Origin of the sequence: Demequina capsici (genome assembly GCF_032102965.1) — a bacterium.
Lineage (GTDB): Bacteria > Actinomycetota > Actinomycetes > Actinomycetales > Demequinaceae > Demequina > Demequina capsici.
This window is the reverse complement of record NZ_CP134880.1, coordinates 2786485-2844155: the sequence shown is the minus strand read 5'-3', so window position 1 is coordinate 2844155 and position 57671 is coordinate 2786485. Positions and strand designations below refer to the sequence as shown.

Genomic DNA, 57671 nt, shown 5'->3' with positions numbered 1-57671 from the left:
AGACCCCATCAACAAATACGACACCAACGGCAAGAACTGGTGGTCAAAGATCAAGAGTGGTGCATGGGCCGCGGGACGTTGGGCTTGAAAGAATTGCACCCTCGTGGCGAATATTGTCGCTGCGGGCGCTTGCATCGTTGGAGGCTTGTTGGTGTGCGCAATCGCGCAGGCTGTAGCTTTTGGCGTGCGCGCGCAACAGCGTGCAGCTGAGGGCGGCGGATGGCGGAAGACAGCGAAGGCGACCGCTGGTGATGCGGTGCCGACGGTGGCTACGTTCGGGCTTCTAAGAGTTCCGATGACGATGGCTCGCGTCGGTCGGCTTACCACGTTCGCCAGGGGTACCTCCACCGCCGCGTGGAAGGGTGCGCCTGCCAAGATTCTCGGCCGCGATATCTACTATCAGGGGGCAGTGGCGTCGAGTGCAGGCTTGGTCCTTCCGGCCTTGAAGGTTGCAGGCTGTGCCAAGCGGAAGAATCAATACTGTTAGAGAGTGGCTGGGGAGCGGGGCGTGTGACATGACCAGGATCGGCGCGGTGCGCGTAACTTTGCGCGGCGGTTGGGTGCAGTTCGTCGGGCTCGCGCTCTGTTCTGCCGGATTCGCCCTCGTCGGCTGGTCGATGGTCGACTATTCGGAGGATTTGGTGGGTGAAGTGATGGGATGGGTGATTGCGATCCCATCCACTTTCTTCATGCTCCGCGCACCGTTTGTTCGCGTTGTCGCTGACAGCGGTGGCGTGTCGATCCACGGTTGGGCCTCGCGACGCAGGATCGCGTGGGCACAGGTCGCGGCGGTCGACTCTGCAGTGCTTCAGGATCGGATTCTTTGGTTCTCGCAAGCGCCTGTTCTGACGATTGTTGGGCGCGACGAGCCATTGATTCTCCAGCAGATCTATCACTATGAGCCACGCGAGGAACCCCGGCCAAGCGGCCGAGTGATGCGTCAGGTCGGACAACTGCGGGAGTTCCTCAAGGCGAGTCGCGTTGGCGGGTGACCCGCGAGTTCTCGCGCGATTGGGCCACACACGGTTCGTGGACTGAACCGTCCGCGGTTTCTTGCCGCTTCTATGCGGGTGTCGGCACCGACGGTGCGGGCGTGGTGATGTCAGCGTAGTAGGCAGCCTCGAACTCGTCGGGCGGGACGTCGCCCAGGCGCGAGTGCAGGCGGTGCTTGTTGTACCAGTCGACCCATGCCAGCGTGACCCATTCGACGTCTTCCAAACGCCTGAGCGGGCCGTCGCGGAATGGTGAGTCGTCGCGGATCGCTTCGTTCTTGAACAGCCCGATCGTGGACTCTGCCAGGGCGTTATCGTAGGCATCGCCGATAGATCCGCTTCGCAAGCTGCGATGCCTTCGAGGGCGAGGGTCTCGGCGAAGGAGACGGACGTGAACTGGCTTCCTGCGTCAGAGTGATGCACCAGGCCGTCGCCTGCAGGGTGCCCGGCGCGGTCGCGCCGCCACAGTCCCATGCGCAGCGCGGTCGTCACCAGCGGCGTCGTCTTCGACATCGACGCATGCCAGCCGACGATCGCCCGCGAGTAGCAGTCGATGACGAACGAGACGTAGGCGAAGCCGGCCCACGTGCGCACGTAGGTGAAGTCCGCGACCCAGCGGATGTTCGGGGCCGGCGCGGTGAAGTCCCGCTCCAGCAGGTCCGGGGCGCGGTCAGCATGTCGGTCAGCGATCGTGGTGTGCACACTGCGGCCACGCACACGACCGTTGAGTCCCAGGTCTCGCATGAGACGGTCGACCTGACGGGCCGAGGCAGGTAGGCCTTGGCGTCGCAGGTGGGAGACCATCTTGCGACGCCCGTACATGCCCTCGGGAGTGCCGGTCGTGGCCAGCAGCGCGTCGATCACGACCGCATCGCTGCGGTCCCGCACCGATGCGTCACGGATGCGCATGTCTCGGTAGGTTCGCGCGGCGATGTGGACGCCCTGGTCTCGCAGGACGGAGCAGATCGACTCGACCGCACGACCCTTGGCGCGCTGCTCGTCGATGAACGCGACGATCAGCGCCGACGGGGGTCGAGTTCCCTTAGCGCAAGAAAACCGCTGCGTCCTTGAGGATCGCGTTGGCCTCCCGCAGCTCGCGGTTCTCACGCTCGAGCTTGCGAATCTTCTCGGACTCGGACGTCGTCACGCCCTGACGCTCACCGGCATCGACCTGCGCTTGGCGCACCCACCGGCGCAGCGACTCGGCCTCGAAGCCAAGCCGGCCCGCGACCGTTTGGCACGCGACGGTGAGATTCGGGTAATCGTCGAGATGGTCCAAGACCAGCCGCACGGCGCGCTGCTTGGTCTCCTCGGGAATCCTCTTCGGCATGGGCTCTATCTTCCTTCCAGACTCGAAAGGAAGCGGCATCAAACCGAGGACGGTTCAAAATCGTCGGCAGCATGCAGACGGGCCTCTCGCCGATGTGGCTGTTTGTGGCGGTGTTGATGGCGCTTGTCATCGTCGACATAGTGAGAAACGACGTGAAAGTCGCGCCGAGGTGGGCGTGGATCGGCGCAACGGTCCTGCTCTTCCCGATCGGCCCGATCTTGTACCTGCTGTGGGGACGCGCGAGCCGCCGCACGCAGGGGAACCTGTCCGCCGGGGCCTAGTCTCAAGGCGTCGCACCCAGAGCCCCCAAAGGGGTGGACTAACAACTGGCGGGCTTGCCCGTCTGATCGACTCCCGACGGGAGTGTCGGGTTCAGATGCGCGGGTCTGCACCCTGGCAAATGCCACGCTTGATCGACCGCGGTGCCGGATGGACGGTCACGCCCAGCCGCGGCGGCAGCTTCAAGCAGCTACAGCTCGCCGTGGTTCTGCAGGAACTTCATCGCGAAGTACCCCATGGGGATGCGCGCCCAGTACGAGATCAGGCGGTAGATGATCGCGACAGGCACGGCGACGGCGCCGAGCCCCGCAGCGGTGAGTCCGGCGATGAGCGCGGTCTCGACGGCACCGAGCCCGCCGGGCGTGGGCACCAGGGCGCCGACAGCGTTGGACAGGAAGTAGAGGACGGCGACGTCGATGAGGGCCAGGTCCTGGCCGAACGCCTCGAGCACCGCCCAGAACGCGCCCACATAGGCGCCCGCGAGCACCAGGTTTCCAGCGATGCCGACCGCCAGGCGCCAGGGCTGGCCGATGACCTGCGACAGACGCGGCCACGTCTGGCGGGCCATCGGCACCACACGCGCGGCGACCAGCTTGCGCACGCGCGGCACCGTGAGCGACAGCGCCACGACGGCAGCGACCACGCCGACGCCGATCAGGATCGACGTGCTCGGCAGTGCCGCGAGCGTTCCCTCGGAGCCGGTGGTGAGCGTGAGGAGCACCAGCGCCGTCACGGTGACGATGATGGAGCTCACCTGCACCAGGCCGACGGTGGCGACGGCCAGCGGCGTGGGCACCTTCCGGCGCGTGAGCAGCCGCAGGTTGAGCGCGGCGGGGCCGATGCCGGCGGGCACGGCGAGCGCGATGTACGCCGCAGCCGCCTGGGTGAGCCACACGCGGTTGAACGGCATGCGGATCGGGCTGAACGCGGCGAGGCTGATGGCGGCGCCGATGAACGTCAGCCAGTCGAAGGACAGCGCCACCAGCAGCCACCACAGGTTCGCCTCGGACAGGGCGGCGATGATCGTCTGCGTGTTGAAGCTGGCAAGGATGATCGCGGCGGCGATCACCCCCAGGAACAGCGTGAGCACGGTGCGCCAGCCGAACCGCTGGATGTTCTCGGTCTCGATGTCCGCATCGGGCAGGCGCGTGATGATCGCGGAGCGGATGTTCGGCAGCGCATGGTGGTCCGCCTTGCGCAGGGCGTGCCGGGTGGACCGTGGCAGCACGATCGACTGCAGCAGCGGCGCCACCTGCTCCAGGTCGTCATCGCTCATGGCGCGCAGGGCGGAATCCACGGCGCGCTCGCGGCCGACGACGGGCACCAGCAGCGCGAGGGTCTGCGCGAGGTCGATGCGCTTCGCGAGCGTGGACGTCGCGACCTCGCCCAGCTCCCAGCTGGTGAGCCACACGACGGGGTCCGCGCCCTGATCCTGGCCCACGAGGATCGTGTCCGCTGACAGGGAACGGTGGGAGATGCCTGCGTCGTGCGCCTGGCCCACCTGCTCCCAGATGGCGTCCACGGTCGCGTCGCTGACGGCGTCGGCGTCCAGGCCGGACAGGGGGACGACGCCGCTGGGTCGCTGATAGATGATGATCATCGTGTCGCGCACATGGCTCATGCCGAGCACACGGGCGGTGCGGACGCCGGCGGTGCGCGCCGCGTGCGAGACCAGCGCCGTGGCCTCCGCGGTGTGGCGCAGCGACACGTCGGCACGGGCGTCGATGCCGCGCAGCCGCAGGGTGTTCCAGAACTTCACCAGGAAGCCGGCGGCGTGCTGGTCGCCGTCCAGGGCGATCGCCAGCAGGTGGTGGTTCTCCCGCGTCGTGAGCGCGTAGACGCGACCCTCGCGCGTGCGGCCCATCGCGGCGGACACCTCGTCCAGGTCGACGGCCGCGTACTCGTCGTGCACGTCGGCGCGCACCAGCTCCTTGGGGTCGAAGCCGGCCCTGCGGATGCCGGCCACCAGCGCCTCGCCGTAGGCACGGTCAGCGGTGGAGCCGATGGACCAGCGCAGCAGCAGGCCCGTCGCGCGGCCGATCAGCACGGTCACCAGCGCGGCAGGGAGCGTCACGATCGATGAGATCACGGCGACCGCGATCGCGGCCCACACCAGGTTCCACGACACGGACAGCACGCGGCGCCCGGAGCGGAACCCCGCGACGGTCAGCATCGCCGCGACCGCGGAGATGTATGCCGGCAGCGAGACGACCATGCTGCCTTCCGAGTTCCGGATCGCGAGCCCGTGGATCAGCTCCGTCGAGCCGAAGTAGGTGGTGGTGAGCGCGGACACGACGGTCGCGATGAACGCCAGCACTGCGGCGCCCATCATCTCGAGGATGCGGCGCGGCTCGCGTCGCACCGCCATCTCGATGATCACCACGGCCGGGATCACGAGAGTGACGATGCCGGAGAAGATGTTCACAGGCGCCACCAGCAGGCGCTGGAGGACCTTCGCGAAGCCGCTCACATCCTCCGTGATGCCCTCGGTGGTGCCTGTCGCATACGCGCCGATGAGCAGCACCACCACGATGCCCACCAGGGTGGCGATCAGGGACAGAAGGTCGGTGAAGCGATGGACCCGCACCTCCGGTGCGTCGACGATCCGCACCTGTGCGGGGCCCGCCGGCTGACCCGGCTGGTCCACGAGTGCGTCGGCGGCCATGGAGCGAGTCTAGGGGGCACGGTCCGGGACTGCGGCGCAGGGTGCCGCGTCGTGGGGAGAGCGTCCTCTACTGCAGACCCAGGGCGGCCAACCAGGACTCGGGCGCCACCGTCGGCCCGATGAACGCGACCGCGTCGATCAGCAGGTGCGCGGCGATCAGCGGGCCCAGGCGTCCGCGCCTGACGAACACGTACGCGAAAACGAGGCCCATCGCCACGTTGCCGAGCGCCATGGGCCATCCCTGGTACAGGTGGTAGCTGCCCCGCAGCAGCGCCGACGCGACGATCGCCGCGGGCGCGCCCCAACGGAGCTCGCGCAGGCGGGTGACGAGGTAGCCGACCGCGATCGTCTCCTCGAGGATGCCGATGCTCGCCGCGGACAGCAGCAGGATGGTCGCCGCCCACCACTCGGACGGCAGCCCCGACGTGTCGACCGACACGGTCAGGCCCAGCGCACGGCTGCCCAGGTACAGCCCCAGGCCGGGCAGGCCGATCGCGGCGGCGATCGCGAACATCCAGCCCGCGTCCCCCCGCACCTTCGACCACGGTCCCGTCAGGCCGAGCGTGCGCCACGCCGACCGCCCACGGTCCGAGAGCAGGTAGAGCACCAGCAGCACCGGCATCAGCCTGAACCCGATCACCAGGACCTGCGAGATCAGGTCGATCCACGCGATCGTCGACCGTGACGTGTTCAGCGTCGACGTCGTGGAGCCGATGTCGATCCGCTTCACGTAGTACTGGATGAACTGCACGATCGCGAACGCCGCCGACTGTCCGAGCGACAGCCCCAGCACGATCGCGATCTCCCACCTGAGCCGCCGCGGCGAAGGCCCCTCGGCGGGCTCGGGCAGGGACGCCCTCTCGGTGGGTGGAGTGGCGTCCAGAGGCGCGACGGCCCGCGCCTCGACCTCAGTGGCGTCGTTCATTCCGCTCACTGTAATGAGCGATCCGCTGAACTGACTGAGAATCCGACGGCGCGGTCCTAGAGTGACGGCATGCGCGTCGTGTCGATCCGCCGGTACCCCGTGAAGTCCATGGCAGGGGAGTCGCTCGAGTCCGTCGAGCTCGACGCCCGCGGCCTCGTCGGGGACCGAGCGTGGGCGGTGCGCGACCAGGACTCGCGCCTCGCCTCCGGCAAGAGCACCAGGCGCATGGTCCGACGCGACGCGATCTTCGACTACGCCGCCCGCACAGACCTGGGCGCAGTGCTCGTCAGCGACGGCACCAGCGAGTGGCCGGCAGGCGACCCGGCGCTCGACGCGGCGCTCGCAGCCGCGATGGCGGCCGACGTGCGCATGGCGAGCGAGTCGGACGTGCCGCACTTCGACGACGGCGCAGTGTCGCTCATCGGCACCGCCACGCTCGAATGGTGCGCCCGCGAGCTGGACGTGGACGCCGACCCACGCAGGCTGCGCGTCAACCTGGTGGTGCAGACGCAGACGCCCTTCGTCGAGGAGACCTGGTTCGGCCGCCAGGTCACGATCGGCGGCGTCGCGTTGCGACCCACGCAACGCATCGAGCGGTGCCGCACGATCGACCTGCCGCAGGACGGGGTGGCCGACCGCACTCGCTGGCTCAAGGGACTGGGGGCCACCCGCGACATGCGGGTCGCCGTCTACTGCGACGTCGCCACGCCGGGCGCGCTCGCGGTGGGCGACGAGGTGCTGCTCGACTGAGCCTGCGGCGATCCGCCCACCGGCGCGACACTGAGATCCTCACCACCCGACGATCCTCACCACCCAACGATCCGGGCGTGCCGCTCCGTTATCGGGGTGAGGTCGACGGCAGCGTGGACGGTGAGGTCGACTGCAGCGTGGACGATGCGGCCAGGGGTGGTCGCGCAGGGCGGGGAGCACGACGTGGCGCAGTGGGAGCCGTTGCTCTACGAGGTGATGCGTGAGCGCACGCCGCGTCTGCTCGCGTACGCGCGCCTGCTCACCAGGGATGACACGGAGGCGGAGGACGTCCTGCAGGACGCTCTGGTGCGGTCCTTCTCCCGTGGACGATCCTTCGCCGACGTGGACCATGCCGAGGCCTACGTCAGGCATGCGATCCCCAGCGTGTTCGTGGACCGGTACCGGTCACGTCGCTCGCGTGAGGCGGCGCAGTCGAGGCTCGCACGCCGATCGGCCGCGCCGGCGGACCAGGGCGATCGTGCCGCGGTGCTCGACGTGCGCGCCGCGCTCGCGGACCTCCCGCCCAGGGAGCGTGCGTGCATCGTGCTGCGCTTCTACGACGACATGACGGTGCCGCAGATCGCGCACGCCCTGCACCTGGCCGAAGGCAGCGTCAAGCGCTACCTGCACGACGCGTCGGCCCGGCTGGCGGTGGTGCTCGGCACGGTCGTGGAGTGGGACGGCGGGCCCTCGACCGTGCCGGTGACGGTGCGCGCGGCGAAGGGAGGCCGGTGATGGATCGGATCGAGGACACGCTGCACGGCGTCTTCGAGGACGACGCCGCACGATTCCGAGAGTCGACGTTCGCGGAGCAGCATGGCTCAGGGATCGCAGCCCGGGTGCGTCGCCGTCGGCGAGCGAAGGCCGGCGGCCTCTCCGCGCTGGGCGTGGCAGCCGTGGCGATGCTGAGCCTGGCGGCGCTCCCCGCCCGTGATGACGCGTTCGGCCCCGCCGACCTGCCCGCCTGCCTCCCCGTGCCCGTGAACCTGCCGGACTGGTGGGACCCCGCCGGCAGCGGCGGGAGCTTCCTCAGCGGCTATGGGCTCATTCTCGCGGTCACCGTCAGCGAGGACGCGATGGAGCTGTCCGAGGTCGCCGATCCCGGCTCCTCGCTCACGATCCCGATCGAGGATCACCTGCTCGACGGCACCACGGAGAACGGCCAGGACCTGGACGTGACGTTCCCCTCGGGCACAGGTGCCGTGGTCTCGCTCGACTGGACCGACGACACTGTCGCGGTGACCACGTCTGTCGACGGCAGGGACGACTCCCAGATGACGTTCTCCGTCCATCGAGCGAGCTACGGGTTGGACCTGCACGATCCCACCGTGCGGTACTGGGGCTACTCGTACACGGCGTCGTCCGTGGACGGCGTCGAGCTGCCTACGTGGACGGTGACGGACAACTCCAACGGGCTCAGCGCCTTCGAGGTCACCGTGACCGATGACGGGCAGGCCACCGTCACCTTCCCCGACGGCTCGCAGCAGCGGTTCGACGCGGGGGACGACCACCACGCCACCTTCGACTGGGTGGGGGCCACCGTCTTTCAGATCCTCTGGGACCGGGACTCCGCGACTCTGAAGATCGGGGACGACGCCACTGTGCCCGTCGATGCGCTGATCGTGGGGCCGCAGTACTGCCTGTCCGGGTCGGCGACCGTGTCCCCGTCCGTGTCCGCGTCCGCGTTCCCGTCCGCGTACGCCTCTGCGTTCCCGTCCGTGTCCCCGTCCGCGTCCGCGACGGTGGAGTCGGTGGTGGTGCCGCCATCCACGGTGTCGCCCGACACCATTCACGCCGTGCACGTGTCGCCGGGCACGACCTACTCGGCCCACGTCGGGGGCTCGGCGGGGTGAGGCCGGCGCGCCTCTCCCCAGACGGGCGAGTCCGGTTTCTCCTATTTGTCAGACCCCACTGATGGAATGGTCCCATGGTGATCGGGGCCGACGAGATCGAACGGGTGAGCACGCGGGTGCGTGCGCTCGCGGCCTCGGAAGTCTCCGGTCTGACCAAGGATCAGCTGCTCGAGGTGAATGCGGCCGTCGCGAGGCTCGAGCGGCTCGTGGGGGCCGTCGGCTCGAGGATCGCCGGAGAGATCGCCCGACGCTCGGACCCGGCGCTGCCTGGAGGTGGGCTCGCGCGCCGCGAGGGCTTCGGCAACGCGGGCCGCATGATCTCCCAGGTGAGGGGAGCGTCGGTGAGCGGCGCCAAGCGTGCCATCGCCGCGGGAGACGCGTTCACGCCGCTTCCTGACGCGCAGCGACCCAAATACCCACAGGTGGCGCACGCGCAGATCGCCGGCGACCTCTCCGTGGATGCCTCAGGGATCATCGTCACGGGGCTCAACTCGTTGGAGGGACGGCTGGAGCCTGGCGTCGCAGAGAGGCTGGAGAGGCGTCTCGTCCAGCGCGCGATGGGCATGTCGGCGCACGACGTGCAACGCATGGTGACGCGCGCCATCGCTCGTGCCGACCATGCCGAGCACGAGCGTCGGGAGCGGAGGAACTTCGAGGACCGTCTCCTGTGGTGGAAGCAGGAGCACGACGGCATGGTGACGTTCCGGGGTCGGCTCGACTCCGTCACTGCGGCGCCGATCATCACCGTGCTCGAGCAGCTGACCACGCGGGACATGCGGCTGCAGTCGCGCAGAGATGAGGGCGGAGTCGGCCGCAGTGACGCCTCCGGCGTCGCGAGCCATCCACAGGCCGTGGACGGCGACCATCGCACCCCGGGCCAGATGCGAGCGGATGCGCTCTTCACGCTCGCGCGGCATGCCCTCGGCTGCTCCGAGACTGCCGCGTCCGGCGTGCGCACCAGCCTGGTCGTGCGCATGAGCCTCGCGGACCTGCGCCTCATCGACGCGACCGGCGGCGGTTCCGGGATCGAAGGCGCTGGAGGCACGCATGCGGCTGCGAGCGCCGGCGCCGATGGCGCGGCGTGCGAGTCAGACACCATCCGTGGGCTCGGTTCGATCGACGGGATCGACCAGCCGGTGTCGGTCGCAGAGCTGAGGCGTCTCGCGGGCGACGCAGGCATCATCCCCGAGGTGCTGGGAGCCGACGGCGAGGTGCTCGACCTCGGACGCGAGCGGCGCACGTTCACGCGAGCGCAGCGGGTAGCTCTGCTGGAGAGAGACGGCGGGTGCGCCAGATGTCACGCGCCACCGGAGCACTGCGAGGCGCACCACATCGTCTGGTGGGAACACGGCGGAAGATCTGATCTTGAGAACGGTGTGATGCTCTGCACCAGATGCCACCACGATGTGCATCGACAGGGCTGGGGGATCCAGGTGACGCGTGGACAGGTGAGCTTCAGGCCGCCTCCCACGCTGGATCCTGCCCGTACTCCGCAGCTCGGGGGAGTCGCCGCGCTTGACGCGGGGGACGTTCAGCTGCCTGTGGCGTAGTGCGCGTTGAATGCGGGGTCTTGAACCCAGGCGCCTTCAACGCGGGGACTTGAACGCAGGCGACTTGAACGCAGGGACTTGAAACCAGGCGACTTGAACCCAGGGAGAGTTGTCCGTAGGGGCCGGTGTCGGGGCCCGTGTCGGTGTCGGTGTCGGTGCTCGGAACCGGGTCCGCGGTCCTCAGCGCAGGAAGCGATCCACCAGCGTCTCGGCGAGGCCCACGTAGCCGCCCGGCGTGAGGGAGGCGAGGCGTTCCGCGGTCTCCGCAGGGAGTTCCAGGCCGCTCACGAACGTCCGGATCGACTGGGCGTCGATCTGCTGGCCGCGGGTGAGGTCCTTGAGCCGCTCGTACGGGTTCTCCATGCCGGGCACTCCCGCGATCGAGGCCGCGCGCATGGCCGACTGGATCGGCTCGGCGAGCACCTCCCACGACGAGTCGAGGTCGGCGGCCAGCGCCGCCTCGTTCACGCTCAGCGTCGTCAGGCCACGCCGTACGTTGTCGATCGCCAGCAGCGAATGGCCGAACGCGAGCCCGATGTTGCGCTGCGACGACGAGTCGGTGAGGTCGCGCTGCATGCGGCTCGTCACCAGGGTGGCGGCGAGGGTGTCGAGCAGCGCCGCCGAGATCTCCAGGTTCGCCTCGGCGTTCTCGAAGCGGATCGGGTTGATCTTGTGAGGCATCGCGGACGATCCGATCGAACCCTTCGCGGCTGCCTGAGCGAAGTAGCCAAGGGACACGTAGGTCCACACGTCGGTCGCGAGGTTGTGCAGGATCCGACCGAAGCGCGCCACGTCGGCGTACAGCTCCGCCTGCCAGTCGTGGCTCTCGATCTGCGTGGTCAGCGGGTTCCACGTGAGCCCCAGGTGCTCCACGAAAGTGCGGGAGATCTCGATCCAGTCCGTGGTGGGCACCGCCGCCGTGTGCGCGCCGAACGTGCCCGTCGCGCCATTGATCTTGCCCAGGTACTCCTGCCGGCCGATCCGTTCCAGCTGGCGGCCCAGGCGGTGGGCGAGCACCGCGAACTCCTTGCCCAGCGTGGTCGGCGTGGCCGTCTGGCCGTGCGTGCGGGACAGCATCGGAACGGCCTTGGCCTTGCGGGCCAGCTCCGCGACGTCCGCCACCAGGGCGGTCGCGGCGGGCAGCCACTCCTGCTCGACCGCGCCCTTCACCATCAGGGCGTAGGAGAGGTTGTTGATGTCCTCCGACGTGCACGCGAAGTGCACCAGCTCCTGCAAGGGCTCCAGCGACGTCCCCCTGATGCTGTCCTTGATCAGGTACTCGACGGCCTTCACGTCGTGGATCGTGACGCGCTCGTGCGCGGCATGCGCGGCGATGCCCGCAGCGTCGAATCCGGCAGGGATCGCGCGCAGCAGCGCGACCTCGTCGTCCGTCAACGGCCGCACGCCCGGCACCGCGTCCTTGGCGCACAGGTGGATGAACCACTCCACCTCCACGTGGAGGCGCATCCGGTTCAGCGCAGGCTCCGACAGGTGGTCCACCAGTCCGGCGACCGTGCCGCGGTAGCGGCCGTCGAGCGGCCCGAGGGCGATGGGGGGAGTGATGTCGGCGAGGCGGGTCCAGTCGTTCACGTCGTCATTGTTTCATGCGGCGCGCGCACCGGACGGGCCGCGCGGGGCGGCAGGCGCGGCGGCGTGGGCTCAGCAGCGCGGGTTCAGCAGCGCGGGCTCGGCGTGGGCTCAGCGGCGCGGACGCGGCGCAGGCTCACCCGCGTGGGCTCAGCAGCGCGGGCTCGTCGTCGCGGACACTGCGCAGGCTCAGCGCCGGTTCGCGCCCGGGACGATCGCGCTGAGCACGGCCGTGGTGATCGCGATCACGATCGCGGCCACGACGCTCAGCCAGAAGTCGCCGATCTGCAGCGTCGCGAAGTCGACCTGCTCGGTGATCCACGCCGTGAGCCACAGGATGAACCAGCTGATCACCAGGCCGAACAGCCCCAGGGTGAGGATCTTGATCGGCAGTCCCAGCACGTCGAGGATCGGCTTCACGAGCTTGTTCAGCAGCGTCAGCACCAGGCCGACAAACGCGAACACCAGCGCGCGATGCCACCACTCGTCCCCCTCACCGCCGATCACGGTGACGTCCAGGGGCAGCAGGGTGACGACCCACACTGCGACGGCGGTGATCGCGACTTCGAGGAGGAACTTCATGCGGACGATTCTGGCATGAGGGCGGGACCGCGCGGCCGACCCGTTGACATCGGACCGCCGCGAACTGGCATCCTGGAGGCCATGACCACTCCTGCGCCTCGTCCCGTGATCGCGTCCCTTCCTCGCTACGTGCCTGGAGCCCGAGGCGCGGCGGACGGCCCGGAGCCCATCAAGCTGTCCTCCAACGAGATGCCGTACGGCCCTCTGCCCAGCATCGTGTCCGTCGTCGAGCAGGCGAGCGGGGAGATGCATCGGTACCCGGACATGATGGCGTCGGACGTGACCGAGGCGATCGCGAAGCACTGCGGCGTGCGACCCGCGCAGGTCGTGACCGGCGGCGGCTCGGTCGCCGTGCTGAGTCACATCCTGCAGGCGTACACGGGCCTGGGCGACGAGGTCATGTTCGCGTGGCGCAGCTTCGAGGCGTACCCCATCCTCACGCAGCTCGTCGGCGCGTCGCCCGTGACCGTCCCGCTCGACTCCGAGTCGCGGCACGACCTCCCTGCCATGGCGTCGGCCGTCAACGAGCGCACCAAGCTCATCATGCTGTGCTCGCCGAACAACCCGACCGGCCCCACCATCCACCTGGACGAGTTCGAGGAGTTCATGGCGGCCGTGCCGCAGACCGTGCTCGTCGTCCTCGACGAGGCGTACGGCGAGTTCGTGCGCGACGCCGACACGGTGGACGGCATCGAGGCGCTCACCCGCCACCCCAACCTGGTGCTGCTGCGCACCTTCTCCAAGGCGTACGGCCTCGCGGGCCTCCGCCTGGGCTACGCGGTCGCGTCCGACGAGATCGCGGCCAACGTCCGCACCTGCGTCACCCCGTTCTCCGTGAGCGGCGTCGCGCAGGCCGCCGGCATCGCCTCGCTCGACGCCAAGGAGGAGCTGCTGGAACGCGTGGAGATCATCGTCGCCGAGCGTCACCGCGTGGCCGACGCGCTGCGCGAGCAGGGCTGGACCGTGCCCGACGCGCAGGGGAACTTCGTGTGGCTCGGCGTCCGTGAGGGCACCGAGGCGCTCGCCGCCGCGATGGCAGGCGCTGCGCGCCCCGTGCTGGTGCGTCCGTTCGTCGGCCACGGGGTCCGCATCACCATCGGCTCGCCCGAGGAGAACGACGCGCTGATCGCCGCGCTCGCGGACTACCCCGACAAGGCCTGATCCCGTTCTCCCCGACACCGCCCCGCAGCGATGTGGGGCCGTATCCTGGTAGCCGCCTTTCCGACGACCTCCAGGGAGCTCACATGACCGACGCCGCCGCGCGCGTCGCCGCAGTGGTGGTCGCCTACAACCGGGCCGACCTGCTCCGCGAGTCGCTCGAGGCGATCCGCGACCAGACGCTGCCGCCTGTGGGGATCGTCGTCGTGGACAACGCCTCCACCGACGCCACCGGCCAGGTCGCCGCGTCGTTCGCGCCACTGGCGTCGGTGACGACGCTCGCGCGCAACACCGGTGGCGCAGGCGGGTTCGCCGTCGGCATCGCGACGGCCCTGGAGACGCTCGACGCGGACTACGTATGGATCATGGACGACGACTCGATCCCCACCCCCACCGCGCTCGCCGAGCTCGTGGCCGGGGTGCAGGCGGCGGGCGCGGCGCTCGGTGCCTCGCGCGTCGTCTGGCACGACGGTCGCGACCACCCGATGAACACCCCGCGCGAGCGGCCCTTCGCATCGTCCGCCCGCAAGGAGCGCGCCTCGTCCGCCTCCGCCATGACCGTGCGCTCCGCGTCGTTCGTGTCCCTGCTCGTGTCCACCGAGGCCGTCCGTGCTGAGGGCCTGCCGGTGGTCGACTACTTCATCTGGAACGACGACTTCGAGTACTCCACCCGCATCCTCCGGCACCGCGACGGCGTGTACGTCCCCGCCAGCGTCGTGGTCCACAAGACCGCCAAGTTCGGCGCCACCGACGTGGACCCCGGCGAACGGTTCTACTACGAGGTGCGCAACAAGCTGTGGATGCTGCGGCGGTCCCGCTCGCTCAGCGCCGGCGAGAAGTGCCTCTACGGCGCCTCCACCATGCGGCGCTGGATCCGCACCATCCGCGCGTCCGAGCGCCGCGACGTGCTGCGGGCCGCCTTCTCGCGCGGCTGGCGCGACGGCTGGCGCACCGACCCGCAGCCGAACGCCGACGCGCTCGCAGACCTGGGCTCCGTCGCCGACACCGTGAGGGCGGCCGAGCCGACCGGACGACCATGACCACGCCCTTCACGCTCCTCCTGCCGGTGTACGCCGGCGATCAGGCGGCCCACCTGCGCGCCGCGTTCCACAGCTCCGTGGAGCAGCAGACCCTGCCGCCCGCCGAGGTCGTGATCGTGCGCGACGGCCCCGTGCCTGAGGAGATCGCCGACGAGCTGTCCGCCCTGCGCGACTCCGCGCCCGTCCCCGTGAGGGTGGTCGAGCTCGAGCGCAACGTCGGGCTCGCCGCCGCGCTCGAGGCCGGGCTCGCGGCCTCCACGCACGACGTCGTGGCCCGCATGGACGCCGACGACCTGTCGATGCCAGAACGGTTCGCCCAGCAGATCGACGCGCTCGAGGCCGGCCTGGACCTGGTCGGGTCCGGACTCGTCGAGTTCGAAGGATCGCTCGACACGCCCGGCGCCGTCCGCACCCCGCCCATCGGCGCCGCCATCCCGTCGTATGCCCGCTTCCATCAGCCCTTCAACCACCCCACCGTCGTCTACCGACGGTCGGTCGTGGCCGGCGTCGGCGGGTATGCGCCCATGGGTCGCATGGAGGACTACTGGCTGTTCGCCCGCATGATCCACGCCGGCGCGCGCGTCGACAACGTGCCCCAGCCGCTGCTCGGCTACCGGGTCGACTCCGGGGCCTACGGCCGCCGCGGCGGGCTCGAGCTGCTGCGCTCCGAGGTGGCGCTGCAGAAGGCGCTGCGCGGCATCGGCTTCACCACCCGGGCGCAGCAGGTGAGGAACCTCGCGGTGCGCGGCGGCTACCGCCTGGTGCCCGAGGGCGTGCGGCGCGTGGCGTACCGGTCGCGCTTCACGAGCTGATCGCGGGGGAGCGCCCACGGTCGCGGCGGGCTCGCGTCCGATTCGTGTGAGATGGGCGACAACCGGCTGCTGCGCGGCGTGGATCCCACCGTGACGACGCGCGCAGTGTCTACGATGACCGCGATCGTACGTGCGGCAGGGTCGCGCGCACGCGCCCAGTCCAGCATCGTGAGGAGACAGTCGATGAACGCCAAGCACGGACTTCTCGTCGCCGTGGCCGCAGCGTCGTTCGCGCTGTCGGGCTGCACCGGCGACACGCCGGAACCGAGCACCACGCCTACGACGTCGGCGACCGCCAGCTCCACCCCATCGACGAGCACGTCATCGACGCCGTCGGAGTCCCCGAGCGCCACCCCGTCATCGGACGGCGTCGCCACGGACTCCGCGGCGCCGACACCGACGGCGACGGCGGGGAGCGGTCGCGTCTCGGCCGTGGTGGCGCTGACCCGGTACGGAGTCACCAACGGTGAGCTGACCGCCGCGGGTTTCGTGCAGGATGTCGTCGAGGAGGGCGGATACTGCACGATCACGGCGACTCGCGGCGACCGGTCCGCTTCGGCGAGCGGCCTGGGGACCCCGTCTGCGGCGAGCACCGATTGCGGTGAAGGCCTCTCCATCGACACCGCGCAGCTGGGATCAGGCGACTGGAAGGTGGTCCTCTCGTACCGTTCCGACGGCTATGAGGGCGCGAGTGCGCCTGTCACGGTGACGGTGCCATGATCCGACGGCTCCGCACGGGAAGCGCGCTCGTGCTCGTCGCGGCGCTCGGCCTCGCCACGTTCGCCGCGGTCGCCGCACCTGCGCCTGCCGCGCAGGCAGTCACCGCGGCCGGTTTCAATCCGGGCATGATCATCACCGATGACCTGTTCTACGACTCGGATGCCATGACCGCCACCGAGGTGCAGGCGTTCCTCGATCGGATGGTCCCCGTATGCAAGGACCCGGACCTCAGCAACGACATCACCTGCCTCAAGGACTACAGCACCACCACCGTCGCCAGGTCTGCCGCCATCACGTCAGGCAAGGTCCTCTGCAGCGAGATCCCCGCCCAGACCGCCACCGCAGCCGAGGTCATCGACCTCGTGGCCCGCGCGTGCGGCGTGAGCCAGAAGGTGCTGCTCGTGCTCCTGCAGAAGGAGCAGGGGCTCGTGACGGCGACCGACCCTGGCATCGCCAAGTACAACAAGGCGACCGGCTACGCCTGTCCGGACACGGGCTCGTGCGACACGAAGTACTACGGTCTGTTCAACCAGCTCTACTGGGCTGCCTGGCAGTACCGGTACTACCAGGCGACGGCCAGCACTCGCAGCTACGTCGCCGGTCAGTACAACTCGATCGGCTATCACCCGAGCTCCTGGTACAACCCGCCGCTCTGCGGCAAGGCGACCGTCTACATCCAGAATCAGGCGACCGCGGGGCTCTACATCTACACGCCTTACGTGCCGAACGCGGCGGCGCTCACCGCGGGCTACGGCACAGGTGACTCGTGCAGCTCCTACGGGAACCGCAACTTCTACAACTACTACACGGACTGGTTCGGCTCCACGACCCGCATCTTCGTCGGCACCGCCTTGGCGAGCACCTACTTCGCGGCAGGGGGCTCGTCGACGGTGGGAGACCCGACCGGCTATCCCGTCCAACTGACGGACAACGGTGGCGGCTGGTACCAGGAGTTCGACAACGGTGTGCTGTACTACTCGACCGCGGCTGGCACGGGCGTCTTCCTGAAGTACGGCACGGCGCTCTACAACGCCTACATCTCCGCCGGCGGCCCGAGCTCCACGACATGGGGTTGGCCCCTCACGGGCTACCGCTGCTACGACTCGTTGTGCGCCATCGAGTTCCAGCTGGGCGTGATGACACAGACCGGCACGTCCGCGATCGCCAAGGTGGACAACGCCACGTGGGCCACGACCAGCCCGTGGAGGTTCGGCACCGATTCGCTGACGGTCCGCCGCGAGAACGCGTACTACATCAAGAACACCCTCGGAAGCGGCTCTGCGGACGTCACGCTCTATTACGGACGCGCGGACGACGCGGTGCTCGTCGGCGACTGGGATGGCGACGGCGTCGACACCCTCATGGTCCGTCGCGGCAACGCGTACTACGTGAAGAACACGCTCGCAGGCGGCGACGCCGACAAGGTGCTCTACTACGGACGCGCGGACGATGTGGTGCTGGTGGGCGACTGGGATGGAGATGGTGTCGACACGCTGGCCGTCCGCCGCGGCCAGACGTACTACGTCAAGAACTCCCTCAACGGTGGCTCTGCGGACGTGGTGGTCAACTACGGACTCGCCACCGATCAGGTGCTCGTCGGCGATTGGGATGGCGACGGCGTCGACACGCTCGCCGTCCGCCGCGGCCAGACCTACTACGTCAAGAACACGATCGCGGCCGGCGGAGCGGATCTGACGTTCAACTACGGGCGCGCTGACGACGCGGTGCTCGTGGGCGACTGGGACGGCGATCTGCGGGACACGTTGGCCGTGCGGCGCGGCCAGACCTACTACTTCCGCAATCAGCTCGGCGCGGGTTCGGCGGATCTCGTGGTCAACTACGGGCGCGCTGACGACGTCGTGCTCGTGGGCGACTGGGACGGCGACGGCGCATTCCCATGAAGCGATCCTGATCAGACGCTGACGCTCGACGGATCCGTGGCGTTCGACGACGCCGTCGTCGTGGAGGCGTCGGCTCTCTCCGATGCCTGGGCGGGCACCTCGGTGAACGCCACGAGCTTCCGCCGCAATGCGAGCGTCGTCGGCACGTACGCGGGCACGGAGTTCGAGGCGGTGGCGTACTACGACGCGGCCGCGCAGGTGGTCCTCGCTCGCCGCGATGAGGGTGCCTCCGGCTGGACGGTGTCCGGCACCGGACTCTACGGCGACCCGGACGACGCGCACAATGTCATCTCGCTCGGGGTCGATGGCAACGGCACGCTCCACCTCGCGTGGGGAGTGCACAACGCGCAGCTCCGGTATGCGACCTCGGCCGCGGGCGGGCGAGGCGCGTTCGTGCGCGGCACGATCCTGGGGGACGACGAATCGCGGGTCACGTATCCCCAGTTCTACGCACGGTCCGACGGCGGCCTGTACCTGATGTATCGCGATGGCGTCTCCGGCAACGGGACCGTGGTGCTCGACCGCTTCGACGCGACAACGCTCACGTGGAGCCGGATCGCCACCTCCCTCATCTCTGGAGACGGCGAGCGTTCACCATATTGGGAGGCGGTCGTCGACTCTCAGGACAGGCTCCACGTCATGTGGACGTGGCGTGACACGCCCGATGTCGCGAGCAACCACGACATCATGTACGCCGTCGCCGCTGACGACACCGGTCTCACCTGGACCGACTCGTCAGGGGCAGAGTACGACCTGCCCATCACGGCTGACACGGCGGAGGTAGCGGTCGCGGTGCCCCAGGGCAGCAACCTCATGAACCAGACCGGGCTGACCGTGGACGCCGACGACCGCCCGTACCTCGCCACCTACTGGGCAGAGGGCGGCATCACCCAGTACCGCGTGGTCACACGGACTGCGGCTCCCGGTGGATGGACGGTGCTCGACACCGGCATCCGCAACACCACCTTCGAGATGGCCGGGGCGGGCACCAAGGCGCTCCCGCTCGCGCGGCCGGACATCGCGGTGTCCGGCAGCGGGACGGACGCGGTCATCCACCTGCTGATCCGCGACGACGAACGGGACGGCGCCTTCTCCATCGCGACCTCGGTCGCTGGAGGGGAGTGGCACGTGCGCGACGTCACCGCCGGAAGCGACCTGGGTTGGTGGGAGCCGACATACGATCGCGACGCGTGGCGGCGTCAGGGGTTGCTCACGGTGTACGTCCAGCGCCTGATCCAGACCGACGGAGACTCCGGTGCTCCAGCGCGACGCTCACCTGCCTACCTCGTGACCGTCGATCCTGCCGCCCTCACCTGATGACGGCTACGACGACGAGTGCTGAACCTTGCGTCGCCGCCACAGGAGAGGGACGCCTGCGAGCGTCACGTCCGCGACCGTGAAGAGGACGCGGGAGAGCAGCACGAGCACGAGCACCTCCGCCTGATCCAAGAGCCCGGAGAACACAGGGATCAGCACCAGCTCGCGGGCCCCGATCCCCGCGGGCATGAACAGCGCCGCCAGCCCCACGAGCCACGCGCCGGCGAAGCCTCCGGCAGCGACCGTGAACGTGCCGAGCGTCGCTGGCAGGCCGAGCCCGATCCCGATCAGCCACACCTGCGCACCGGCCAGCAGCCACGCGACGAGCGACCAGCCGGCGGCGCGCGCGATGCCTGCGCCGGAGAACGCGAGATCCGTGTCCGGCCTGCGCAGCAGCCGCAGCCCCAGATGAAGAGCACGCGTCAACAGGGGTGGTGCGAGGAGCGCAAGGCACACAGGAGTGGCGAGGCCGAACAGGCGCACCCAGCCGGGAAGCGTGTGAGGGGCGAAGGCTGCGCCCACGCCTGCCAGCGCGCCGCCGACGAGGACGGAGACGAGCATGGTCATCGCCAGCGTTCCCGCAGCCCTTGCGCGGCTGATGCCGCGATCCTTCGCGAGCTCGGCGCCGGCGACCACGTTCCATACGCCGCCGGGGATGTACTTGCCGAGCTGGCTCGTCAGGAAGATCTCGGCCGAGTCCCGCCACGGCAGCTTCGCATGGATGTCGGCGAGGACGGAGCGCCACGACTCCATCGAGGCGAGCACGTACAGGAAGCTGAGCGACGTCGCGGCGACCGCGAGCGGCCAGCCGATGCCGACGAGCGCCGACTGGATCGAGTCCCAGTCGCGGAGGACCGCCCATGCGGCGAGCCCCAGCGCGGCGATCAGGAAGCCCCATCTGACGATCGGGCTGCGCGCGAGCCCCATGATCCGGCTCATGCCGTGACCTGGGCGATCCGAGCCATCAGCTCACCGCCGAGCGCCGCCGGGCTGAACCTCGCCTGCGCGAGCTCTGCACCCCGGAGCGCGAGCGCGGCGAGCTCGGTGCGGTCCGTCGCCAACCCGGCGATGGCGTCCGCCAGCGCCTCCGCGTCCCCGGTGGGCACATACCTCACCGCGTCCTGCAGCATGCGCCGCTGCGGGGGAGTGTCCGACGTGATGACGGCGCAGCGGGCGGCGAGCCCCTGGTAGACCTTGTTCGGCACCACACGGCTTCCCTTCGGCGTGGTGCCCACGATGCCGAGGCACACGTCGTGAGAGGCGACCAGCGCGGGAAGATCCGCGGGCTGCACCCAGTCGATCCAGGTCACCGGTGCCTCGCCCGCCGCTGCGACCGTGGCCGCATGGTCCTGACCGGTGCCGACCATCGTGATCGCCACGTTCGCGCCACGCTCGTGGAGCAGCCGGGCCGCGGCGCCGATCGTCTCAGCGCCCTGCAACGGCGTGAACAGGCCGTAGAAGATCACCGAGAGCGGCGCGTCGGGGTCACCTGCGGCCCGCGAGGCGCCCGACTCGAACCACGCGTCGGGCGCGCCGACCGGCACCACGAGGCCCTTGCGTCGGGCACGGTTCGGAAGCATCGCCAGGTGCTCGTCCGTGTCCAGCACCACCACCGTCGCCGACGCGATCGCGGTCCGGTCGAGCACGCCGAGCAGTCGCTGCATGAGTCCCGACCCGGAGGAGCGGTCACGGGCGGTGTCGGCCGCGAAGATCAGGTGGTCCAGCACGATCGGAGTCCGGGGGAACAGCACCCTGGCGGCGATCACGTCCATATGGCCCAGGTAGCCGACGAGCAGCGCGTCGACCGGCTTCCGGCGCATCTCCTTGCGCGCCCTGCGCGCCAATCGGAACCAGACTGCCGGAAGCTTGAGCACAGTACCCAGCGCGGCGCCCATGCTGGACACCGCGTCGACCCTCTCTGCGGTCGACGTGGAGTCGGGCTGGTTCACCTCGACCACGTCCGCACCCGAGGCACGAAGGCCGTCCAGCAGGATGCCCGCCCGAGGGTGCCGCGACGCGTCGTACGTGCCCCAGCCCATCACCCGCAGCGGGGCGCCTCTGCTCACGACTCGTACTGCTGACGCTTCGCGTACTCCAGCGCCTGCTCCTGCAGGATCCGGTTCGTCCGCTGAAGGTCGGAGAGCACCCCGAGCGCCACCGACAGGAGCGCGCCCACCAGGAGCAGCGTGCCGAGCATCAGCGACTGGAAGTGGTTGCCCTGGTCGCCCGTCGCGATCAGCACCGCGTAGCGGGCGAACGGGAACAGGCCGACGATGCCGAAGACCACCCCGAGCATCGCGAAGATCGACCACGGCTTGAACATGATGTACGAGCGCAGGATCGCCTGGCCCGACTTCAACATGTGCTCGAACATGTTGGAGAACAGCCGCGACTCGCGGGTCTTCGGGTTCGTGTCGATCTGCACCGACGCGATCGCGATCCGCTTGTTGCCCGCTTGGATGATCGTCTCCATGCAGTAGCTGAACTGCGTGACGACGTTCAGCTTGTACAGCGAGTCCCGCGAGTACGCGCGGAAGCCCGAGGCGGCGTCAGGCAGGTCCGTGCCCGCCGCCTTGTTCACCACCCACGAGCCGAAGCGCTGCATGATCTTCTTGAAGCCGGAGAAGTGCGCGATCTTGTGCGTCTGGCGGTCGCCGATGACGATGTCCGCCTCGCCGTTGACCACGGGCGCCACCAGGTCGGGGATGCGTTCCTGCGGGTACTGATTGTCGCCGTCGGTGTTGACCACGATGTCCGCGCCGTGGCTCAGAGCCCAGTCGATGCCGTCGCGGAACGACTGCGCCAGACCCATGCGACCGCGGTGACGGACCACATGTGCGCCGTGCTCACGCGCGATCTCCGCAGTGCGGTCCGTCGAGCCGTCGTCGATCACGAGGATCTCGAGCTCGTCGATGCCGGGGATCTCCTTGGGGATGGTCGACAGCACGAGAGGAAGCGTCTGCTCCTCGTTGAGGCATGGGATCTGTACCACGAGTTTCACGGTGACAAGGGTAACCTGAGGCCGCCCCAGCGGCTTGCGACTGGGCCACCACGGGAGGAACCGATGCCCTACGCCCAGCCGACGGCGGACCGCGACGTCGTTCCCGTGCTGCGCGCACGCTGGTGGGAGCACCTCGCTCTCGTGCTGCTCGGGGTCGGCGGGCCGTTCGCGTACGCGGCCGCCTCGCCCGTCTACTCGAGCGGTGACGAAGCCGCCCACGTGGACTACGCGTACCAGGTGTGGCACGGCACGCTGCCCGTGTTCGAGAAGGGCCTCGTGCTCATGAACACGGTGGGTGCGCATCCGCCGGTTCAATGGACCGCCCAGCATCCACCCCTCACCTACGTGCTGCTCGCGCCGATCGTCGGACCGCTCGTCGATGCCGGCTACATCAACGCGGCCGCCATGGCCGGCCGCATGCTCATGGTCGTGCTCTCGGTCGGCCTCCTCTACGCGGTGCGGGCCGGCGCCAACGCGATGATGCCGAAGGTGCGCCATGTCGGGATCGCCGCGGCCGCCGTCGTGGGGCTGTCCGTCTGGTTCGTGCGGCTGGGCGGCTCCGTGTACAACGACATGCTCGCCGCGCTGCTGCTCGCCACGGCCTTCGCCGCGGCGGTGAGGTTGGTGAAGGGACTGTCCGGCATGCGCGCCGCGATCGTGCTCGTCATCGCGGTCGCCGCGGCGTCCACGACCAGGCTGTCGTCCGTGCCGTTGGCCGCCGTGATCGTGGTGCTCGTCCTCGTCTCGGCGGCCCTGGTGCGACGACCCCGGCCTGCTCTCGCGTGGTGGACAGCCGCAGCCGCCGGGCTCGCAGCGCTCGCCTCGTCGGGATGGTTCTACCTGCGCAACCTTGAGATCACCGGGTCCATCTCAGGCGGGCATCCCGAATGGGCCGCCGATCACACGAGCCGGGTGGCACGCCCGCCGCTGGAGGTCGCGTTCGATGCGTCCTTCTGGGCGAAGATGCTGCAGCAGTTCTCCATCGAGGACAACGGGACGCACCTGCCGGGCACCGTGATCGCGCTGGCCAACCTGCTGCTGTTCGCGCTGCCGGTGGCGGTCGGGTTGGTGCTGGTGGTCGCGCGCGCGCTCCGGCGTCGTCCGGTCGCGTGGGACGACGTGCTGATCGCATCCTCGGCAGTCGGGATCGCGGGCGGCATCGCCGCGATGCAGGTGCTCCACACTGCTGGGGGCGGATCCGTGCTCCCGCGCTACTTCTTCGCGATGATCCCTTTCCTCGCGCCGTACATGGCGTTCGCGCTGCTGCGCGGCGGGAGACTGCGGCCCGCCCTGCTGGCGTGGCTTGCGGTACGAAGCGTGCTGCTGGTGATCGAGGTGGGCGCCACGCTGTCGCGAGACCTCTACGGAGCTCAGGCCCGGATCTTCCCGGTGGCCGCGTGGGTGGGCGTGGCGCTCGCGCTGGCGGGCGTCGGCGTGGTCGCGGCCGGCGTGCTCCGCGACCGTCAGTCCAATCTGCCTTCCGCAGCCAGCCTGTCCTGAAGCTCTCCGGGCATCACCCACACGATCGACCCCAGGTTCCCGAGGTCGGCCATCGCTATCGAGCCTGTGACAGACCGAGCGCCGTACGCATCGGCCTCGGGCCAGTCCGGGCATCCGATCACGACGTCCCACGAGGACAGGTCCGTCTCCGCCGAGCTGCTCACGTCCATGATCGACGGCAGCATCCACCACCCGAAGTAGTTGAATCCCGCGGACATGGAGGTGCGGCCCTCCGCGCAGGAACCGTCGTACACGACGGAGGTCGCACCGGTGGCCTGCATGTCGCTCTTGAGCAGGTCCAGCACCGGGACAGGGCCGTCCTCGTTGTCGTGCGCGATGTCTGTCGAGGCGTCCGACAGGATCGAGGCGAAGCCGAGCACGGCGACGAGCGTCGCTGCGATCAGCTCGGTCCGTCGACGCATCAGGACGAGCATCGCGTGGACGACGAGGCTGGTGAGCGAGGCCCAGGCCCAGAAGCTGTTCGCGTTCGTCAGGGTCGGGAGCATCGCGGTGTCCACCGTGCTGTCACGGGGAAGCAGGATGTACCAAGGCATCACACCGGGGATGTGGGCGGGCGTCACATAGCCCCACGTGGTCGCGCCGGGGGCGATCCACACGAGCGTCACGGCGGCGACGGCCGCATGGATCGCCAGCGCCGACCAGGCGATCCAGCGCCGCATCCGCAGCATCATCACCGACAGGGCGAACATCACCAGCAGCGCGACGATGGGGTCCAGGTAGCGGCCGTAGATCCACACGTCCAGTCGCATCCAGCTCGCGTCGGTGAGAGGTCCGGGGTCGCTCCAGCTGACGACTGAGACCGCGGCGATCACGAGCAGGACGCCGAAGACCCACACCATGGGCTGGGCCTGGAGCCTGCGGATGCCGTGCCAGGCCACCATCACGACGACCAGCAGGCCGATCGCCGCGAGCCCGAACGATGCGACGATCTGCTCCCACGCCTGCGCGACACCGACCTTGGCCATGAGGATCGGCGTCGAGTTGCGCAGGGACTGGAGGAAGCTGTCGCTCTGGCCAGGGCTGTCTCCGATGATCGCGACGTTGAGCGCGTCTCCGACCCGCTGGGCCACGTAGGTCGCGACGGCAAGCGTCGCAAGCCCCGCCAGCGCGGACCTCCAGGAACGGCGCAGGAAGAGGAGCAGCCACACGACGGTGGCGGCGACGATCACGAGGGCGCGCAGGTGCGTGAAGTACGCCGCGGCCGCGAGCAGGCCGACGACTGCGGCTCGCCACGGCGTCGGCCTCTCCCACGCTCGCCAGACTGCGACCGCGGTGCACGCGATCACCAGGAAGAGCAGACGCTCCGACAGCAGGAAGTCCGCCTGGACGGTCCGCGACGGCATCGAGAGGACCAGGAAGGCCCCCGTGAGCGCTTGCGGAAGGTGAAGACCGACGCGACGGCCGAGCGCCGCGAGCGGCAGCGCCGTGACCATCGCGACCACGATCCCCAGCACCAGCCCTGCACGGTAGAAGTCCTCGGGGTCCTTGAAGATCCACCACAGCGGCGCGAGCAGGACCGACCACCCTGGGAAGTAGCCGTGGCCCGTGCCCTCAGGCGCGCCGACGCCGGCGATGACCCGCGACATCTGCAGCAGGTTGACCTCGTCGAAGGGGAACGTGGGCGTCGTGGAGCCCCACATGATGAAGATCTGCACGCCGAGCGCGACCACGCCCGCGATCGCGGCGACCACCCACCAGGAGCGATTCGGGGTGGCTCGTTCGTTGCCCTCGGTGAGCGGCGCGAACAGAGGATCGACGGGGACGGGCCGGGCCGTGAGATGCATCGTGAAAGGTCCGCTCTCGACGTGACGGTGGGGTTCGCGGTCTCCACTGACCGGCGCATGGCCGGGCGGTCCGCTTTGAGCAGTAAGTAGTATAGGTGCGGCGCTTCCAGCGCACGGGGCGCCTTCGCGCTCCGCGCGTGGCTCCCGGATCCGTGGCTTGAACGCCCGGAGGATGGGTGTGTCGCGCCGTTGTCAGCAGCAGTCGATCTTGTCAGGAGCGTTGAATGACCGACATCGTCGTAGTGGGTTCCGGGTTCTTCGGGCTCACCGTCGCCGAGCGTCTCGCCGAGCAGTACGGGGCCAAGGTGATGATCATCGACCGTCGGCCGCATCTCGGCGGCAACGCGTACAGCGAGCCCGAGCCGGAGACCGGCATCGAGGTGCACACGTACGGCACGCACCTCTTCCATACCTCCAACGAGCGGGTGTGGGAGTACGTGAACCGCTTCACGGACTTCACGCCCTACGTGCACCGGGTCTACACGACGCACAAGGGCGAGGTCTTCCCGATGCCCATCAACCTGGGCACCATCAACCAGTTCTTCCGTAGCGCCTACGGCCCCGAGCAGGCGAAGGCTCTGATCCGCGAGCAGGCGGCCGAGCTCGGCGGGAAGGAGCCGGAGAACCTCGACGAGCAGGGTGTGAACCTGATCGGCCGTCCGCTCTACGAGGCGTTCATCAAGGGCTACACCGCCAAGCAGTGGCAGACGGACCCCAAGGACCTGCCCGCGTCGATCATCTCGCGCCTGCCGGTGCGCTACACGTACGACAACCGCTACTTCAACGACACGTACGAGGGACTGCCCGTCGACGGCTACGCCGCGTGGCTCGAGCGCATGGCCGACCACCCGAACATCGAGGTGCGCCTCAGCACCGACTTCTTCGACACGACGCAACCCATCAACAAGGACGCGATCGTCGGCAAGATCCCGGTCGTCTACACCGGCCCGGTGGACCGCTACTTCGACTACTCCCAGGGCGCGCTCTCGTGGCGCACCATCGACTTCGAGCAGGAGGTCCTGCCCATCGGGGACTTCCAGGGCACCGGAGTGATGAACTACGCCGACGAGGACGCCCCGTACACGCGCATCCTCGAGTTCCGTCACCTGCACCCCGAGCGGGACTACCCGACCGACAAGACCGTGGTGGTGAAGGAGTACTCGCGCTTCGCCGAGGAGGGCGACGAGCCCTACTACCCCGTCAACACCCCCGAGGACCGCGAGAAGCTCACGGCGTACCGCGAGCTCATGTCCGGTGAGAAGGACGTCTTCTTCGGCGGCCGCCTCGGCACCTACCAGTACCTCGACATGCACATGGCGATCGGATCCGCCCTGTCGATGGTGGACAACAAGCTGGCGCCGCTGTTCGGCGGCGCGGCGGAGGAGCCCCGATGACCGCGCCCGTCACCGCTACGACCACCGAGGAGGCGGTCGCCACGCGTCGCGTCGTCCACCGCATCGTGCTGCCGACCGACTCGGACCCGGACACGCTGCCGCTCTACATCGACTTCGAGATGGCGCGGCCCGGACGCGAGGACGACTCCAAGGAGGGGCCTGCCGCACCTGTCGCGAAGAAGGTGACGGCGATCCAGGACACCGGTGTCGAGGTCACGGGTCGCCGCACCCTCACCATGGACAAGGGCGCGCGGTTGTCGTTCGCGAGCTACTTCAACGCCTTCCCCGCCTCCTATTGGCGACGCTGGACGGATCTCACGTCCGTGCGGCTGGACGTCGAGGTCTCCGGCCCCGCGACGATCGTCGTCTACAAGTCCAACGCACGCGGCGAGTCTCAGCGCACCGCGCTGCGCGCCGCGGCCGGCGGGATCGAGAGCTTCGACCTGCCGCTCGCGCCGTTCGGCGACGGCGGATGGTACTGGTTCGATCTCTACGCGACCGACGGTGGCGTGACGCTCGAGCGTGCGGAGTGGTCGGTCGACTCCTCGTACGCACGCCAGCAGGGCACCGTGTCGGCGGCGATCACCACGTTCAACCGTCCCGACTACTGCGTGGCGCAGATGCGCACGCTCGGCCGCGACGAGGGCCTCAAGGACGTGCTCGACCGCATCTACGTCGTCGACCAGGGCACGCAGCGCGTGCAGGACGAGGACGGTTACGACGAGATCGCCGCCGAGCTCGGCGATCGCCTGCAGCTGGTGCGCCAGGGCAACCTCGGCGGTTCCGGTGGGTTCGCCCGCGGGATGCGAGAGGTCGCGTCGAAGGGTGACTCCGACTATGTCCTCCTGCTGGACGACGATGTCACCTCCGAGCCCGAGGGAATCCTCCGCGCCGTGGCATTCGCCGACTTCTGCCGCACCCCGACCCTCGTGGGCGGCCACATGTTCTCCATGTTCCTGAAGTCGCAGCTGCACACGTACGGCGAGCGGGTCAACCGCTACCGCTTCTTCTGGGGGCCGGTGCCGGGCACCGAGGAGGCCCATGACTTCGGTGTCTCCAACCTCAGCGCCACGCGGTGGATGCACCGTCGCGTCGACGTCGACTTCAACGGCTGGTGGATGTGCCTGATCCCTGTGGAGACGGTGCGTCAGATCGGGCTGTCGCTCCCGGTGTTCATCAAGTGGGACGACTCGGAGTTCGGGCTTCGCGCCCAGGCGGCAGGGTTCCCGACAGTGTCGCTGCCGGGAGCGGCCGTATGGCACGTGCCGTGGACCGACAAGGACGACACGATCGACTGGCAGGCCTACTACCACCAGCGCAACCGCTGGCTGGTCTCGCTGCTGTACTCGCCCTATCGGGGTGGCGGCTCGTTGCCGCGCGAGAGCTTCGCGGTCGACGTCAAGCACCTGCTCTCCCTGCAGTACTCGGCCGTCGAGCTTCGGCTCAAGGCGCTCGAGGACCTGCTCGAAGGACCCGAGCACCTGCATCGGACGCTCGGCACCATGCTCGCCGAGGTCCGTGTCACGCGCTCGCAGCATCCTGACGCCGTGATCTCGAAGGACCCCGCGGCGTATCCGGAGACCCGTCGGCACCGACCGCCGTCGCGTGGTCGCGATCCGAAGGCCCCCTCGAACATCGTCGGATTCGGCGTGTCCGCCGCGACCGGAGCGCTCAGGCAGCTGCGTCCGGTGCGCCCTGCTGCCCTCGAGATCCCCGAGGAGCGCGTGGCCGCGGTAGCCGCACGATGGTGGAGGCTCTCGCACCTCGATTCCGCCGTGGTCACGTCCGCTGACGGCACCGGAGCCTCGATGTACATCAGGGACCCCGAGCTGTTCCGCAGCTACCTCACCCGGTCGATCAGGCTCCATCGGCGCGCGAGCCGCCAGTGGAAGAAGCTTCAGGCCCAGTACCGTGACGCGCTGCCGCAGTTCACTGCTCAGTCCACGTGGGAGGACACCTTCGCGGCCAACGGCGTCGTGGATGATGACAGCTGAGTCGATGCCAGCCCTACCGGCTGGCATGACCCGTCCGGGGCAGGCCCGGGGCCTCGCCTCGATCCTTCCGCATCGCTACCTGCTGACGCTGCTCGTCCGCAAGGAGCTCCGAGTCAGGTATCAGGCCTCCTTCCTGGGGCTCGCGTGGAGCTACGTCAAGCCGGGTGTGCAGTTCGCCGTCTTCTACTTCGTCATGGGGACGTTCCTGGGGCAGGCGCGGTCGCTCCCGCCGTTCGCGGTGTTCCTCTTCTCCGGCATCGTCGTGGTGAACCTGTTCTCCGAGATCCTCGGCAACACGACGCGGGCGGTCGTGCAGAACGCCCCGCTCGTGAAGAAGATCTACATGCCGCGGCAGCTCTTCCCCGTGTCGTCGGTGCTGGTGGCGCTCGTGCACTTCGCACCTCAGCTGGTGATCCTCGTCATCGGCGCGGTCGCGTCAGGCTGGCGGCCGGACGTGGTCGGCGTTGCCGCTGCCGTGGCCGGCACCGTCATCGTGATCGCGCTCGCGCTTGGCCTGGGCCTCCTCTTCGGCGCGATCAACGTGGCGTACCGCGACATCGAGAACATCGTGGATCTCATCCTCATGGTCGCGGTCTGGTTCTCGCCGGTGCTGTACCCCACGTCGAGGGTGACTGGCTCGTTCGGCGGGTGGAGCTGGCTCGAGCAGGTCTACTTCGCGAATCCGTTGACGGTCGCGGTCGAGCTGTTCCATCGTGCGTTCTGGTGGGGAGCGGCCGACCCTGCCATGCGCGACGCCGAGCTCGTGAACGCGCTCGCGCTGCGGGGGATGATCGCGCTGGTCATCGCCCTCGCGCTCGTCTTCATCGGCGACCGTGTGTTCACACGCATGTCCCGTACCTTCGCGCAGGAGCTCTGACGTGGCCGAGAGCGTGGTGATCCAGGGGGTCACGAAGAGGTTTCGCATCAAGCACGTGAGATCGCTCAAGGAGATCGCCGCACGCGCGATGCGCGGTCGCCCTGACCAGGTCGATGAGTTCGTCGCCCTGACCGACGTGAACCTCACCATCAACGAGGGCGAGACCGTCGCGCTGCTGGGCTTCAACGGCTCCGGAAAGTCGACGCTTCTCAAGTGCATCTCAGGTGTGCTGACCCCCGACGACGGTCGGATCGGGGTCCGCGGCAAGGTCGCGGGTCTGATCGAGGTGGGCGCGGGCTTCCATCCGGACCTCACGGGCCGCGAGAACGTGTACCTCAACGGTGCGATCCTCGGGATGACGGAGGAACAGATCGCGGAGCGTTTCGATGACATCGTCGCGTTCTCCGAGATCGAGGACTTCATCGACACCGAGGTGAAGTTCTACTCGTCAGGCATGTTCCTCCGCCTCGCCTTCGCGGTGGCGGTCCATACGGACCCCGACCTCTTCCTCGTGGACGAGATCCTCGCGGTGGGTGACGAGCCGTTCCAGCGCAAGTGCATCGCCCGGATCCGTGAGCTGAGGGCCGAAGGGCGCACCCTGGTGATCGTGAGCCACGACCTGAACATGGTCGCGGACCTCTGCGACCGCGGCATCCTGCTCGAGCACGGCAAGGTCGTCATGGACGGCGAGCCGCATGCCGTCGTCCGGAGGATGCGCGGCGAGGACTGAAGGCCGTCAGCGGCCGAAGCGGCGACGGGCCCGCGCCTGCGGGGGATAGATCCTCTCCGCCAGCGCGACGCGGTCTGCGGCCGCCTTGCGGGCGCGCGCGGGGAAGTCGGCCGATGCGGAGGGCGCGGGCCACGGCTCGCCGACCTGTGCGAGGCCCCACCCCGAGCCCAGCCGGGATATTGACGCATGCTTGACCCGGTAGTAGCCGAGGCCCGTGTTCACCGCGATGCCGCGGGCGCCATGCGCCGCCGCAAGCAGATGGTGATGGAAGCGTGACGTGATCCACGTCTGGCCGGCTCGCACGGGGAGGCCATGCGTCCAGATCTCGCTGAAGGAGTAGAGGCGGGTCGCCGCACCCCACGCCTCCCGTATCCGGTCGAGGTGACGCGTGTCGTCCGGCGGCACGGACTCGATGATGCCGAGAGTCGTCCCTCCCAGGCCCGCCTCTCGGAGCGCCTGGACCGACAGGTCGACCGCGTCGGCCATCAGGGCGGCGTCATGGACGTCTCCCTGGAGGAGGACCATCGCGTCCGGAGATGGTCGGGGGTCGACCCTGAGCGCGCCGTTCGCGAGTCCGAGCAGGGCATCGTCCGCGCCCAGCGGCAGGCCGAAGGCCGCCGCCGACTCGGCGTCGCGCACATCGCCATGCGAGAGGTCGCCGAGCGCCTCGGAGACGATGCGTCGGTCCGCGGCGTCCATGGGGAGCAGGCCGGCGCCTGTCATGTGCACGGGGACGCGGTGATCTCGATGCAGCTGCGAGGCGATGGTGAGCAGCAGCAGGTTCATGGGCCATCGGGTGGTGAGGTAGCCGCCGCCCAGGAGGTGGATGCTGCTCGCGGTGCCGGCGAGCATCAGCCCGAGGTCCTCGCGGGGCGTGCCGAGCCTGCTCGTGAGGGCGCGTGCGCGTGCGTGCGCCTTCTCGTGGTCGTCGCCGTGCACCTGGCCCGCGACGCGCCAGAAGGTGTCGGTGACGTGCAGGTGCGGGTGGATGCCCGCGAGCATCACCGCGGCACGGCCAGGATTGTTGCAGTCCAGCCAGACGCGGGCGTCGGGCCGAGCGTCGGCCAGGTATCGGAGCCACGAGGCGGCGATGAGCTCGTCACCGTAGTTGGGGTGACCCGCGCTGGATACCAGGTAGATCAGCTCGGAGTCGGTCATCGATCGTCATTCCCTCAGCAGTCGTGCACGTCGTTGTGCTTGGCAAGCATTCCATATTCTGAGAGGTGAGTCACCCACGCCTGGCGTGGCGGTCGGTGCCGTGTGCCTGGCGTGGCGATGTTGCAACCTACGGAACCGTAGCCTACGCTTGCGTAAGTTAGCGCGCGGCACCCCGTGCGAGTTCGATCTGCAGGGAGTTGACTGTGGAAGCTATGGGACCTCTGAGCGACGATGGGCTGGTCCAGCTGCTCGACGTGGACGGCACGCGCGTGGCCGACCCCGACTGGGAGCCCTACGCCTCCCACCTCACGCCCGAGGCGCTGCGTGTCTTCTGGCGGCTCATGACCCTCACCCGCACGTTCGACGCCGAGGCCACCAGCCTCCAGCGCCAGGGCGAGCTCGGCCTGTGGGTGTCGTGCCTCGGGCAGGAGGGTGCGCAGATCGGCTCCGGCACGGCCATCCGCGAGCCCGACTACGTGTTCCCCAGCTATCGCGAGCACGGCGTGGCCCTCACGCGCAACGTCGACCTTCCCCAGATGCTCACGCTCTTCCGCGGCCTCGAGCACGGCTCCTGGGACCCGGCGAAGCACTCGTTCCACCTCTACACGCTGGTCATCGGCGCGCACACGCTGCATGCGACGGGCTATGCGATCGCCATGGACAAGGACGGCCTCGTCGGGAGCGGCAGCCCGGAGAACGACGGCGCCGTCATCTGCTACTTCGGCGACGGCGCCACCAGCCAGGGCGACGTCAACGAGTCGTTCGTGTTCGCCGCCGTCAACAACGCACCCCTCGTCTTCTTCGTCCAGAACAACCAGTTCGCGATCTCCGAGCCCACCACACGTCAGTCGCGCGTGACGCTCGCCCAGCGCGCCGATGGCTTCGGCATCCCGCGGGTGCGCGTCGACGGCAACGACGTGATCGCGGTCCACGCGGTGACCCAGTGGGCCCTGCGTCACGCCCGCTCCGGCCAGGGCCCCGTGCTCATCGAGGCGTTCACGTACCGCATGGCCGCGCACACCACCTCCGACGACGCGACGCGCTACCGCACGCGCGCCGAGGAGGAGAAGTGGCGCCAGCGGGACCCGATCGACCGGCTCGAGAAGCACCTCCAGCAGCTGGGCCAGCTGCCCGACGAGTTCCGCACCGCCGTCGAGGCGGAGGCCAAGGCGCTCGGAAAGCGCACCCGTGAGACCGTGAAGGCGTGGGAGCGGCCGCCGCTGCTCAGCATGTTCGACCACGTCTACGCCGAGCCGCACGCCCAGGTGGAGGCGGAGCGCGCATGGTTCGACCGTTACCAGCAGTCCTTCATCGACGAGGGGAGCCACGCATGACCGACACCCACCACCGCGTCCCCGCGGCCACGGAGCAGGAGTCCGCCGTCCGCACCATGACGATGGCCGGCGCGATCAACGCGGGCCTGCGCGCCGCGATGGAGCGCGACCCCAAGGTGCTGCTGATGGGCGAGGACGTCGGCCAGCTCGGCGGCGTGTTCCGTGTCACCGACGGCCTTCACAAGGACTTCGGCGGAGACCGCGTGATCGACACCCCGCTCGCCGAGTCGGGCATCGTCGGCACGTCCATCGGGATGGCCATGCGCGGCTACCGTCCGGTGGTCGAGATCCAGTTCGACGGCTTCATCTTCCCTGCGTTCAACCAGATCACCACACAGCTGGCCAAGATGCACTACCGCTCGCACGGCAGCATCCAGCTCCCCGTCGTGATCCGCGTGCCGTTCGCGGGCAACATCGGTGCGATCGAGCACCATAGCGAGAGCATCGAGGCGCTGTTCGCGCACACGGCCGGTCTGCGCATCTGCTCGCCCGCCACGCCGCAGGATGCGTTCGACATGATCCAGCAGTCGATCTTCGCGCCGGACCCGGTGATCTTCCTGGAGCCGAAGGCGCGCTACTGGGACAAGGGCGACGTGGACACCGACGCCGTGCGCACCCGCCTGGACGCCGCCGCGGCCACCGCGGACATCGGTCGTGCTCGCGTGGCCCGCCCCGGCACCGACGTCACCGTGGTCGCGTACGGGCCTACCGTCAGGACCGCGCTGCAGGTGGCCGACGTGGCCGCAGGGGAGGGGACGAGCGTCGAGGTGGTCGACCTGCGGTCCATCTCCCCGCTGGACGCCGCCACCGTCATCCGCTCCGCGAAGCGCACCGGCCGTGTGATCGTCGTCCATGAGGCGCCGACGGCCCACGGCGTGGGCGCGGAGCTCGCCGCCCGCATCGGCGAGGAGGCGTTCTTCCACCTCAAGGCGCCCGTGATGCGGGTGGGCGGCTTCCACATGCCGTACCCGCCGTCCAAGTTCGAGCACGAGTACCTGCCCAACCTCGACCGCGTCCTCGACGCCGTCGACCGTGTGATGGCCCACTAGGAGACGCACGATGCCTACCTTCGAGTCGTTCCGTATGCCCGACGCGGGCGAGGGCCTCACCGAGGCCGACGTCGTCACCTGGCACGTCAAGCCAGGCGACACCGTCGAGGTCAACCAGCCGCTGCTGGAGGTCGAGACCGCGAAGTCCCTGGTCGAGCTGCCGTGCCCGGTCGACGGCGTGGTCACCGAGCTGCGCGCCGAGATCGGCGACACCGTCGAGGTCGGCACCGTGATCGCCGTCTTCGACGTGGACCCCGGCGGTGAGTCCGCGCCCGCCGCTCCCGCGCCCCAGGCTGCGGCGTCGGCACCTGCCCATGCTGGCACCGCGTCGGCCGCCGACAGTGCGAACCAATCTCGGGCGGACACGCCGGTCGATACGCCGCATGGGACGGGAGACGCCGGCGTGCCGCAGACCGGATCGGTGCAGACCGTCGGCGCGGCATCCTCCGGGACCGCGACCCCCGCGCCTGCCGTCCACGCGACCCCCGCGCCTGCCGTCCACGCGGCCCCCGCGCCTGCCGTCCACGCTGGGGACGAGCCGACGACGGCGCCCGAGGACGAGCCGTCGGGAGCCGTGCTCGTGGGCTACGGCGTCCGTGCCGGTTCCGCTCAGCGTCGTCCCCGCCGCGCCGACGCACTCGAGCCGATCGGCGGTGCGAGCGACACGGAGTACCCGGTCCTCGCCAAGCCGCCCGTGCGCAAGCTCGCGAAGGAGCTCGGCATCGACCTCACGACCGTGACGCCGTCCGGTCCGGGTGGGCTCGTGACCCGTGAGGACGTGGAGTCCGCGGCGAAGTCGTTCAGCCCCCAGGTGCTCGCCACCTACCCGGGCGACGACCAGCCGTGGCTCGCGTCCGGCACCATGACGAAGGACGGCCGCGCCACCCGCGTGCCCGTCCGCTCGGTCCGCAAGCGCACCGCCGAGGCGATGGTGTCGTCCGCGTTCACCGCTCCGCATGTCACCGTGTTCCTCACCGTCGATGTCACGGAGACGATGAATCTGGTCGCGCGCCTCAAGACCGACCGAGAGTTCGCGGACGTGCGCGTCACGCCGCTGCTGATCGTCGCGAAGGCGTTCCTCCTGGCGGTACGCCGTCACCCCGAGATCAACGCCTCGTGGGACGCGGACGCCCAGGAGATCGTCTACAAGCACTACGTGAACCTCGGCATCGCCGCATCGACCCCGCGCGGCCTGCTCGTTCCGAACATCAAGGACGCGCACCGGCTGCCGCTCCACGCGCTCGCGCAGGAGATCCAGGAGCTCACCGGTCTGGCGCGCGAGTCCAGGACGCCGCCGAGCGCGCTCCGTGACGGCACCATCACCATCACCAACGTCGGCCCGCTGGGCATCGACACCGGCACACCGATCCTCAACCCCGGCGAGGCCGCGATCCTCGCTTTCGGCGCGATCCGCGAGCAGCCGTGGGTGCATGACGGCGAGATCAAGATCCGCTGGGTGACCCAGCTCGCGCTCAGCGTCGACCACCGCCTGGTGGACGGCGAGCTCGGCGCGCGCGTGCTCGCGGACGTGGGCCGCGTGATGAACGACCCGGGTCAGGGGCTCGTCTGGGCATAGGCGGGAGCAGACCACCGGCGTCAGCTCACCGCAGGGCTACGCCGTTGCGGACCCGTCCCGTGGCAGGGCACCGGTGCGGATGTGGCCCATCAGCGCCACCAGGAGCGGCGCCAGCAGCACCGCGCCCGCGATCGACAGCCCCTGGTAGCCCCACGCGGCCATCGCCACGCCGGAAAGCGCCCCGGCCGTGGCTCCCGCGAGGCCCATGGTGAGGTCGGCGACGCCCTGGACGTCCGTAGGCGTCGCGCCCCCGTGGTGCGACAGGACCGCGACGAGCGTGGCGGCGGCGATCGTCGCCGCGGACCAGCCGAGCCCGATCAGCACGAGGCCCACCGTCGCCCATGCTTCCGCGGCGGCGTGCGAGCCGCTACCCGTGTCCGCGCGTCCGGAGGACCAGGTGCAGGCCGTACCGGCGAGGAGCAGCGCGCCTCCCAGACCGACCACGGCGCGCGCCCCCAGCCGGTCCGCGAGCCAACCGAAGACGGGCGCCAGCGCGTACATCCCCGCCACATGGGCGCTGACGACGATCCCCACGAACCGCAGGGTGGAGCCGTGGCCATGCAGGTGGACCGAGGACATCGCCATGATGCCCACCATGACGGCATGGCCGGTGGCCATCGCGATGAGCCCCAGGCGCCCGTCGGCGTGGTGAAGCATGGCGGTGAGGGTGGTGCGGATGTGCCGGCGCGGGGGCGCGCTCGCGGGGCGCCCGTCCCGCAGCAGGAGCGCGATAGATGCCGCACCGATCGTGAGGGTCGTCACCGCGAACAGCCAGGGTCCCGCGAGCGACGTGACGCCGAGCGCGGCGCCGAGCCTCGTGCCAGGGCCGATGAGGTTGGGCCCCAGCACGGCACCGGCGGCCGAGGCCCAGACGACCAGGCTGAGCACGCGGCCGCGGCGGGAGTCGGGCACGCCGTCCGTCGCGGCGAAGCGCGCCTGGAGACCTGCGGCCATGCCACCGCCGGTGAGCGCCGCCCCTGCGAGCAGCACGGGGAGCGATCGCAGGGCGCCGCCGGTGAAGGCCACGAGCGCACCGAGCGCGGCGATGCCGTAGCCGAGCGTGAGCGACGCGCGCCTGCCGTGGGTGCCGGCGAAGCGCGCCAGGGGCACCGCGGCGATCGCTGAGCCGAGCACGATCATGGTCTGCGGCAACCCGCTCCAGCGCTCGCTGGAGATCTCCTCCGCGAGCAGCGCGCCCACGCCGATGCCACCGGAGACGCCGACGCCGGCGACCAGCTGGGTACCCGCGAGCGTGGCGACGCGTCGCCTGTCGACGCGGAAGGGCGCGGTGACCGGGGACGTCACCTGTGCCTCAGCCCTCGGTGATGCCGCCCTCGAGGATGGTCCCGTCGAGCACGTGGTTCGGCTCGCCGTTGTCGTCCTCGAGCACGACGGTGCCCACCACTGTGACGTTCTTGCCGAACGTCCAGTCGCCGTAGATGGTGAGCGACGACGCCTCCTTGAGCGACGGCACTCCGTACGGGAAGTGACGGTCGAAGTCCTGGACCGTCTTGTAGTGGTCGCTGTCCAGGTCGATCGTCGGCGCCTTCTTGACGGCGAGGCGCAGGGCGCCGTCGGTGGCGAGCTCGTAGGCGTCCGAGCGCAGCAGCATCAGCTCGTTCGTGGTCTTCACCGGCAGGAAGCGGTCGCGGCCCACGACGATGGCCGTCGCGCCCTCGAAGACCTCGATCGCGGCGCCCATGGCGGTCTCGATCTGGAAGACCTCGGGCGACTGCTTGTCGGTGGGATCCACGTTCTTCTTGTTGCGGATCAGCGGCAGGCCCAGCACGGCGCCGCGCTCGGTCAGGGCGGCCTTGAGCTTCTCGAGGTCCCACCACAGGTTGTTGGTGTGGAAGAACGGGTGGTGGAACTCGTCGGTGAAGAAGTGCATCTCGTCCTCGGCCGTCTGCGCGGTGTCGCGCAGGATCAGCTGGCCGTCGGCCTTGCGGATGGCCAGATGTCCACCCTTGCGGTCCATGGCGGTGCGGGGGCACAGCTCCGCGGCGTACGGGGCGCCCGACGCGGCGAACCAGCCGGCGATCCGTGCGCTCGGCACCGCACCCAGGTTGTCCGAGTTGGACACGCACGCGTAGCGGAAGCCCGCATCGAGCAGCGCGTCGAGCGTCCCCGACGCGAGGATCGCGGTGTAGATGTCGCCGTGGCCCGGGGGGCACCACTCGAGCTCGGGGTCCTGCGGCCACTCGGCGGGCGTGAGGCCGTCCACCAGCAGCTTGGGCTCCTTGTTCTGCAGGAACTCGAGGGGCAGGCCGTCGACCTCGAGGCCGGGGTGCCTGGCGAGCTCCGCAAGGGAGTCCTCGCTGGTGCGGAAGCTGTTCATGAGCACCAGCGGCAGGTCGGCACCGGTCGCCTCGCGGGCCTTCTGCACCTGGCCGACGATGAGGTCCAGGAAGCTCTTGCCGTCGCGGACGGGCAGCAGCGACTTGGCACGGTCCATGCCCATGGAGGTGCCGAGCCCCCCGTTGAGCTTGATGATGGCGGTCTTCGCCAGCGCCGCGCGGGCGTCCTCATCGGACACCTGGACGTCGTCGAGCCTGGCCGGGTCGAGCAGCGGCTCGATGGTGTCCTCGAGGATCAGGCCGGTCGCACCTGCCTCCAGCTCCCCGTAGTAGTACGTGAACACGTCGATGGCGGCCTGGCTCACGCCCTCCGCCTTCATCTTCTCCTGGGCCGAGGTGAGGCCTGCTGCATCGCTCATGGGCACGAGCCTAGAGACTCCGGGCGGACGACGCGAGGACCATCGGCCGGGTGCCCCGTCCCACCCCACCGTCTTGGTCAAGGAATGGTAAATTGCCCGCATGCGTCACAGACCCTGGACCGCGGAGCAGCGCGACGATCCCGAGGCGTTCGCCGCCGCCCTCCACCGATGGGCGGACTCCGCGGTCGACTCGCCGCTGTACGAGCACCTGGCACGGAGGATCGCCGAGGATCCGCGCATGCGGGCGGTGGTGGCGCAGATCGACCGCGTCCCGCCTCTCAACCTGCTCTTCGGCGGCGTCCGCATGGCGCTCACCCCGGAGCACCCGCTCGCCGCCTGGTACCCCGTGCTGGTCGGCGACGCCGCCCGCGAGCCCGACGACGAGCTGTGGGACGTGTTCCGCGCCTACGTGCTGGAGCACGAGCAGGAGCTCGTGGAGATCGGCTGCACGCGTCGTACCCAGACCAACGAGGCGGGCCGCAGCGCCGCCGTGCTGCCGTGGATCGTGGAGGCGGGACGACGCTGGCAGGAGCCGCTGCATCTGGTGGACCTGGGAACCTCCGCCGGGCTGAACCTGTGCATGGACCGCTACGACCACGACTACGGCGACGGCTACGTGCCCGCCGGCAACCCCGCGTCGACCAGGCTGACGCTCCGCTGCGAGAACCGCGGCGGCTTCACGACCCCGGCCGGCACGCCCCGGATCGCCACCCGCACCGGACTCGACCTCGACCCCGTCGACGCGACGGACGCCGACCAGGCGGCCTGGCTCGAGGCGCTCGTCTGGCCCGAGCACGTGGACCGCCTGCACCGGTTGCGACAGGCGCTCGCGATCCGTGCCGAGACCGCGGTCAACCTGGTCAAGGGGGACGCCGTCGCGCTCGTCCCCCAGCTGGACCGGTTGCTGCCGCCGGGGCCGATCGTCCTCATGCACACCGTGATGGCCTACCAGCTGGCACCAGAGCAGCAGGTGGCTCTCGACGCCGCGTGCCTGGCACTGTCGCGCACGCGGCAGGTGGCCAGGGTCTCCATGGAGCCCGCGCATGCGCCCACGCACACCGCGATCCGCACCGGCCTGACCCGCACCACCGCGACCAACCGCGCGACCGCGCATTCGCACGGCAGGTGGATCGACCGCTAGATCTGGTACTCCAGGTCGTGGCGGGGCGCCATGGCGCGGATGATGCGGTCCGCAGCCTGGGCCGGGGAGAGGTCCTCGGTGATGACGACGTCGGCGTCCGTCGGCTGCTCGTAGGGGTCCGAGATGCCGGTGAACTCCTTGATGAGCCCGGCCCGCGCCTTGGCGTACAGCCCCTTGCGGTCGCGCGCCTCGCACACCTCCAGGGGCGTGGAGACGTGGACCAGGACGAAGCGCCCGACCTTCGCGACGCGTTCCCGCATCTCGGCTCGCATCGCCTCATAGGGCGCGATCGGGGCGGAGATCGCGATGCCCCCATGCTCGGCCACCAGCGCGGCGACCCAGCCGATGCGTCGCACGTTCATCATGCGATCGTCGTGGGAGAACCCCAGCCCGGTGGACAGCACCGCGCGCACCTCGTCACCGTCGAGCAGGGTGACGTGCTGGTCCGACTCGACGCGAAGACGCTGTGCGAGCTCCTTGGCGATCGTGGACTTGCCGGAGCCTGACAGGCCGGTGAGCAGCACCACGATCCCGTCGCCGACCGACTGGTCGGACACGCTCAGCTCGACGCTCACTCCGAAGGCGAGCGAGGCGAGGCGGGCGAGCACGTCGGCGCGCTCGTCGCCGGCGCGGGCGGCGGCCGACGGCTCCGGCATCACCCTGACCGGGTGCCCCGCACGTTCGGCTCGGGTCACGGCGCGCGCGAGGGCGCGCGCATCCCCGGTGTCCACGACGATCAGCGGCGCATCCCCCCGCGGCAGGGGTGCGGTGTCGCCGATCAGCATCGTCGCCGGCTCGCTGAGGGGCTGCGACGCGCCTGGACGCAGCCGCGCGAAGTCGAACGCGGCCAGCGGTCGCAGCAGCGTCACAGGGCCGGCGACCCACCAGGCGTCGTCGTCGGCCTGCGTCGCGACCACGTCGACCCGCGCGACCGGGGTCGACTCACGGTCGAGCAGCATCACGGGGCCGTCCGCAGAAGGCACCTGCAGGGCCATGCCTCCGGGCTCGCTCGGAAGCGTCGCCACGGGCTCCAGCGACCCGGCGACCATCAGCTCCAGGTCATGAAGCTGCAGCGCCGTCAGACGGTGGTCGGTCACGGGTCCCTCCGATCAGGCTCTGCCTGCGCATCCATGCCCACGATCCTCTCCCGTTCGGCGCGCCGCTCCTGCCACCAGAACGGGGTGAAGCCCTGCTGGTGGCGCAGCACGATCCAGACGACGGGGGTCAGCGCTGCGGCCGTCAGCACCACGCACACGGCGGCGAGCGCAGGCACGCCGAGCATCGCCAAGCCGGAGAACAGCAGGACGAAGGCGAGGGCGCGGCGCACGGGCGCTCCGCCGACGCGGGACGAGATCTGCGCGCCGATGAACGCCCCCGGCACCGATCCCAGGATCACGGGGATCGCGACGGACCAGTCGACGTCGCCGAACAGGAGATGTCCGGCTGCGGCCGCGAGCACCAGCGGCACCGCCTGGACCAGGTCGGTGCCCACCAGCTGGGACGCGCGCAGGGTCGGGTACAGCGCCATGAGAGCGATGATGATCAGCGAGCCGGAGCCGACGGACGTCAGCCCGACCATGAGGCCTCCGACGATGCCGACGAGGATCGTGGGAAGCACGCGGGGCTCGGGGTCGGGACGTTCGGTCGGCAGCGGATCGGCTGAGGCGTCACGGGCCTGGGCCCGCTCCCGGAGCCGCATGTACGCGCGAGCGCCCAGGCCTGCGGCCGCGAGCAGCAGGGCGACGCCGAGCGCCTTCTTCACGAACGCCTGGATCGAGGCGTCCGAGCCGAAGAGCTGGACCAGGAGCACGCCGAAGAACGCCGACGGCACGGAACCGAGCACCAGCAGCTTGACCAGCTTCCAGTTCACGGTGCCGCGGCGGATGTGGACCCATGAGCCCACCGGCTTCATGAAGGTGCTGGCGATGATGTCCGAGCTCACGGCGGTGAGCGGCGGGACGCCGAAGCCCAGCACGAGCATCGGCGTCATCAGCGCCCCGCCGCCCATGCCCGTGAGGCCCACGACGACGCCCACGACGAGCGCCGCGACGAACAGGCCGGTCAACGTCGGTCCTCGCCGCGACCGCGAGGAGGCGCCGACGCGGCGCGCACGGTCAGATCGCCCGCACGACGCCAGCGCCGACGGTGCCGTTGGTGGCCTCGTCGATGAGGATCATGGCGCCGGTGGTGCGGTTGTCGTCGTAGTCGTCGACCATGAGCGGCGTGGTCACGCGGAGCTTGACTCGGCCGATGCTGTTGAGGCCGAGCTGGCGGATGCCCTGCTCACGGTGCAGCGTGTTGACGTCGAGCTCGTAGGCGATGTCCTTGACGATGGCGCGGGCCGAGCGCGTGGTGTGCAGCACGCCGATCTTCTGGCCGATCGTCAGCGGGCGGTCGTCCATCCAGCAGACGGTGAGGTCCAGGTCCTGGGTGGGCTGCGGGTGGTTCGCGGGCCGGCACAGCACGTCTCCGCGCGAGATGTCGAGCTCGTCCTCGAGTCGGATCGTGACCGCCATCGGGGGGTACGCCTCGGTGAGGGAGCCCTCGGGCCCGTCGATCGCCTTGATGCGGGAGGTGAGGCCGGACGGGAGCGCGAGCACCTCGTCGCCCACCTTCATCACGCCGGAGGCGACGGTGCCCGCGAAGCCGCGGTAGTCGCGGGCAGCGGAGTGCTGCGGGCGGATCACGTACTGGACGGGGAAGCGCACATCCTGCAGGTTGCGGTCCGACGCGATGTGCACGTGCTCCAGGTGGTGCAGCAGCGACGTGCCCTGGTACCAGGGCATGCGCGCGGAGCGCTCCACGACGTTGTCACCCTCGAGGGCGGAGATGGGGATCGCGGTGAGGTCGTTCACGTCGAGCTTGGCCGCGAAGTCGGAGAACTCCTTGTAGATCGCCTCGAAGACGCCCTCCGAGTAGTCCACGAGGTCCATCTTGTTCACGGCGAGCACCAGGTGCGGCACGCGCAGCAGCGTGGCGATCGTGGCGTGACGGCGCGACTGCTCGGTGAGGCCCTTGCGCGCATCGACGAGGATGATCGCCAGGTCCGCGGTGGACGCACCGGTGACCATGTTGCGGGTGTACTGGGCGTGGCCAGGGGTGTCCGCGATGATGAACTTGCGCTTGGGCGTCGCGAAGTAGCGGTACGCGACGTCGATCGTGATGCCCTGCTCGCGCTCGGCGCGCAGTCCGTCCGTCAGGAGCGCCAGGTCGGTGTACTCGTTGCCGCGGGCCTTGGACGCGGACTCGACGGCGTCGAGCTGGTCCTCGAAGATCGACTTCGAGTCGAACAGGAGGCGGCCGATCAGGGTGGACTTGCCGTCGTCGACGGAGCCGGCGGTGGCGAAGCGGAGCATGTCCATCAGAAGTAGCCTTCCTTCTTGCGGTCTTCCATGGCGGCCTCGGACACGCGGTCGTCGCCACGCGTCGCGCCCCGCTCGGTGAGCCTGGTGGCCGCGATCTCCGCGACGATCGCCTCGACGGTGTCCGCGTCGGACTCGACCGCGGCGGTCAGGGTCGCGTCTCCGACGGTGCGGTAGCGCACCTTCTTGGTGACGACCTCGTCGCCCTCGCGAGGCACCGCGAACTCGTTGGCTGCCATCCACATGCCGTTCCGGTCGAACACGTCGCGCTCGTGGGCGAAGTAGATCGACGGCACCGCGACCTCGCGGGTGGCGATGTAGTTCCAGATGTCGAGCTCGGTCCAGTTGGACAGCGGGAAGACGCGGATCGACTCGCCCGGGTGGACCTTGCCGTTGTACAGCGACCACAGCTCGGGGCGCTGGTTGCGCGGGTCCCACTGGCCGAACTCGTCGCGGAAGGAGAACACGCGCTCCTTGGCGCGCGCCTTCTCCTCGTCGCGCCTGGCGCCGCCCATGCAGGCGTCGAAACGGTTCTTCTCGATCGTGTCGAGCAGCACCGGCGTCTGGATGCGGTTGCGTGACCCGTTGGGCTCCTCGCGGACCGTGCCCGCATCGATCGCGTCCTGCACGGACCCCACCACGAGCTGCAAGCCGTGCTCGGCGACCATCCGGTCGCGGAACTCGATGACCTCGGGGAAGTTGTGCCCCGTGTCGATGTGCACCACAGGGAAGGGAACGGGCGCCGGTGCGAACGCGCGGATGGCGACGTGCAGCATGACGATCGAGTCCTTGCCGCCGGAGAACAGCAGGGCGGGCCGCTCCATCTGCGCGACGACCTCGCGGATGATGTGGATCGCCTCCGCCTCCAGGGCGTCGAGCTCGCTGAGGTGATAGCTGGGATTGCTCAAGAGTTGTCTCCGAACGACGGCGCCTCGGCGATCGCGGCGAGGATCTGCGCGGCCAGCTCCGGCCGGCACACCACGAGGTCGGGCAGGTACGGGTCTGGACGATTGTACGTGAGCGGGGTGCCGTCGATGCGGCTGGTGTGCAGCCCGGCGGCGCGCGCGACGGCGACAGGGGCGGCCGAGTCCCACTCGTACTGGCCGCCTGCGTGGACATAGGCGTCGACCTGCCCGCGCACCACGGCGGCGATCTTCACCCCTGCGGACCCCATGGGGGCCACCTCGAGCCCGAGCGTCGCGCGCAGATGCTCCACGAGCGCAGGCGGACGCGAGCGGCTGACGGCCATGCGCGGGGGATCGGCGATCGCGCCGGACGCGCCGACGACGGTCGCGGAGTCGAGCACCAGGTCCTCGCCCGGGATCGCCACCGCACCCGCGACGAGATCGCCTCGCTCCCAGACCGCCACGTGCACGGCCCAGTCGTCGCGGCCCTCGGAGTACTCGCGCGTGCCGTCGAGAGGGTCGATGATCCACACCCGGTCCGCGGCGAGGCGCTCGGGTGAGTCCTTCGCCTCCTCGCTGAGCACCGCATCGCCCGGCGCCTCGACGGCCAGCCATCCTGCGATGGCGGCCTGGGCACGCGCATCTCCCAGGTCCTTCAGCTCGCGTCCCGTCACCCCGTCGCGCTCAGCCTGCGCGCGCACCTCGAGCAGCACCCGGCCTGCACGGCGGGCGATGCTCGCGGCGCTCGCCGCGAGGCTGTCGGCCGTGGGTGAGGACGTCATGGGGATGTGTCTACTAGATCGGTAGGGATATGGCCAATCCGCGCACGGGAGGCGGGGGAGAGCCGCGTAACCTGTCTCCCATGCCTCCTGAGTCCGTCGTGACCGTCCTGGCGGCGCTCCGAGACATCGCGATGGCGGTGACGGCAGGCTCCTTGGTTGCCGTGATGACGCTCACCGTCCCCGGGTCGAAGGCGTCGACGCGCGCCGCGGCGCTCGCGCGGTACGCGTCCATCGGATGGGCGGTGCTCGCGGTCGCCTACCTGCTGGTCGAGGCGTCCGTCATCACGCTGGTGCCGCTCACCGACGCAGCGTACGGCGCGACCTTGGGGCAGTTCATCACGCAGATCGCGATCGGGCAGGCGTTCCTGCAGATGGCGATCGCCGCCGTCGTCGCCTCGATGGTGTCCGCGCTGGTGCGCACGCCCGTGCAAGCCGCATGGGCCATGGTCCCCGTCGCCTGGTCGATCGGCTGGCAGGCGGAGACGGGGCACGCCGCTGGTGCAGCCGACCATCACCTGGCCGTGTCGGCGCTCGCGCTCCACATGGTGGGCGCGTCGCTGTGGCTCGGCGTGGTGGTGGCCGTCGCATGGCTCGGTCCCGTGCTGGACTCCGACGCCGCGGCGGTCGCCCGACGGATGTCCCGCGTCGCCGCCTGGGCCGCCAGCGCGGTCGTCGTGTCGGGCGTGATCAACGCGGCGCTGCGCATGACAGGGCCGTCGGACCTGTGGTCCACCACGTACGGTCGCGTGCTCCTGGTCAAGGTGGCCGCCATGGGCGTGGCCATGGGACTTGCCGTCTGGCATCGGCGCACCACCCTGCCCCGGCTCGCGGAGCGGCCCAGCAGGCGCCTCTTCACGCGGGTGATGGTGGTGGATGCGGCGGTCCTCATCTTCGTGACCGGTCTGGCGGCCGTGCTCTCCAACTCCGCGCCGCCCGTGCCGAACACCGCGGTCCCCGACCCGTCGCCGGCGTTCCTGCTCACCGGCTACGAGCTGCCGCCTGCGCCGACGGTCGCGACATGGTTTCTCGACTACCGGCTGGAGATCCTCTCCGCGTTCGTGCTGGTCGCGATGGCGTTCCTCTACCTTCGATGGACCACGCGGCTGCGGCGCCGCGGCGACGGATGGCCCTGGTATCGCGACGTGTCCTGGCTCGTGGGCATCGCGACCATGCTGTGGATCACCCAGGGCGGCCCCGCGATCTACGGCATGGTCACGTTCTCCGGCCACATGGTGCAGCACATGATGCTGGTGATGGTGGCACCGATCCCGCTCACCTTCGCCGCGCCCGTGACGCTCGCGCTTCGTGCCCTGCCGCCGCGCACGGACGGCTCGCGCGGTCCGCGCGAGTGGATCCGCGGCCTGGTCGAGTCGCGGTGGGTGCGCTTCTTCGCGAACCCGGTGGTGGCCGCCGTGAACTTCGCGGGCTCGCTGGTGGTCTTCTACTACTCGCCGATCTTCCACTTCGCGCTCGCCAACCACGCGGGGCATCTGTGGATGGTCCTCCACTTCACGCTCGCGGGCTACTTCTTCGCGAACGCGCTGATCGGCATCGACCCGGGACCCACCCGTCCCCGGTATCCGATGCGGCTGGTGCTGTTGTTCGCCACCATGGCCTTCCACGCGTTCTTCGGGGTGTCGCTGGCCAGCTCCGAGGTGCTGCTGGTGCCGGACTGGTTCGGGCTCATGGGCAGACCGTGGGGTCCCGACGCGATCACCGACCAGCAGTGGGGCGGCGAGATCGCGTGGGGCATCGGCGAGCTGCCGGTGCTGGCGCTCGCGATCGGGGTGGCGGTGGCGTGGCGTCGTTCCGACGACCGCGAGAGCCGCCGTCAGGATCGTCAGGCGGAGCGCGACGACGATGCGGAGCTGCGTCGCTACAACGCCATGCTGGGCCGCATCGCGGAGTCCGATCGCGACGACTGAGCGCGGCGTGTCATCCACAGATTTCATCCACAGCGCTGTGAACAGCGGGTGAACTCCGACGCCCACCGGTGGATAAACCTGTGGGCTGGCGGTGGATGGAAATCCGTGCCGGATTCGCCTTGCCACCGCCCTCTTCAGGGAGTACGACTGGACCCATCGAGAAGGGGATCCACCCGATCGATCTGGTCGGCGAGGGGGCCGCCGGGGCCGGACAAGCGCCGGTGCCGATCCGGCTTCCTCCCGGCCAGGGGCCCGCTTCGGCGGGTCTGCCGAGACCCGGTATGCGTCGTCCGCGCGGACGGCGCGTCGGAGCGCGCGCTCCGGACGGGTCGTCCGTGTCCGCGGGGCGCTAAGGCGTCGCGTGGTCGCGGGAGGCGGCTGCGTGACCGGGACGGATGCACAGCCCGCGGGATCGTGAGGGTGGACCTTGGATCGGATGCCTTGGGACAACGTGGAACCGTTCGTACGTCGGCTCGCTGCAGCGCGGGTCGGCCGAGTACTGCGGGTGACGGCGCAGGGAGACGCGGACCCCTGGCATCGGCCGAGAGGTCATCCTCGAGACAGGGGGGTGAAGCCGCATCGTCAATCGCGGCCTTCGGGGCACGGCATCGCCGGACCACCGAGAACTTGACGCCATGGCAGGGCCCCCCGAACGGGAATTTCGGGGGGCCTTCGCCATGCGTGGCCGCCTTGCGGGCGGCTCGCGACCACGCTAGGACCCGGGGGTCCCCACGCTTCGCGGGACACGCCGGTGACGCCGCGGTCATCCCACGGTCCTGGACTAGCCTGGGGACGAGCCGTCGCTGAGGAGGACCGATGAGCGAGCAGCCCACCACCCGCACGTCGTCCGACCCGTTCGGCATCGGCGCGGTGATCGCGGGCGTGCTGCTGCTGTCGCCGGTCGCGATCGTGCTCGGCCACCTCGGGTTGCGGCGCTCCAGGACGGGCACACGGCGCGCGCGCACCGCAGCGGTCGCGGGCACGATCCTCGGCTACGTGGGCCTCGCCGTCACCGTCGCGGCCGTCGCCGTGTACGTCACCTCGATCGGCCCGGACGTGAGCCGTCAGACCGCCGACGCCCAGGCGCAGGCGGACATCACCGCAGTGGCGAACACGGTTGCCGATGGGATGCAGACCGATCCCGCGCTGCCCGACGTCCAGGCGGTCGACGGCGCCTACATGGTGGGCGACACGCAGGTCGACGCGCTGCTCGGTGGCAGCCGCACGCTCGAGCTCACGGGAACCTCGCGCACGGACTGGTGCCTGGACCTCACCTACGAGGGTGGAGACCTGTCCGAGGTGTCGTATGTGGGCACGGACGGATTCCATGTCGGCGCGTGCTCGTGAGCTGACCGTTTCGCGCCTGCCGCGCGTCCGACCAGGACATTTTCTGCGAACTGGGTCTGGTATCAACAGCGGGAATGCGGGAGGATGAAGCGCGGCCCTCAACCGGGGGTCGCATCAACCGGGGACGATGGCACAACTCCGGAGCTCGTGGGTTCTCCGTGCACCTCAGCCGTACGGAGGGGGGCCAGGGGCTTTGCCGTCGTACTCAGAAGCAAGGAGAGTCCGATGAGCAAGTGGAGCTTCCTCCAGAACAAGACGGTCGTGCGCGTGGCAGCGAGCTCGACCACCATGATCGCGGTCGCCGTTCTGGTCGGCGCCGGGTACAAGTGGAACTAACCACTCCAGGTCAGGGAGGCGACGGCGGCACCTCAGCGCCGCCGTCGCCTTCCCGTCTTGATCTGTACCTGCTGGTCGTCTGGCTTGTAGGACTCTCCACCTTCGGCTACGTCATGTTCCGCACTGCGTGGGCCGCATCGTTCGACACCGCCTTCCTACTTCCCACGTTGATGCTCATCGTCGCCGCGATCGTCGGCGAGGCGAAGCCCATCGACACCCCTGTGTCCTCTGGCGAGACACGAAGCCTCTCGATGTCGACGCCGTTCGTCCTCGCACTTGTCGCCGTCATCGGCGGCGGGATCGCGGTCCTCGCGCAGGTTGCTGCAAGCCTCACGGACGACGTCGTCAACCGCCGCGACCTGAAGAAGTCGCTCTTCAACGTCGCGCAGTACTCGATCAGCGTCTTCGTGGCGCGCATCGTGTTCGCGACGCTCGCCGATGTGCCGATCTTCGGCGGACCCATGACGGTCAGCACCGGCCAGGTGATCCCGCTGATCCTCGCGGGCTTCGCGATGGTCGCGGTGAACTGGCTGCTTGTCGGCACGGTCGTGTCTCTCGCGGTCGGCGAACCCCTGTCGAGGGTCCTCCGCTCAGATCTCGGCGGCGCCTTCGCGACCAACCTCGTGCTTCTGTCCATCGGAGCCATCGCCGCGATCGTGGCGGACGACGGGGTGCTCGCGCTCGCGCTGCTCGGCGCCCCCGTGGTCGCGGCGCATCTCTTCGCGGCCGCGGCTGCGCGCCATGCCTTCGAGGCGGCGCACGACTCGCTCACGGGGCTCGGGAACCGCAGTCAGATGGATCATCGGCTGTCGGACGCGCTTGAGCAGGCACGGCAGACGAAGTCGCAGGGCCCCGCGCTGGTCCTCCTGGATCTGGACCATTTCAAGGACTTCAACGACACGCTCGGCCACCCGGTGGGCGACACGATCCTGCGCGAGGTGGCGCGGCGCCTCGAGTCGGCGGCGCCCGACTGCTCGGTGCACCGCCTGGGTGGCGACGAGTACGCGGTGGTGGTCGAGGGTGGAGCGCGCGCGGCGCAGCGAGTGGCCAACGGACTGCTCGCCTCGCTCGACGCCCCCGTCAAGGTGGAGAACCTCGAGCTGCTGGTGCGCGCGAGCGCCGGCGTGGCTGTCGCGCCGGAGCACGGCAACGACGGCGAGACCCTGATGAAGAACGCGGACATCGCGCTCTACCACGCCAAGGTGGAGCGCGACAGGATCAGCACCTTCCAGGCCCGCTTCGACGTGAACACGGTGGAGCGGCTGCAGACGCTCGCCGACCTCCGCACGGCGCTCGATGAGGACCAGCTGCACGTGGTCTATCAGCCGCAGGTGGACCTGACCACGGGTCGCACCGTCGCGGTCGAGGCGCTCGTCCGGTGGCGGCATCCGCTGCGCGGCATGGTCGGGCCCGACGAGTTCATCCCGCTCGCGGAGAACTCCGGGCTCATCTACCCGGTGACGTCGTTCGTGCTCGACACGGCGCTGGCGCAGCTGGCCCGGTGGCGCGCCGACGGCTACGACCTGCGCATGTCCGTGAACCTCTCGGCCCGGCATCTGTCCGACCTGTCGCTCCCGCAACAGGTGTCGAACGCGCTCGACAAGCACAGCGTGCCGCCGTCATGCCTGGTGCTCGAGGTCACGGAGACCGCCATCATGTCCGACGCGGTGCGCGCCGACGTCGTCATCCGTGCGGTCCGCGCGATCGGCGTCGAGATGGCGATCGACGACTATGGCACGGGCAACGCGTCGCTCAGCTACCTCCGTCGGCTCGAGATCGACGAGCTCAAGGTCGACCGCTCGTTCGTGAGCAACATCGGGTTCGACCGGCACGACCTGATCATCGTGCAGTCGACGATCGAGCTGGCGCTCGCGCTCGGCGTGCGCGTGGTCGCGGAGGGCATCGAGGAGGCCGAGACGGTCGCCGTGCTCGGCGCGATCGGTCACATCATCGGGCAGGGCCACCACCTGGGCCTGCCGGCGTCGCCGCGTCAGATCGAGATGCGGCTCGCGGAGGAGCGGGGCCGCAGGGCCGGTTCGTTCGGATCCCGCTGACCATGCTGATCCTCGCATTCGCGGCGCTCGCCGTGGCCTCGCCGCTCGTCGCAGGGCGATGGCCGGCCGAGCTGGTGCTGCACCGCTGGCGGTGGGCGTGGCTCATCTGGGTGGCGCTGCTGATCCAGATCGGGCTGTTCTCGTTCGGCTTCGCGGAGCGCATCGGTCCGGCGCTGCACATCCTCACGTACGTGGTGGCCGTCGTGTTCCTCTGGGTGAACAGGACCGTGAAGGGCACGCTGATCGTCGCAGCGGGCGCGGTGTCGAACGGCGTGACGATCGCGCTGAACGGCGGGACGCTGCCTGCGACCGCGTGGGCCCAGCACGCGGCGGGGATCGATTCCGACGCGGAGTTCGTGAACTCCGGCGTCGTGGCGGATCCGGTGCTCCCGTGGCTGGGCGACGTGTTCGCCTGGCCCGAGCCGCTTCCGCTCGCGAACACGTTCTCGGTGGGGGATCTGTTGATCGTCGTCGGCGTGGCGGTGGTCGCATGGAGCGGATCGCGGCGCATCGGGGCGCATCGTTCGCACGTGGGTGAGCCGACCGCGGTGTGACTCCGCGCGGGTCGGAGAGCCGACGGGTGCGGTGCATCGCGGCGCGTGCCGCGTGGAACCGCGACTCGGGCGCGATGCCGCTGTTCTCCCCAAGCGGGATGGGTGCGGTTGACGGCGAGCAATAACGGAGTAGCCTCATTATTGAGCGTGGTCCGCGCGAGGCGAGTGCCTCATGAGGGGCGAGCCGCGCACCAAGGAGGCATCGACGTGGATGCTGCGACGTCGCAGACGGAAGGTCGGCGCGAGCGCAACAAGCGCGAGAAGCGCGACAGGATCTTCGCCGCAGCCGCCGAGCTCTTCGCCGAACGCGGTTTCGAGGACGTCACCACACAGCAGATCGCCGAACGGGCCGACGTCGGGGCAGGGACCCTGTTCCGCTACGCCGCCACCAAGGGCGAGCTGTTCCTCATGGTCTACAACGTCCGCCTGGCCGCCGCGGTCCACGAGGGCGCTGCCGCCGCAGCCGACGAGACCGACGTGGCCGCCGCCATCTGCGCGATGGTCCGCCCCTCGCTCGAGTGGGCGCTCGACCTCGGCGACTCGGCCGACTACCAGCGCGAGCTCCTGTTCGGACCTCCGGACGAGGAGTACCGCGCCGAAGGCCTCGCCACAGTCGCGGACCTCGAGGCCCGCATCGCGGCCCGCCTCGAGGAGGCGGCGCCACCTGGCGCGAACCCTGCCGACGCCCGCCGCGCCGCCCGCTCCGTGTTCGCCGTGCTGAACCTGCTGCTCGTCCAGCCGCTCAACCAGCTGCACCCCGACCTCGACGCGCCGCACGAGCTGTGCGCGCAGGTCACGCAGATCGTGCGGGGCTACCTCGCCGCTGTCGGCGCCACCGCCGGCCCGGGCGACGCCTGACGTCGTCCCACCCTCACCCCGAACGTCCCCACCGGCGTGCGCCGACGTGAGCCGCCGCACGCCCTCATACCAGGAAGGAAGCACATCCATGCGTTACACCAGCGGCAACTACGAGGCCTTCGTGAGGCCGCGCAAGCCCGAAGGCGTCGAGAACAAGACCGCCACCTTCGTCGGCGCCGGCCTCGCGTCGCTCTCGGGAGCGGCGTTCCTCATCCGCGACGGGCAGATGGCCGGCGACAGGATCACGATCCTTGAGCGACTGCCCCTGCCTGGAGGCGCGCTCGATGGCATCAAGGAGCCCAAGAAGGGCTTCGTGATCCGCGGCGGACGCGAGATGGAGGACCACTGGGAGTGCCTGTGGGACCTGTTCCGTGACATCCCGTCGCTCGAGATCGAGGGCGCGAGCGTGCTCGACGAGTTCTACTGGCTCAACCGCGACGATCCGAACTACTCGCTGCAGCGCGCCACCGTCAACCAGGGCGAGGACGCCAAGACCGACGGGCGGTTCGGCCTCACCGAGAAGGCCCAGAAGGAGATCGTCAAGCTGTTCATGGCCACCCGCGAGCAGGTGGAGAACGTCCGCATCGACGAGTTCTTCGGGCGCGAGTTCCTCGACTCGCATTTCTGGATGTACTGGCGCACCATGTTCGCCTTCGAGGAGTGGCACTCCGTCCTCGAGATGAAGCTCTATCTGCACCGCTTCATCCACCACATCGGCGGCCTGCCGGACTTCACCGCGCTGAAGTTCACCAAGTACAACCAGTACGAGTCCCTGGTGCTGCCGCTCTACACGTGGCTGCTGGACAAGGGGGTGAGGTTCGAGTTCCACACCGAGGTCACCGATGTCGACTTCGCCTTCGACGGCGATCGCAAGCAGGCGACGGCGCTGCACTGGAAGAAGGACGATGCCGAAGGCATCACGGATCTGGGGCCCGACGACCTGCTGTTCATGACCATCGGCTCCCTCACCGAGAACTCCGACAACGGCGACCACCACACGCCCGCCAAGCTCGACGAGGGGCCCGCCCCCGCATGGGACCTGTGGCGCCGCATCGCCGCCAAGCACCCGTCCTTCGGCCACCCCGACGTGTTCGGCGCGCACATCGCCGAGACCAAGTGGGAGTCCGCCACCGTCACCACGCTGGACAGGCGCATCCCGGAGCACATCCAGAGGATCGCCAAGCGCGACCCGTTCAGCGGCAAGGTCGTCACCGGCGGCATCGTCACCGCGCAGGACTCGTCGTGGCTGCTGTCGTGGACCGTCAACCGCCAGCCGCATTTCAAGCAGCAGAGCCCCGACCAGATCGTCGTGTGGGTCTACTCGCTGTTCGTCGACCGTCCCGGTGACTACGTGAAGAAGCCGATGCAGGAGTGCACCGGCGAGGAGATCACCCGCGAGTGGCTCTTCCACATGGGCGTCCCCGTGGACCAGATCGACGAGCTCGCCGCTACCGGCGCCAAGACGGTGCCCGTGATGATGCCGTACGTCACCGCGTTCTTCATGCCGCGCAAGGCGGGGGACAGGCCCGACGTGGTGCCCGCCGGGTCGGTCAACTTCGCCTTCCTCGGTCAGTTCGCCGAGTCGGGTCGCGACTGCATCTTCACCACCGAGTACTCCGTCCGCACCCCGATGGAGGCGGTCTACACGCTGCTCGACATCGACCGCGGTATCCCCGAGGTCTTCAACTCCACGTACGACGTGCGGACGCTGTTGGCCGCGACCATCCGCCTGCGCGACGGCGAGCCCGTCGACGTGCCTGGCGGACCGATCGGGCGCCGGCTGGTGCACAAGTACACCCACGACACCCAGATCGGTGAGCTGCTCAAGGAGTACGGCGTCCTCGCCTGACGGGTTGGCGGCACGGGCGTCGACGACGGGGAGAGGCCGTCGTCGACGCCCGCGCGCGGGGCATGGCCCCCGTGACTCACGGCAGCGCGACCTCTAGCGTGGACCCGTGAGCACGCCACCGCCCCGAGGGTCGCGCGCGACCGGTCAGCCCGGCACGCGATGGGCGCCGTGGCGCGTGGTTGTCATGCTGGGCGTCACGAGCCTCGCCGCCGACATGGTCTACGAGGGTGCGCGCTCCCTCTACGGCCCGCTGCTCGCGAGCCTCGGCGCGACCGCGGTCGTCGTGGGCGTGGTGACAGGTGCCGGCGAGGCGGTCGCCCTGATCCTCCGGCTCGTGTCCGGTCCGTTGACGGATCGCACCGGTCGCTACTGGGCGGTGACCATCGTCGGCTACGCGCTCACGGTCGTGTCCGTGCCGCTCCTGGCCTTCACCCCGTTCCTGGGTGCTGCGGGCCTGGCCGTCGCGTCCGTGCTGATCCTCCTGGAGCGTGTGGGCAAGGCGGTCCGCAGCCCCGCCAAGTCCGCGCTGCTGGCCGACGCCGCCACCCGGGTGGGCACGGGACGCGGGTTCGGCGTCCACAAAGCGCTCGACCAGACAGGCGCCTTTCTGGGTCCGCTCCTGGTGGCCGCGGTCGTCGGCGCGACCGGCGCGCTCTGGTGGGGGCCGGCGGCGCTCGCGGTCCCTGGAGTGGCCGCGATGATCGTGCTGTTCGCCACTCGTGCCCACACGCCCGAGCCTGCACACAGGGCGGCTGTGCCCGAGGCATCGCTCGGCGGCACCCAGCGCTTGGGCGCCGAAGCCGAGCAGGAGCATCGTTCCTGGTTCGCGAGGGCGGTGGGTGCGGGGCTGCCGCGCGTGTTCTTCTGGTACGCGGCCGCTGCCGGTCTCATGACCGGTGGCCTCGTGACGTTCGGTCTGATCGGCTACCACCTCGTCGTCTCTGGCCTGGCATCCGACGCGGCGGTGCCCGTGATCTACGCCTTCGGCATGCTCGCGGAGGCGCTCGGAGCGCTCGTGATCGGCTGGTTCTACGACCGGATCGGGACGCGAGTGCTGTACGCCGTCCCCGTGCTTGTGGCGATCGTCCCCGCCGTGGCGATGAGCGGCCGTCTCTGGGTGTCCATCGGGGGCGTGCTCGTGTGGGGTCTCGCGTTCGGCATCCAGGACTCGACCATCAAGGCGCTCGTCGCGGACGTCGTGGAGGCACCGCGTCGCGCCACCGCGTACGGGGTGTTCGCCGCCGTCCAGGGAGTCATGGCGATCGGCGGCGGGCTCATGGCCGGGTGGCTGTACGACGTGTCGGTCACGTGGCTGGCCATCGTCGTCGCCGCGACCCAGCTGGTGGCGGCCGTCGTCCTCGGCGTCGCGCTGCGCAAGGTGCGTCGCGACCGCGCACTGATGCTCAGCTGACCGGTCTGGCTGTGTGCTCGCCAGCGTCCCGCGGGGCGTCGCCGGGCGCGGCGGTCGCGGCGGCGACCGGAGGTGCCTCGCGCAGCGCCTCCCGGTGCCCCAGCCGCTCCAGCCAACGCACCAGCTGCCTGTGCAGGGTCTCGGCGCCGTGCAGCTTCCCCTGCGCATCCTTGAGGTCCTCGTCCACGGACCAGTCGGTGGGGTGCAGCAGCAGCGCGCGCGTCTGCCATCCGCCGAGACCGCCATGGCAGCCCACCAGCTCCTCGAACGCGTAGACCTCGTCGAGCGCCTCGTCGTGGGCCGAGTTGAGGTAGATGTCAGGCGCGTCGGCGAAGCTCGCGGCGCGGAGCATGTCGGCAGGAGCGTTCGGCCCGAACGCCGCCAACGGGTCCTCGCCGTCGACCTCGCCGCTGGAGAGCCGATGCACGCCGCGCGGTCCGATCGCCACGGGACCGGAACCGGCCTGCACCACCACGAACCCGACGCCGGGGTGGGTGGCGAGCGCCTCGATCAGTCCGGGGTGCTGCGCCTCGAGATCCGCGAGCGTCAGCCGCTCGGCGGACTCGGTGAACCAGACGCCGCCCAGGTTGCCCGAGCCGACGACGACGAGCTCGGGCCCGTCGTCGTCGCCACCCGGCGAGGGGGCGGGTGCGTCGTCCCCCTTCGCCGCGTCGCGACGTCTGAGCGCGGCCTTCGCCATGCGGCCCGACACCGACTCCTGCTCCGCGAGCTGGCGGACCAGCAGGCGAGCGGGCCCACCGCCCTCGGAGTCGTGTGCAGGCACGGAGAGCGCGCGCCCACCCGTGTGCTCGCGCACCAGGCCCTCGAGCGAGATCCCGTACCGCTGCTCGAACGTGGGCCCCTGGCTCTGGCCATGGTCGGATACCAGGACGATCCGGTAGCTGCGCGGCGCGATGTCCAGCGCCACGAAGCGCTCGAAGGTGTGAAGCACCTGGTCGATCCCGTACAGCGACGCGAGCGACTCCGGCCGTGTGACGCCGGCATGGTGCGCGATCTCGTCGTAGTCCACGAAGTCCACGTACACGGACTTGGCGCCGTCCATCATCGCGTCGATCACGAGCGCCACGTTGAGGTCGCGCAGCACGGCGTTCGTGGCGCCGCGCAGGAGCACGTACTCGGCCCCGCGCGGCACCCGGGGCTCCACGCCCCGCCACACCTGGCGTCGTCCCTGCCAGATCTCCTTGGCCATCTCGCCGACGGTGCGGGGCAGCGCGCGAGCCAGGCCTGCAGGGTGCGTGAAGAAGGCGGCGTACGACTGCGAGGCGCCCAGGTCCCGCTTGCCCGCGCGCAGTCCGCTGACGGTGAGGTAGGACCGCTCGGCGTCCCCGGAGAACAGGTTGGAGATGGACACGCCGCCATCGGCCAGCAGGCCTCGGCCGTTGCTCGCGCGCTCCTCGATGACGCCTGCGTCGTCCGGCTTGTTGGTCGCCATGAAGCGGCCCAGCGGCCGGTCCCACCACATGAACATCGGGATCTCCGCGTTCGAGCCCTGCAGGATGCCCGACTGGCTGGCGGGCGTGGTGGACGGGATGCCCGGCGTCCACTCGGTCCACGTGTGGCTTCCACCGCGGATCCAGCGGGAGATGGTGGGAAGGTTGCCGGCGCGGATCTCCTGCTCCAGGAGCGGTGCGGAGACGCCGTCCATCTGGATGAACAGGACCCCCTCCTGTCCGTCCTCGGCGGGTGCCACCCCGCGCAGGCTCATGCGGGTCGCGTGGACCAGCAGATAGTCGTACGAGCTCGCGGAGAACAGCCACGACACCGCTGTCATGAGGACGGAGAAGACGATCGACGCGACGATCGCCCAACCCAGTCCCGACACGTCGATCCCGGGCGCGATCCACAGCGCGACCGCCACGATGGACGCGTTGCCGAACAGGGCGGCGGCCAGGGCTCCCGCCCATCCGAAGCGGCTCGCGATCAGCAGCCACGCGGGCTGCAGCGCCCACGAGACCAGGGCGAGCAGGATCGCGGCCGACAGCGTCGCGATCCGCGAGTCGGAGGTGACGCCCGGCGTGAGCGTGATGGTCCACGACACGACGAGCACGCTGACAGCCAGCTCGACGCCGCGCAGCACGCGTCGGCGCACCGTGCGCTGCTCGGCGCCCAGGGCTCGTGCCAGCTCACGCTCGCGATCGCTCTGGAACCAGCGGTTCGCGGCCGGTGACCAGGCGAGCGCCAGCATGGCGACGCTGCCGAGCCCTGACAGCACGAGGCCTTGCGCATCGCCGCCCGTCACGGTCGCCTCATGCAGCGCGGTGACGAGCCGCACCCCGAGCAGCACCGTGAGGATCACGCGTGCGCCGTTCGAGCCGCGCCACAGCGCGATGGCCACCGCGACCAGCAGGACCCCCACCGTCCACAGGGAGAACGTCGTCGACCCGTCGACCGCGCCTGTGCTGCCGCCCTGACCGGCGGTGACTGCAAGCACGCCCAGGCTCAGGTCGGCGAGCGCGCTCAGCGCGATCAGGAGCGCGAGCACGGTGACGGACCAGGGACGACGCGGGGACGACGCGTGCGTGCGGTCGATT

The 57671-nt window shown here is 69.8% G+C and carries 46 protein-coding genes and 1 pseudogene (2 of these 47 only partly in view); 29 read left to right on the top strand and 18 right to left on the bottom strand.

The genetic code is table 11. The features are described from left to right. Together RN607_RS13520 and RN607_RS13515 are read left to right on the top strand one after the other, a co-directional pair. On the top strand, window positions 1-88 hold the 3' end of the coding sequence (locus tag RN607_RS13520) for an RHS repeat-associated core domain-containing protein (RefSeq protein ID WP_313543134.1). 728 nt of this gene lie to the left of the window's left edge; the window shows 88 of its 816 coding nt (coding positions 729-816); the start codon falls outside the window, past its left edge; its stop codon occupies window positions 86-88. A gap of 427 nt (window positions 89-515) precedes the next feature. Next, window positions 516-992: a PH domain-containing protein gene (locus RN607_RS13515; protein ID WP_313543132.1), complete on the top strand. Its 477-nt coding sequence runs from the start codon at window positions 516-518 to the stop codon at window positions 990-992. Window positions 993-1062: 70 nt separating this feature from the next. Here the strand turns inward: RN607_RS13515 and RN607_RS13510 are convergent. Continuing rightward, window positions 1063-2322: pseudogene (locus RN607_RS13510) on the bottom strand (IS3 family transposase). Window positions 2323-2393: 71 nt separating this feature from the next. Here RN607_RS13510 and RN607_RS13505 point away from each other — a divergent pair. Continuing rightward, window positions 2394-2603, top strand: coding sequence for a PLD nuclease N-terminal domain-containing protein (locus tag RN607_RS13505; RefSeq protein ID WP_313543131.1), 210 nt, complete (start codon window positions 2394-2396; stop codon window positions 2601-2603). Between the two features lie 188 nt (window positions 2604-2791). Here the strand turns inward: RN607_RS13505 and RN607_RS13500 are convergent, their stop codons facing one another. Then, complete coding sequence (locus RN607_RS13500; protein ID WP_313498029.1) at window positions 2792-5266, bottom strand: flippase-like domain-containing protein; 2475 nt, start codon at window positions 5264-5266, stop codon at window positions 2792-2794. Between the two features lie 67 nt (window positions 5267-5333). Continuing rightward, window positions 5334-6191 carry a CPBP family intramembrane glutamic endopeptidase gene (locus tag RN607_RS13495; protein WP_313498027.1) on the bottom strand — a complete coding sequence of 286 codons (858 nt, stop codon included), beginning with the start codon at window positions 6189-6191 and terminating at the stop codon, window positions 5334-5336. A 69-nt stretch (window positions 6192-6260) separates the two neighbouring features. On the opposite strand from RN607_RS13495, the gene RN607_RS13490 reads away from it, so the two are divergent. From RN607_RS13490 to RN607_RS13475, 4 genes are all read left to right on the top strand, one after another. After that, window positions 6261-6941, top strand: a complete 681-nt coding sequence (locus tag RN607_RS13490) for an MOSC domain-containing protein (protein ID WP_313498025.1) — start codon at window positions 6261-6263, stop codon at window positions 6939-6941. Between the two features lie 120 nt (window positions 6942-7061). Next, complete coding sequence (locus RN607_RS13485) at window positions 7062-7676, top strand: sigma-70 family RNA polymerase sigma factor (RefSeq protein ID WP_313498023.1); 615 nt, start codon at window positions 7062-7064, stop codon at window positions 7674-7676. Further along, window positions 7676-8794 carry a MiiA motif-containing surface protein gene (locus RN607_RS13480; RefSeq protein WP_313543129.1) on the top strand — a complete coding sequence of 373 codons (1119 nt, stop codon included), beginning with the start codon at window positions 7676-7678 and terminating at the stop codon, window positions 8792-8794. The genes RN607_RS13485 and RN607_RS13480 overlap by 1 nt, the downstream gene beginning before the upstream one ends. Before the next feature lie 74 nt (window positions 8795-8868). After that, window positions 8869-10344, top strand: a complete 1476-nt coding sequence (locus RN607_RS13475) for an HNH endonuclease (RefSeq protein ID WP_313498020.1) — start codon at window positions 8869-8871, stop codon at window positions 10342-10344. Window positions 10345-10524: 180 nt separating this feature from the next. On the opposite strand, the gene purB is transcribed toward RN607_RS13475, so the two are convergent. Both purB and RN607_RS13465 read right to left on the bottom strand, forming a co-directional pair. Next, complete coding sequence (purB, locus tag RN607_RS13470; RefSeq protein WP_313498018.1) at window positions 10525-11934, bottom strand: adenylosuccinate lyase; 1410 nt, start codon at window positions 11932-11934, stop codon at window positions 10525-10527. Between the two features lie 186 nt (window positions 11935-12120). Further along, window positions 12121-12513, bottom strand: a complete 393-nt coding sequence (locus tag RN607_RS13465) for a phage holin family protein (RefSeq protein ID WP_313498016.1) — start codon at window positions 12511-12513, stop codon at window positions 12121-12123. 81 nt (window positions 12514-12594) lie between these two features. On the opposite strand from RN607_RS13465, the gene hisC reads away from it, so the two are divergent. From hisC to RN607_RS13435, 6 genes are all read left to right on the top strand, one after another. After that, window positions 12595-13674, top strand: coding sequence for a histidinol-phosphate transaminase (gene hisC, locus RN607_RS13460; protein WP_313498014.1), 1080 nt, complete (start codon window positions 12595-12597; stop codon window positions 13672-13674). Between the two features lie 83 nt (window positions 13675-13757). Further along, entirely contained in the window at window positions 13758-14711 is a 954-nt protein-coding gene (locus RN607_RS13455; protein WP_313498012.1) for a glycosyltransferase family 2 protein, read from the top strand. Continuing rightward, window positions 14708-15523: a glycosyltransferase gene (locus RN607_RS13450; RefSeq protein WP_313498010.1), complete on the top strand. Its 816-nt coding sequence runs from the start codon at window positions 14708-14710 to the stop codon at window positions 15521-15523. Before RN607_RS13455 ends, RN607_RS13450 begins: the two co-directional genes overlap by 4 nt. Before the next feature lie 183 nt (window positions 15524-15706). Then, the gene (locus tag RN607_RS13445; RefSeq protein WP_313498008.1) at window positions 15707-16243 is read left to right on the top strand and encodes a hypothetical protein; all 537 of its coding nucleotides are present in this window, start codon (window positions 15707-15709) and stop codon (window positions 16241-16243) included. Next, window positions 16240-18144: an LGFP repeat-containing protein gene (locus RN607_RS13440; RefSeq protein ID WP_313543128.1), complete on the top strand. Its 1905-nt coding sequence runs from the start codon at window positions 16240-16242 to the stop codon at window positions 18142-18144. Before RN607_RS13445 ends, RN607_RS13440 begins: the two co-directional genes overlap by 4 nt. Window positions 18145-18180: 36 nt before the next feature. Then, window positions 18181-19461, top strand: a complete 1281-nt coding sequence (locus tag RN607_RS13435) for a BNR repeat-containing protein (RefSeq protein ID WP_313543127.1) — start codon at window positions 18181-18183, stop codon at window positions 19459-19461. Window positions 19462-19467: 6 nt separating this feature from the next. Here RN607_RS13435 and RN607_RS13430 read toward each other — a convergent pair whose 3' ends face one another. The 3 genes from RN607_RS13430 to RN607_RS13420 are packed head-to-tail and all read right to left on the bottom strand — an operon-like array spanning window position 19468 to window position 22462. Then, window positions 19468-20400, bottom strand: a complete 933-nt coding sequence (locus RN607_RS13430; protein WP_313498003.1) for a lysylphosphatidylglycerol synthase domain-containing protein — start codon at window positions 20398-20400, stop codon at window positions 19468-19470. Beyond that, on the bottom strand, window positions 20397-21527 hold the full coding sequence (locus RN607_RS13425; protein ID WP_313543126.1) for a glycosyltransferase family 4 protein: 1131 nt from the start codon (window positions 21525-21527) through the stop codon (window positions 20397-20399). The genes RN607_RS13430 and RN607_RS13425 overlap by 4 nt, the downstream gene beginning before the upstream one ends. After that, window positions 21524-22462, bottom strand: a complete 939-nt coding sequence (locus RN607_RS13420) for a glycosyltransferase family 2 protein (protein WP_313498000.1) — start codon at window positions 22460-22462, stop codon at window positions 21524-21526. The genes RN607_RS13425 and RN607_RS13420 overlap by 4 nt, the downstream gene beginning before the upstream one ends. 63 nt (window positions 22463-22525) lie before the next feature. On the opposite strand from RN607_RS13420, the gene RN607_RS13415 reads away from it, so the two are divergent. After that, on the top strand, window positions 22526-23962 hold the full coding sequence (locus tag RN607_RS13415) for a hypothetical protein (protein WP_313497999.1): 1437 nt from the start codon (window positions 22526-22528) through the stop codon (window positions 23960-23962). Here RN607_RS13415 and RN607_RS13410 read toward each other — a convergent pair. Continuing rightward, a complete protein-coding gene (locus RN607_RS13410; protein ID WP_313497998.1) occupies window positions 23926-25767 on the bottom strand; it encodes a hypothetical protein in 1842 nt (613 codons plus the stop codon). The two genes, RN607_RS13415 and RN607_RS13410, sit on opposite strands and share 37 nt — an antisense overlap. 224 nt (window positions 25768-25991) lie before the next feature. On the opposite strand from RN607_RS13410, the gene glf reads away from it, so the two are divergent. Genes glf through RN607_RS13390 form a run of 4 tightly spaced genes read left to right on the top strand, consistent with a single transcriptional unit; the run spans window position 25992 to window position 30762 of the window. Then, entirely contained in the window at window positions 25992-27161 is a 1170-nt protein-coding gene (gene glf, locus RN607_RS13405; protein ID WP_313497996.1) for a UDP-galactopyranose mutase, read from the top strand. Next, entirely contained in the window at window positions 27158-29155 is a 1998-nt protein-coding gene (locus RN607_RS13400) for a glycosyltransferase (RefSeq protein ID WP_313497994.1), read from the top strand. The genes glf and RN607_RS13400 overlap by 4 nt, the downstream gene beginning before the upstream one ends. Before the next feature lie 25 nt (window positions 29156-29180). Next, complete coding sequence (locus tag RN607_RS13395) at window positions 29181-30032, top strand: ABC transporter permease (protein WP_313497992.1); 852 nt, start codon at window positions 29181-29183, stop codon at window positions 30030-30032. A 1-nt stretch (window position 30033) separates the two neighbouring features. Further along, the gene (locus RN607_RS13390; RefSeq protein WP_313497990.1) at window positions 30034-30762 is read left to right on the top strand and encodes an ABC transporter ATP-binding protein; all 729 of its coding nucleotides are present in this window, start codon (window positions 30034-30036) and stop codon (window positions 30760-30762) included. 6 nt (window positions 30763-30768) lie between these two features. Here the strand turns inward: RN607_RS13390 and RN607_RS13385 are convergent, their stop codons facing one another. Further along, window positions 30769-31920: a polysaccharide pyruvyl transferase family protein gene (locus RN607_RS13385; RefSeq protein WP_313497988.1), complete on the bottom strand. Its 1152-nt coding sequence runs from the start codon at window positions 31918-31920 to the stop codon at window positions 30769-30771. 212 nt (window positions 31921-32132) lie between these two features. On the opposite strand from RN607_RS13385, the gene pdhA reads away from it, so the two are divergent. The 3 genes from pdhA to RN607_RS13370 are packed head-to-tail and all read left to right on the top strand — an operon-like array spanning window position 32133 to window position 35879. Then, window positions 32133-33254 carry a pyruvate dehydrogenase (acetyl-transferring) E1 component subunit alpha gene (pdhA, locus tag RN607_RS13380; RefSeq protein ID WP_313497986.1) on the top strand — a complete coding sequence of 374 codons (1122 nt, stop codon included), beginning with the start codon at window positions 32133-32135 and terminating at the stop codon, window positions 33252-33254. Continuing rightward, window positions 33251-34303, top strand: coding sequence for an alpha-ketoacid dehydrogenase subunit beta (locus tag RN607_RS13375; RefSeq protein ID WP_313497984.1), 1053 nt, complete (start codon window positions 33251-33253; stop codon window positions 34301-34303). Before pdhA ends, RN607_RS13375 begins: the two co-directional genes overlap by 4 nt. Before the next feature lie 10 nt (window positions 34304-34313). Then, entirely contained in the window at window positions 34314-35879 is a 1566-nt protein-coding gene (locus tag RN607_RS13370; protein ID WP_313543125.1) for a dihydrolipoamide acetyltransferase family protein, read from the top strand. Window positions 35880-35915: 36 nt separating this feature from the next. Here RN607_RS13370 and RN607_RS13365 read toward each other — a convergent pair whose 3' ends face one another. Together RN607_RS13365 and RN607_RS13360 are read right to left on the bottom strand one after the other, a co-directional pair. Continuing rightward, window positions 35916-37184: an MFS transporter gene (locus RN607_RS13365; protein WP_313543124.1), complete on the bottom strand. Its 1269-nt coding sequence runs from the start codon at window positions 37182-37184 to the stop codon at window positions 35916-35918. 7 nt (window positions 37185-37191) lie between these two features. Beyond that, a complete protein-coding gene (locus RN607_RS13360; RefSeq protein ID WP_313543122.1) occupies window positions 37192-38595 on the bottom strand; it encodes a UTP--glucose-1-phosphate uridylyltransferase in 1404 nt (467 codons plus the stop codon). Window positions 38596-38695: 100 nt separating this feature from the next. Between RN607_RS13360 and RN607_RS13355 the strand changes: the two genes are divergently transcribed. Next, window positions 38696-39736 carry a DUF2332 domain-containing protein gene (locus tag RN607_RS13355; RefSeq protein ID WP_313497978.1) on the top strand — a complete coding sequence of 347 codons (1041 nt, stop codon included), beginning with the start codon at window positions 38696-38698 and terminating at the stop codon, window positions 39734-39736. Here the strand turns inward: RN607_RS13355 and cysC are convergent. The 5 genes from cysC to RN607_RS13330 are packed head-to-tail and all read right to left on the bottom strand — an operon-like array spanning window position 39733 to window position 44785. Next, on the bottom strand, window positions 39733-40833 hold the full coding sequence (gene cysC / locus RN607_RS13350) for an adenylyl-sulfate kinase (protein ID WP_313543120.1): 1101 nt from the start codon (window positions 40831-40833) through the stop codon (window positions 39733-39735). The two genes, RN607_RS13355 and cysC, sit on opposite strands and share 4 nt — an antisense overlap. Then, window positions 40830-41801, bottom strand: coding sequence for a sulfite exporter TauE/SafE family protein (locus RN607_RS13345; protein ID WP_313497974.1), 972 nt, complete (start codon window positions 41799-41801; stop codon window positions 40830-40832). Before RN607_RS13345 ends, cysC begins: the two co-directional genes overlap by 4 nt. 49 nt (window positions 41802-41850) lie before the next feature. Continuing rightward, on the bottom strand, window positions 41851-43098 hold the full coding sequence (gene cysN / locus RN607_RS13340) for a sulfate adenylyltransferase subunit CysN (protein WP_313543118.1): 1248 nt from the start codon (window positions 43096-43098) through the stop codon (window positions 41851-41853). After that, window positions 43098-44006: a sulfate adenylyltransferase subunit CysD gene (gene cysD, locus RN607_RS13335; protein WP_313497970.1), complete on the bottom strand. Its 909-nt coding sequence runs from the start codon at window positions 44004-44006 to the stop codon at window positions 43098-43100. Before cysD ends, cysN begins: the two co-directional genes overlap by 1 nt. Next, window positions 44003-44785, bottom strand: coding sequence for a 3'(2'),5'-bisphosphate nucleotidase CysQ (locus tag RN607_RS13330; protein WP_313543116.1), 783 nt, complete (start codon window positions 44783-44785; stop codon window positions 44003-44005). Before RN607_RS13330 ends, cysD begins: the two co-directional genes overlap by 4 nt. A gap of 80 nt (window positions 44786-44865) precedes the next feature. Between RN607_RS13330 and RN607_RS13325 the strand changes: the two genes are divergently transcribed. From RN607_RS13325 to RN607_RS13295, 7 genes are all read left to right on the top strand, one after another. Further along, window positions 44866-46710 carry a bifunctional copper resistance protein CopD/cytochrome c oxidase assembly protein gene (locus RN607_RS13325; protein WP_313543114.1) on the top strand — a complete coding sequence of 615 codons (1845 nt, stop codon included), beginning with the start codon at window positions 44866-44868 and terminating at the stop codon, window positions 46708-46710. 816 nt (window positions 46711-47526) lie between these two features. Next, window positions 47527-48057, top strand: coding sequence for a DUF4190 domain-containing protein (locus tag RN607_RS13320; RefSeq protein WP_313543111.1), 531 nt, complete (start codon window positions 47527-47529; stop codon window positions 48055-48057). Between the two features lie 449 nt (window positions 48058-48506). Next, window positions 48507-50447, top strand: coding sequence for a putative bifunctional diguanylate cyclase/phosphodiesterase (locus tag RN607_RS13315; protein WP_313543109.1), 1941 nt, complete (start codon window positions 48507-48509; stop codon window positions 50445-50447). A gap of 2 nt (window positions 50448-50449) precedes the next feature. Next, window positions 50450-51001, top strand: a complete 552-nt coding sequence (locus RN607_RS13310; protein WP_313497960.1) for a DUF5317 domain-containing protein — start codon at window positions 50450-50452, stop codon at window positions 50999-51001. Window positions 51002-51208: 207 nt separating this feature from the next. Continuing rightward, on the top strand, window positions 51209-51859 hold the full coding sequence (locus RN607_RS13305; RefSeq protein WP_313497958.1) for a TetR/AcrR family transcriptional regulator: 651 nt from the start codon (window positions 51209-51211) through the stop codon (window positions 51857-51859). A gap of 88 nt (window positions 51860-51947) precedes the next feature. After that, a complete protein-coding gene (locus RN607_RS13300) occupies window positions 51948-53708 on the top strand; it encodes an oleate hydratase (RefSeq protein ID WP_313543107.1) in 1761 nt (586 codons plus the stop codon). A 106-nt stretch (window positions 53709-53814) separates the two neighbouring features. After that, window positions 53815-55119 (top strand): MFS transporter, encoded by a 1305-nt coding sequence (locus RN607_RS13295; protein ID WP_313543105.1) that lies wholly within the window; start codon window positions 53815-53817, stop codon window positions 55117-55119. Here RN607_RS13295 and RN607_RS13290 read toward each other — a convergent pair. Next, window positions 55112-57671 carry the 3' portion of a phage holin family protein gene (locus RN607_RS13290; RefSeq protein ID WP_313543103.1) on the bottom strand. 32 nt of this gene lie beyond the right edge of the window, so 2560 of the gene's 2592 nt are visible here — the last part of the coding sequence; the start codon falls outside the window, past its right edge — the gene reads right to left on this strand; the stop codon is at window positions 55112-55114. The two genes, RN607_RS13295 and RN607_RS13290, sit on opposite strands and share 8 nt — an antisense overlap.

Bases quoted from the DNA above. Each gene is read 5' to 3' on its own strand.
- RN607_RS13330 (WP_313543116.1), bottom strand. From the start codon at position 44,785: ATGACGTCCTCACCCACGGCCGACAGCCTCGCGGCGAGCGCCGCGAGC.
- RN607_RS13355 (WP_313497978.1), top strand. From the start codon at position 38,696: ATGCGTCACAGACCCTGGACCGCGGAGCAGCGCGACGATCCCGAGGCG.
- RN607_RS13320 (WP_313543111.1), top strand. From the start codon at position 47,527: ATGAGCGAGCAGCCCACCACCCGCACGTCGTCCGACCCGTTCGGCATC.
- RN607_RS13500 (WP_313498029.1), bottom strand. From the start codon at position 5,266: ATGGCCGCCGACGCACTCGTGGACCAGCCGGGTCAGCCGGCGGGCCCC.
- RN607_RS13360 (WP_313543122.1), bottom strand. From the start codon at position 38,595: ATGAGCGATGCAGCAGGCCTCACCTCGGCCCAGGAGAAGATGAAGGCG.
- RN607_RS13505 (WP_313543131.1), top strand. From the start codon at position 2,394: ATGCAGACGGGCCTCTCGCCGATGTGGCTGTTTGTGGCGGTGTTGATG.
- RN607_RS13300 (WP_313543107.1), top strand. From the start codon at position 51,948: ATGCGTTACACCAGCGGCAACTACGAGGCCTTCGTGAGGCCGCGCAAG.
- hisC (WP_313498014.1), top strand. From the start codon at position 12,595: ATGACCACTCCTGCGCCTCGTCCCGTGATCGCGTCCCTTCCTCGCTAC.
- RN607_RS13440 (WP_313543128.1), top strand. From the start codon at position 16,240: ATGATCCGACGGCTCCGCACGGGAAGCGCGCTCGTGCTCGTCGCGGCG.
- RN607_RS13415 (WP_313497999.1), top strand. From the start codon at position 22,526: ATGCCCTACGCCCAGCCGACGGCGGACCGCGACGTCGTTCCCGTGCTG.
- pdhA (WP_313497986.1), top strand. From the start codon at position 32,133: ATGGGACCTCTGAGCGACGATGGGCTGGTCCAGCTGCTCGACGTGGAC.
- RN607_RS13400 (WP_313497994.1), top strand. From the start codon at position 27,158: ATGACCGCGCCCGTCACCGCTACGACCACCGAGGAGGCGGTCGCCACG.
- RN607_RS13375 (WP_313497984.1), top strand. From the start codon at position 33,251: ATGACCGACACCCACCACCGCGTCCCCGCGGCCACGGAGCAGGAGTCC.
- RN607_RS13395 (WP_313497992.1), top strand. From the start codon at position 29,181: ATGACCCGTCCGGGGCAGGCCCGGGGCCTCGCCTCGATCCTTCCGCAT.
- RN607_RS13410 (WP_313497998.1), bottom strand. From the start codon at position 25,767: ATGCATCTCACGGCCCGGCCCGTCCCCGTCGATCCTCTGTTCGCGCCG.
- RN607_RS13490 (WP_313498025.1), top strand. From the start codon at position 6,261: ATGCGCGTCGTGTCGATCCGCCGGTACCCCGTGAAGTCCATGGCAGGG.
- RN607_RS13475 (WP_313498020.1), top strand. From the start codon at position 8,869: ATGGTGATCGGGGCCGACGAGATCGAACGGGTGAGCACGCGGGTGCGT.
- RN607_RS13450 (WP_313498010.1), top strand. From the start codon at position 14,708: ATGACCACGCCCTTCACGCTCCTCCTGCCGGTGTACGCCGGCGATCAG.
- RN607_RS13430 (WP_313498003.1), bottom strand. From the start codon at position 20,400: ATGAGCCGGATCATGGGGCTCGCGCGCAGCCCGATCGTCAGATGGGGC.
- RN607_RS13325 (WP_313543114.1), top strand. From the start codon at position 44,866: ATGCCTCCTGAGTCCGTCGTGACCGTCCTGGCGGCGCTCCGAGACATC.
- RN607_RS13465 (WP_313498016.1), bottom strand. From the start codon at position 12,513: ATGAAGTTCCTCCTCGAAGTCGCGATCACCGCCGTCGCAGTGTGGGTC.
- RN607_RS13455 (WP_313498012.1), top strand. From the start codon at position 13,758: ATGACCGACGCCGCCGCGCGCGTCGCCGCAGTGGTGGTCGCCTACAAC.
- RN607_RS13445 (WP_313498008.1), top strand. From the start codon at position 15,707: ATGAACGCCAAGCACGGACTTCTCGTCGCCGTGGCCGCAGCGTCGTTC.
- glf (WP_313497996.1), top strand. From the start codon at position 25,992: ATGACCGACATCGTCGTAGTGGGTTCCGGGTTCTTCGGGCTCACCGTC.
- RN607_RS13495 (WP_313498027.1), bottom strand. From the start codon at position 6,191: ATGAACGACGCCACTGAGGTCGAGGCGCGGGCCGTCGCGCCTCTGGAC.
- RN607_RS13515 (WP_313543132.1), top strand. From the start codon at position 516: ATGACCAGGATCGGCGCGGTGCGCGTAACTTTGCGCGGCGGTTGGGTG.
- RN607_RS13315 (WP_313543109.1), top strand. From the start codon at position 48,507: ATGTTCCGCACTGCGTGGGCCGCATCGTTCGACACCGCCTTCCTACTT.
- cysN (WP_313543118.1), bottom strand. From the start codon at position 43,098: ATGGACATGCTCCGCTTCGCCACCGCCGGCTCCGTCGACGACGGCAAG.
- RN607_RS13370 (WP_313543125.1), top strand. From the start codon at position 34,314: ATGCCTACCTTCGAGTCGTTCCGTATGCCCGACGCGGGCGAGGGCCTC.
- RN607_RS13310 (WP_313497960.1), top strand. From the start codon at position 50,450: ATGCTGATCCTCGCATTCGCGGCGCTCGCCGTGGCCTCGCCGCTCGTC.
- RN607_RS13385 (WP_313497988.1), bottom strand. From the start codon at position 31,920: ATGACCGACTCCGAGCTGATCTACCTGGTATCCAGCGCGGGTCACCCC.
- RN607_RS13480 (WP_313543129.1), top strand. From the start codon at position 7,676: ATGGATCGGATCGAGGACACGCTGCACGGCGTCTTCGAGGACGACGCC.